Raw genomic sequence first — 56,306 nt, forward strand, 5'->3', positions numbered from 1 at the left:
CGTCGAGGTCAGCCCCTCCGGCGTTCGAGGAGCGGAGTCCGGGGCGCAGCCCCGGGCCGGGACGGGAAGGGGCGGCGGGGGCGGCGACGATCAGTCGAGGTACCCCCGCAGCTGGTCCGCGAACGCGTGGTCGCGGAGCTTGTTCAGTGTCTTGCTCTCGATCTGCCGGATCCGCTCCCGCGTCACCCCGAAGATCCGGCCGATCTCCTCCAGCGTCCGCGGACGCCCGTCCACCAGCCCGTAGCGGAGCTGCACCACCTTCCGCTCCCGCTCCCCCAGCGTGGACAGCACCGCCTCCAGGTGCTCCCGCAGCAGCAGGAACGCCGCCGACTCCACGGGACTCGCCGCGTCGCCGTCCTCGATGAGGTCGCCGAGCGCCACGTCGTCCTCCTCCCCCACCGGCGCGTGCAGCGACACCGGTTCCTGGGCGAGCCGCAGCACCTCGCCGACCCGCTCCGGCGGCAGGTCGAGCTGCGCGGCGACCTCGGCCGGCGTCGGCTCGTAGCCGCGCTCCTGGAGCATCCGCCGCTGCACCCGCACGACGCGGTTGATGAGCTCGACCACGTGCACCGGCACGCGGATGGTGCGGGCCTGGTCGGCGAGGGCCCGGGACATGGCCTGGCGGATCCACCAGGTGGCGTACGTGGAGAACTTGTAGCCGCGTGCGTAGTCGAACTTCTCCACCGCCCGGATCAGCCCGAGGTTGCCCTCCTGCACCAGGTCCAGCATGGTCAGGCCGCGGCCCACGTACCGCTTGGCCACCGACACGACGAGCCGCAGGTTCGCCTCGATCAGCCGCCGCTTGGCCACCCGGCCCAGGACGACGAGCCGGTCCAGGTCGGAGGCGAGTCTGCTGTCCAGGTCGGGGGTGCGGCGCAGCTTCTCCTCGGCGAAGAGTCCCGCCTCGACCCGGCGGGCGAGCTCGACCTCGTCGGCGGCGGTGAGCAGCGGGATGCGGCCGATCTCGCGCAGGTACTGGCGGAACAGGTCGGAGGAGGGACCTCCCGTCTCGGGCCGGACGGGGGCGGGCGGCTCACCGGGGTCGACGGCCCCGACGGGGGCGGCGGCGTCGGCCGCCCCGGCGGGCGGTGGGGATGCCTTCGCCGTGTCCGGCGGCCGCTCGGTGTGGAGCGCGACGCGGCTCCGCGCGGGCATGGCGACGAGCACGTCCGCGCCGGGCTGGGTGAGGATCTGGCTCTGGGTCTGCACGGGGGCGACCTCCAGGATGATCGCTGCCGGGGGGTGGGGCAGCGGCACTTCGGGGGCGGAGTCGACGGCCTCGCCGCTGTCCGTCCCGTACTCGATGAGCCGGGGACTCAGGCACCGCCCCCAGTGTGGGGTACGGCACATCGTCCCCACGAGGGGCGTGCGGTGACTTTTTGCGTCCGCTGCGTGACAGCGCGGTGACGCGGACCGGGTCCGTGCCTCCGCACCGTCCCCCGGTCGGCCCTACAGGGCGGCCGCGCCGTGCTCCCGCAGCGCCTGGTCGTACTGCTGGAGGACCCACAACTCGTTCTGCACGGCGGTCAGTTCCGCCGGGTCGCCGTGGCCGCCGAGGCGGGTGAGACGGCCGGCGATGTCGCGGATGCGGCGCTCGACGGCGCGGCGGCGGACGGTGACCAGCTGGGCGCCCGCATAGGTCTCGTCGACCTCCTTGACGCCCCGGTGCAGCATGATCGCCTCGACCGCGAGTTCGGTGACCATGGCACGCACGGTGTCGTCGGGGGCCGCGTCGCGCACCCGGATCAGGTACTCCTGCGGGTCCCCCACCCCGTGCTCGGCGCCGCCCGCGTCCAGGATCGCCTGGCGCACGGCCGCGTAGGGAGGGGCGGTGAACTCGTCGACGCCGTACGCGTCGAAGGCCGGGGAGACCAGTTCGGGACGCTGGAGGGCGAGCTTCAGCAGTTCGCGTTCGGTGGCGAAGACCGGGTTGCGCAGGTTCAGGGCGGGTCCGCGCGGGGCGGCGGGAGCGGACGCGTACGGCTGCGGGGCGCCGCCGCCACCGCCCTGCTCCCGGCGGCGGTCCGGGGCCGGGCCCTTGCCGCCGCGGTCGCGGGCCCAGCGGGCCAGCTGGGCGACCCGCTTGACGACGAACTGGGTGTCGAGGATGCCGAGCATCCCGGCGAGCTCGACGGCGACCTCGTGCTGGGCGCCGCTGTTCTTGATGCGGGCCACGATCGGGGCGGCCTCGTCGAGGGCGCCGGCGCGGCCGGCCGGGGTGTCCAGGTCGTAGCGGCGGACGATCTGGCGGAGCGCGAACTCGAAGAGCGGGGTGCGCGGTTCGACCAGGTCGGCGACGGCCTCGTCGCCCTTGGCGAGGCGCAGGTCGCAGGGGTCCATGCCGTCGGGGGCGATGGCGATGTAGGTCTCGGCGGCGAACTTCTGGTCGTCCTCGAAGGCGCGCAGGGCCGCCTTCTGGCCGGCCGCGTCGCCGTCGAAGGTGAAGATCACACGAGCCGATCCGTTGTCCATCAGCAGCCGGCGGAGGATCTTGATGTGGTCGCCGCCGAAGGCGGTGCCGCAGGTGGCGATGGCGGTGGTGACGCCCGCGAGGTGGCAGGCCATGACGTCGGTGTAGCCCTCGACGACGACGGCGCGGGAGGACTTCGCGATGTCCTTCTTCGCCAGGTCGATGCCGTAGAGGACCTGGGACTTCCTGTAGATCGCGGTGTCGGGGGTGTTCAGGTACTTGGGGCCGTTGTCCGCCTCGTAGAGCTTGCGGGCACCGAAGCCGACGACCTCTCCGCCGATGTCGCGGATGGGCCACATCAGCCGGCCGCGGAAGCGGTCGATGGGGCCGCGCCGGCCCTCCTGGGAGAGTCCGGAGAGGATGAGCTCCTTGTCGCTGAAGCCCTTGCCGCGCAGGAAGCGGGTGAGGTGGTCCCAGCCCTGGGGGCTGTAGCCGACACCGAAGTGGAGGGCGGCGCCCTGGTCGAAGCCGCGCTCGGCGAGGAAGACCCGCCCGGTGTCGGCCTCGGGGGACGTCGCGAGCTGTTCCGCGTACCACTCGGCGGCGATCTTGTGGGCCTCGACGAGGCGGATCCGCTCACCGCGCTGGTGGGCGGGGTTGTACCCGCCCTCCTCGTACCGCAGGGTGATGCCGGCCTGACCGGCCAGGCGCTCGACCGCCTCCGAGAAGGAGAGGTGGTCGATCTTCATCACGAACGAGAGGGTGTCGCCGCCCTCCTGGCAGCCGAAGCAGTGGAAGAGTCCCTTGCTCGGGCTGACCTGGAAGGAGGGCGACTTCTCGTCGTGGAAGGGGCAGAGACCCTTGAGGTTCCCGCCGCCCGCGTTGCGCAGCTGCAGATACTCGGACACCACGGCGTCGATCGGAACCGCGTCCCGAACCGCCTTCACGTCCTCGTCATTGATCCGCCCAGCCACACGTGAAGTCTACGGGTGCGCTGTGACATCCCCGGTGGCCGGCGGCGCCCCCGCGACGCCCGCACGTGCGACCGGAGGGACGGACCGTGGGGACGGGACGGATCCCGGCGGTGGCCTAGGCGACGAGGCTCGCCAGCGGCACGCGCGGATCCGCCAGCGCCTCCGTGTCCACCCGCGTCCGCGAGCGGACCAGCTCCTGGATGGGATCCGTGACATCCCACACGTTCACGTTCATCCCGGCGAGCACGCGCCCCTCCTTCACCCAGAACGCGATGAACTCGCGCTTGCCCGCGTCCCCCCGGACGACCACCTGGTCGTACGAGCCCGGCGGCGCCCACCCGGAGTACTCCATCCCCAGGTCGTACTGGTCGCTGAAGAAGTACGGCAGCCGGTCGTAGGCCGCGTCGCGCCCCAGCATGGAGCGGGCGGCCGCCGGACCGCCGTTCAGGGCGTTGGCCCAGTGTTCCACCCGCAGCCGCGTGTCGAAGAGGGCGTGCGGGAAGGCCGCGACGTCACCGGCCGCGTAGACGTCCGGGTCGGACGTGCGCAACCGCTCGTCGACCAGGATGCCCCCGCCCGCCTCACGGTCGGCGAGCTCCAGGCCCGCCGCCTCCGCGAGGGACACCCGCGGGGCCGCGCCGATCGCCGCGAGGACGGCGTGGGCGGGGTGCTCCTCGCCGTCGTCGGTGCGGGCGGCGAGGACCATGCCGTCCTGTCCGGTGATCTCGGTGAGGCTCGCCCCGAAGTGGAAGCGCACACCGTGCTCGCGGTGCAGCTCGGCGAAGAGCTGGCCGAGTTCGGGGCCGAGGACCGAGTGCAGCGGGGTCCGTCCCCGGTGGACGACGGTGACCTCCGCGCCGTAGTGGCGGGCCGCCGCCGCGATCTCCAGGCCGATCCAGCCGGCGCCGGCGATCACCAGGTGCCCGTTGTCCCGGCCGAGGGAGGCCAGGACGCCCTTGAGGCGCTCGGAGTGGGCGAGGCGCCGCAGGTGGTGCACGCCCGCGAGGTCCGTGCCGGGGATGTCCAGCCGGCGCGGTTCGGCGCCGGTGGCGAGCAGCAGCTTGTCGTAGCGGACGGTGGTGCCGTCGTCGCCGAAGCGGACCGTCTTCGCGGCCCGGTCGACGGCGTCGACCGTCTGGCCGAGGTGGAGTTCGATGTCGTGCCGCGCGTACCAGGCGGGCTCGTGCACGAAGACGCTGTCGCGTTCCTTCGTGCCGAGGAGGTAGCCCTTGGACAGGGGCGGTCGCTCGTACGGGTGGTCGCGTTCGTCGCAGATCAGTATCACGCGGCCGGTGAAGCCCTCCGTTCTCAGCGTCTCGGCCGCCTTGGCTCCGGCCAGTCCGCCTCCGACGATGACGAAAGTCTGATCCGCGTCGACCACGTGATGCCTCCTCGTAAGGGTGTCGCCACCTGTGAGCCTCCCGCACGCAGAATGATGCCGTAAGGGGGAGTGCGCCGATCAGGCCATGCGGGACATGGCCGGACCGCTCACGACTGCCCCGTGAGCCGGGCGTGAAGCGAACGGGCCGAGATGTCCGTGAGCGACGCGATCTGGTCGACGACCACCCGCTTGCGGGCGCGGTCGTCCGGCGCCCGGTGGAACAGGGCGCGGAACTGCGGGTCCAGGCCGTCGGGGGCGCGGGCGGTGAGCGCCTGGGCCAGCTCGAGGACGACGACGCGCTGGTCGGCGCGGAGCTGTTCCTGCTCGGCGCGCTGCATGACGTAGCGGTCGGCTACCGCCTTGAGGACCGCGCACTCCATGCGGGTGCCGCGCGGCACGACCAGCTCGGCCCCGTACCGGGTGAGGCGCCCGGCGCCGAAGGCCTGCCGGGTGGCGCCCTCGGCGGCGAGGCAGAAGCGGCCGATGAGCTGGCTGGTGGCGTCCTTCAGGCGGGCCTGGGCGACGGCGGTGCCGTCGTAGCCGTGCGGCCACCACTCCTGGGCGAGGAGGCGGTCGAGGGCCTCGGCCAGTTCGGCGGGGTCGGTGTCCGCGGGGACGTACCGGCCGACGGCGACGGCGAAGACGGCCCGGCGCTCCGGTTCGGCGTGCAGGCAGTTGGGGTCGATGTGGCCGGCGTGCAGGCCGTCCTCCACGTCGTGCACCGAGTAAGCCACGTCGTCGGACCAGTCCATGACCTGCGCCTCGAAGCAGACCCGGTCGGCGGGGGCGTCCTCGCGGACCCAGTCGAAGACGGGACGGTCGTCGTCGTAGACGCCGAACTTCGGGGAGGCCGGGTCGGTGGGGTGGGCGCCGCGGGGCCAGGGGTACTTGGTGGCGGCGTCGAGGGCGGCGCGGGTGAGGTTGAGGCCGACGGAGCCTTCGGGGGTAAACCGCTTCGGTTCGAGGCGGGTGAGCAGGCGCAGCGACTGGGCGTTGCCCTCGAAGCCGCCGCAGTCCTCGGCGAACTCGTTCAGCGCCTGTTCGCCGTTGTGGCCGAAGGGCGGGTGGCCCAGGTCGTGGGAGAGGCAGGCGGCCTCGACCAGGTCGGGGTCGCAGCCGAGGGCCGCGCCGAGCTCTCGGCCCACCTGCGCGCATTCGAGGGAGTGGGTGAGGCGGGTGCGGGGGCTGGCGTCCCACATCTGGTGGTGCGCGCCCGGGGTGACGACCTGGGTCTTTCCGGCGAGGCGGCGGAGGGCCCCGGAGTGCAGGACCCGGGCGCGGTCGCGCTGGAAGGCGGTGCGGCCGGGGCGTTTGTCGGGTTCGGGGGCCCAGCGGGCGACGGACGTCGGGTCGTAGGCCGGGGGGAGCGCGGTGCCTTCCATGTCATGACAGTACGGGGAGGGTGTGACAGCCGGGGCGGGGGTGTGACCGTGTGGTGCCGCGGGGCGGGGGTGTGACCGTGCGGGTGCGCCGGGGCCCGGGTTCCCGCGGCCCTTCAGGCCGGGACCAGCTGCCGCGCCGCGGGGGCCGGGAGGCTCAGGGCCTCGTCGTAGCGGTGGAGGAGCAGGTGGGCCATGGCCCGGTGCGTGCCCAGGGGGGCGGAGGCGATCCACGGGGCCGCTGCCGCGCATGCGGTGGCGAAGCGGCCGGGGGCGGTGAAGCAGGAGGCGACGGCGACGCGGGGGCGCCCGCGGGCGGCCAGGGCGCGCAGGGCGTCGGGGACGGTGGGGGCCGCGGCGGAGGCGTACGCGGGGACCACCGGGACGCCGAGCCGTTCGGCGAGCAGTCGCGCGGTGCGGTGGGTGTCGACCCTCGACTGCGGGTCGCGGGATCCGGCGGCGGCGAGGACGACGCCGCTCGCGCGGCGGTCCGTCGCGTCCGCCGGGGTGCGCCAGCCCGCTTCGGTGAGGCGGGCGTGCAGGGCGTCCGCGAGCAGGGGGTGCGGGCCGAGGGGTGCGGCCACGCGCGTGTGCAGCCGTGCCCCGGCGGCCAGGTCGGGGATGTCCCGCTTGACGTGGTACCCCCGGCTGAGCAGCAGCGGTACGAGCACGGCCGCGCCGGTGCCGCGGGCGTCGAGCTCGGCGAGGGTGTCGGGGAGCAGGGGCGCGTTGAGCTCGATGTGGCCCAGGTGCACCGGCAGTCCTGGGCGCAGGGCGCGGACCCCGTCCAGGAGTCGTCGTACGGTGCTCAGCGCACGCGGGTCGCGGCTGCCGTGGGCCACGACGACGAGAGCGGGAGGGTTCGTGGTGGACGCCGTCATGCACCGATCGTGGCGGGGTCACGTTGCCTTCCCGTTGCGCGCGCGTGTCCGGTGTTTTCCGGCGGTTCACCGTGCGGACCGGGGTGGGTGTGAGGGCGTGTGACCTCGGGGTTCGTCCGGCGCGTGAAGCTGATCACAGGGGGTCGGGTGAACCGCGGGGTGCGGCGTGGCGTCTCTCCGGGTCGGGGAGCGACCGGGGAGGGGCCCGTCCGATGCGCCGTTTCGAGGTTCGCCGTCCACGTCTGCCCCGCACCCGCAGGGGGCGCAGGCGGCTGGTGCGGGCGGTGGTGGCGGTGTGCGTGCTGGCGCTGCTGCCGGCCACCTGGCTGCGCCTGACGACGGACGGGCGGCTGCGCACGACGGCCGACGTGCCGCGCACCGAGGTCGCGGTGGTGTTCGGCGCGGGCCTGTGGGACGGGGAGCCGTCGCCGTACCTCGCGCACCGGCTGGACGCGGCGGCGGAGCTGTACCGGGCGGGGCGGATCGAGGTGGTGCTGGTCACCGGCGACAACAGCCGCGAGGACTACGACGAGCCCGACGCGATGCGCGCGTACCTGACCCGGCACGGCGTGCCCGACGCGCGGATCGTGAGCGACTACGCGGGCTTCGACACCTGGGACTCGTGCGTCCGCGCGAAGAGGATCTTCGGCGTCGACCGGGCGGTGCTGATCAGCCAGGGCTTCCACGTCCGGCGGGCGGTGGCCCTGTGCGAGACGGCCGGGGTCTCCTCGTACGGGGTCGGCGTCGACGAACCGCACGACGCCACCTGGTACTACGGAGGCGTCCGGGAGGTGCTGGCGGCGGGCAAGGCGGCGTCGGACGCGGTGTTCCGGCCGGATCCGCGGTTCCTGGGACCCCGGGAGCCGGGCGTGGCGCGGGCCCTGGCGGAGGCGCGCGCGGAGCAGGCACAGGGCTGACCGGCCACGCATATCGCGGTATGCCCGCCCCATGGCGGACACGACGCGCATCACGGTGACGCTCCCCGCGGAGCAGGTCGGCCGGACCGAACAAGCTCACCGGCAGCGTCTCCGGCTACGTCGCCGAAGCGGTGGCTCGTCAGCTGCGCCGTCAACTGCTCGGCGCCGACCTGCTGCGCCATCAGGAGGAGCACGGCCCGGCTGCGGTGGACGCTGTCCCGCGTCAAGGTCGAGCCGGTGACCGAGCAGGCGGCGAGGGCATCGGCGGAACTGCTCAAGGCAGCGGGCCTGCACGGGCACACGTATGCGATCGACGCGACGGTGGCCGAGATGGCACTGCGTCAGCCGGGCCCGGTGGCCCTGTTGGCGTCCGACGTCGACGACATGGCCCGCCTGTGCGGTGACCGGATCCGGCTGATCGGCGTCTGAGCGGGGCCCCGGCGCCTCACCGCGGGCGCCCGGCGGCGGGGAGGTCGCCGTTCCGGGTGTGTAACAGGGGCCGGTGCGGTGCGTAACACCGGCGGCGCAGGGTGGCCGTATGCAGAACACCGTGACGCCCACGCACTGCCCCTACTGCGCGCTGCAGTGCGGGATGAACCTGACGCCGGCCCCGGACGGGAGTGCCGTCGAGGTGAGTGAGCGCGCGGACTTCCCGGTGAACCGGGGGGCGCTGTGCGGGAAGGGACGTACGGCTCCGGCGGTGCTGTCGTCGAGCGTGCGGCTGACGTCGCCACTGGTGCGGGACGCGGGGGGCGCGCTGGTGCCGGCCTCGTGGGACGAGGCGCTGGGGCGGGTCGCCGAGGGGCTGGGGCGAACGCGGTCGGAGTCCGGGGCGGACGCGGTCGGGGTGTTCGGCGGGGGCGGGCTGACCAACGAGAAGGCGTACAGCCTGGGGAAGTTCGCCCGGGTGGTGCTGGGCACCTCCCAGATCGACTACAACGGGCGGTTCTGCATGTCGTCGGCGGCAGCGGCCGGCAACACGGCGTTCGGGCTGGACCGCGGGCTGCCGTTCCCGCTGGAGGACATCCCGAGGACCGGCTGCGTGATCCTCGTCGGCTCCAACCCGGCGGAGACCATGCCGCCGTCGCTGCGTTACTTCACCGAACTCAGGGAGAACGGCGGCACGCTGATCGTCGTCGACCCGCGCCGCACCAAGACCGCCGAGCACGCCGACCTGCATCTCGCCCCGCGCCCCGGCACCGACCTCGCGCTGGCGCTGGGCCTGCTGCACCTCGTCGTCGCCGAGGGGCGCACCGACGAGCGTTACGTCCGGGAGCGCACGGCCGGCTGGGAGGAGACCCGGGCGGCGGCGATGGCGCACTGGCCGGAGTACGTGGAGCGGATCACCGGTGTGTCCGTGCCGCAGCTGCGGGAGGCCGTACGGCTGTTCTGTGAGCCGGAGGCGGCGATGGTGCTCACCGCGCGGGGTCCCGAGCAGCAGTCCAAGGGCACCGACACGGTGGGCGCGTGGATCAACCTGTGCCTGGCGACGGGCGGGCGGGCCGCCCGCTGTCCGGGTACGGCTGCCTCACCGGGCAGGGCAACGGGCAGGGCGGGCGCGAACACGGCCAGAAGGCGGACCAGTTGCCCGGCTACCGCAAGCTGACCGACCCGGCGGCGCGGGCGCACGTCGCCGGGGTGTGGGGGGTGGCCCCCGAGTCCCTGCCCGGGCCGGGGCGCAGCGCGTACGAACTCCTCGACGCGCTCGGCACGGACATCCGGGCGCTGCTGCTGATGGGGTCCAACCCGGTCGTGTCGGCGCCCCGCGCCGCGCACGTCGAGGAAAGGATCCGCTCGCTGGACTTCCTCGCGGTGTGCGACGTGGTGCTGTCGGAGACGGCCGCGCTCGCCGACGTGGTCCTGCCGGTGACGCAGTGGGCGGAGGAGACGGGCACCACGACCAGCCTGGAGGGGCGGGTGCTGCTGCGGCGGCGCGCGATCACCCCGCCGGACGGCGTCCGCAGCGACCTGGAGGTGCTGCACGGGCTCGCCGCGCGGCTCGGCGGCGGACGGAACCTGGAGAAGGGCTTCCCGACCGACCCCGAGGAGGTCTTCGAGGAGCTGCGCCGGGCGAGCGCGGGCGGCCTCGCCGACTACTCCGGCATCACCTACCGGAGGCTGGCGGAGGAGAACGGCGTCTTCTGGCCCTGCCCGGCGTCCGACGGGCCGGAGGACGGCGTCCACCCCGGCACCCCCCGGCTCTTCCACGACCGGTTCGCCACCGAGGACGGGCGGGCGAGGTTCGTACCGGTCTCGCACCGGCCGATCGCCGAGGAGCCCGACGACGAGTACCCCGTGCTGCTGACCACCGGGCGGGTGGTGGCGCAGTACCAGTCCGGCGCCCAGACGCGGCGCGTCGACGAGCTGAACGCCGCCGCCCCGGGGCCGTTCGTGGAGCTGCACCCCCGGCTCGCGGAGCGGCTCGGCGCCGCCGAGGGCGATCCGGTGGCGGTGGTGTCCCGGCGCGGGCGGGCGGTGGCGCCGGCGCGGATCACCACCGCGATCCGCCCCGACACGGTGTTCATGCCGTTCCACTGGGCCGGCGAAGGCCGCGCCAACACCCTCACCAACCCCGCCCTCGACCCGACGTCCCGCATGCCGGAGTTCAAGGCGTGCGCGGTCCGGGTGGAGACCGTGCGGGCCGAACGAACGGGCCGCGCGGCGCTCTAGGCGAACGGGGGTCCCGTCCGCCGTCGTCCCGGCGCTACGCTGGGGCGCCGCCGACCGTCCACGCAGGTGAGACCAGTGATCCTCCCCTTTTTCGTCTACGGGACGCTCCGCCCCGGCGAGCGCAACCACGACGTCTTCCTGCGCGGCCGGACCCTCGGCGAGGAGCCCGGCCGGCTGCGGGGCGTGACGCTGTACGAGGGGCCCGGCTACCCGTACGCCGTCGAGGAGCCGGACGGCGCGGTGCGCGGGGAACTGGTGACCGCGCTGCCGGAGGCGTACCCGGCGCTGCTCGCCGGGCTGGACCGGCTGGAGGAGTTCGTACCGGGCGATCCGCGCAACCTGTACGAGCGGGTGGCGCGGGACGTCGTCCGGGACACGGACGGAGCGGCGGTCCGGGCGTGGGTGTACGTCGCCGCGCCCGCCGTCGCCGCCCGGCTCCGGGCACGGGGGACGCCGCTCGGGAGCGGGGAGTGGCGGGGCCGGGGCGGTCAGTGGCGGGGCCGGGGGTGAGGACCGGGCCCCGTACGGGCCGCCGCGCCCGCCCCGGTCACCCGTTCACCGCCGCGCCGCCCGCCCTTCGGGTACTTTCGCCCGCCCGTCCGGCACGGCTGCGGTGACCTGCTGAAACACGGTGCGGGCAGCGCGTGTCCGCAGGTGTCCGACACCCGTTCAGCCGCCGCTCCGGCCGCTTCTCGGGGAGCGCCACCGACGCGGTGGCACTTACCTCGAAGAGGCAGGGACGCGTTCGACGGCGGCACATGGGGGTGCCGCGGGCCGGGTCCCCTTCGTGAGCCCGAGGGAGCATCGATGCGACGTACCGCCCGGCTGCTGACCGGTGTCACCGGTCTGACCGGTCTGACCGGCGCCGCGCTCGCCGTGGCCACCGCGGGGCTGCTCGCCGTGCCGCCCGCGTACGCCGTGGGGTCCCGCGGGCCGTCGGCCGGGAGCCTGGAGGTGTACCCGTCGTCGGTCGCGCCGGGCTCGCAGGTCACGGTGAACACCGACGCGTGCGACGGTGACGACACGGCCGCGGGCGACGCCTCCGCGGTCGGCGCCGGCCGGTTCACGCTCGCGCCGAGCACCCACGAACGGGACGCGATCGGGCAGTTCCAGGTGCCGCCGGGCGCGCAGCCGGGCACGTACGAGATCGTCGCGACGTGTGCGGGGAGCGGCCGGCGGGTGGCCGGTGACCTGCTGGTGACGCTGACTCCGGAGGCACAGCTGGTGCATCCCCGGGGAAGTGTGAAGACGGGGGTCGGTGGCGCGCTGGGCACCGACCCCGCACAGACCGCGGCCGGTGTGACGGCTCTCGCCGTCGCCGCCGCGGGCGGTACCTGGCTCCTGCATCGCCGGGCGAGAGGCGACGGGATCTGACGGGCACCCTCCGCTGCCCGTCCCCGCCGGTACCGCATGTCCCCTCCCCCTCCGGGTCCGACGCCCCTCGCGGCCCGGAGGGGGGTACGGGGCCCGATTCGAGAAGAGGTCGGTCCGTGATGCGCCGCAGGTTCCACCGGGCGGGGGGCCCGGGCAACGCAGCGATAGCAGCCGTCACGGTGTTCGCCCTGTGCGCGGGGACGTGGCTGCTGCGCGACGGAACCGGGACGCACCCCCCGCCGCAGCCCTCCGCCGCCCAGGCGCACACCGGTGCCGACGACCGCAGCGCGGGCGGGTCCCCGGCACCGGCGCTGGCGCCCTCCCCTCCCCTGCGCGTCCGCATCCCCGCGATCGACGTGGACGCGCCCCTGACGGGTCTCGGCCTGACCGCCACCGGCAGCCTCGACGTGCCGCCCGCCGACGTCGAGAACCTCGCCGGCTGGTACGAGGCCGGCACCACCCCCGGCGAGCGGGGCACCGCGATCGTCGCGGGCCACGTCGACAACGCCGACGGTCCCGCGGTCTTCTACGCGCTGGGCGCCCTGCGCAAGGGCAGCACCGTCGAGGTGGACCGGCGGGACGGCCGGACGGCCGTGTTCACGGTGGACGCGGTGGAGGTCTACGACGCGCAGGACTTCCCCGACGCGAAGGTGTACGGCGCGGCGGCCCGCCCCGAACTGCGGGTCATCACCTGCGGCGGCGGCTGGTCCCGCACCACCGGCTACCGGGGCAACGTGGTCGTCTACGCCCACCTGACCGGCAGCCGCTGACCCGGGAACGGCGACGGCTCCCGTGCCGTGTCACCGCGCGGACGAGTACTCGGTGTGCGTGGACCGGCTCCCTCGGGACCGGTTCTCGGTTGCCGCCCACGGGGAGGACGGTGCCCGCCGGTCCGCGTCCGGACGGTTCAGGCCAGCCACTGCTCGTACGCCAGGTTCGCCACCAGGGCGAAGACGACCGTCAGCAGGACGACGCGGACGAAGCCGCTGCCCTTCTTCAGCGCCGTGTGGGCGCCGAGCGTGCCGCCCGCCAGGTTGAACACCGCCATCAGGGCCGCCAGCTGCCACAGCACCGCGCCCTGCCAGGCGAAGGTGGCGAGGGCGCCGGCGTTGGTGCAGCAGTTGACGATCTTGGCGGTGGCGGAGGCGGTGACCAGGTCGAGGTGGAGCAGGGCGGTGAGCGCCAGCACGAGGAACGTGCCGGTGCCGGGGCCGATGAGACCGTCGTAGAAACCGATGCCGAGGCCGGCCAGGCCGATCGCGGCGAAGATCTGGCGGCGGGTGGCCGGGCCGGTGGCGGGAGCCGTGCCGAAGGCGGGGCGCAGGATCACGAAGGCGGCCACGGCGAGCAGCACCACCATGATCACCGGCTTCAGCACCTCGGTGCTCATCCCTGCCGCGAAGAACGCCCCGGCCGACGACCCGGCGAGGGCGGCAAGACCGATGCGCACGGCGGTCTTCACGTCGACCGGCGCCTTGCGGGCGTAGGTCACCGCGGCGCCGGTCGTGCCTACGATCGCGACCGCCTTGTTGGTGCCCAGGGCGTGCGCGGCCGGGGTGCCGGCGGGCAGCCCGAGCAGCAGGGCCGGCAGGAGCAGCAGCCCGCCTCCGCCGACGACGGCGTCGATCCAGCCGGCGGCGAGCGCGGCCAGACAGAGCAGAACGACCGTGGTCAGGGAGATGTCGGGCATGGTCGTGACCCTAGGGACCGGATAGATGGCGCGTCCATCAAGATGAGCGTTTGTTGAGGTTGCCGCCGGGGTCGGCTTCCTCACACCCCTCGTGCTCCCCCGCTGAGGGCAGCGTTCCGCGCGGGAAACAGAGGGGATGCCGACGGGTAACACCCGCACCGCACGCTCGACGGCATGACCTCGAACGAGCGTGTGGTGGTGATCGGCTCCGGCCTCGCGGGCGTACGGCTCGCCCGGCGGCTCGGCGAGCTCGGCACGCCCGTGACGCTGATCGGCGAGGAGGAGCACCGGCCGTACAACAGGGTGCTGCTCGCCGAGGTGCTGGCCGGGCGCTACAGCCCCGAGGTGATCGCCCTCCCGGCGCCCGCGCGGCTCACCCGGGCCCGCGTCACCGGCATCGACCGCGCGGCCCGCACCGTCGCCTGCGCGGACGGTTCGGTGACCGGATACGGCCGGCTGGTCCTGGCCACCGGCTCCAACCCGGTGCTCCCCGCGCTGCGCGGACTGTTCACCGCCGACCACGAACTGCCTGAGGGCGTGCACGCCTTCCGCACCCTGGACGACTGCCTGGGCCTGGCCAAGGCGGTACGGCCCGGGGTGCGGGCGGTGGTGATCGGCGGCGGACTGCTCGGCGTCTCCGCCGCCCGGGCGCTCGCCGTGCGCGGCGCGCAGGTCGTCCTCGCCCAGCAGTCCGAGCGGCTGATGGAACGCCAGCTCGACCCGGCCGCCTCGGCGCTCGTCCGGCGCCACCTGACCGGTCTCGGCGTGGAGGTGCACACCGAGTGCCGGGTGCGCGACGTGCGCTCGGCCGGCGGCGCGGTCCGCTCGGTGGAGATGGCCGACGGGTACGCCCTCGACGCCGACCTCGTGGTCCTGGCCTGCGGGGTGCATCCGCGCACGGGGCTCGCGCAGGCGGCGGGACTCAAGATCGGCAAGGGGGTCGTCGTCGACGACGAGCTGCGCACCTCCGACCCGTACGTCCACGCGATCGGCGACTGCGCCGAACACGCCGGCACGGTGTACGGGCTCGCCGCCCCGGCCCTGGAACAGGCCGACGCGCTCGCCGCGCTGCTCGCCGGGGACACCACCGCCCGCTACACCGGCACCCGCTCCCTGACCCGGCTCACCCTCGCCGGCCTCCCCGGGCCCCTCGACCTCGCCGCGTTCGGTGAGACCGAGGCGCTGCCGGGCGACGACGTCGTGCAGCTCACCGACGCCACCCGCGGCACCTACCGCAAGGTCGTCGTCCGGGACGACCGCCTGGTCGGCGGGGTCCTGGTCGGCGAACTCGGCACCGTCGGCGCCCTCGCGCGCGCCTGGGAGGGAGCAGAGCCGCTCCCGTCCGCCGGCGGGCCCCTGCTCCACCTGCTCACCAACGACGGAGGCTCCTGATGTCCACGGACACACCGACCATCGTGCTCATCGGCCACGGCATGGTCGGCCAGCGTTTCCTTCAGGCGCTCGCCGAGCGCGGCCTGACCGCCACGCACCGGGTGGTCGTGCTGTGCGAGGAGCCGCGTCCGGCCTACGACCGGGTGCAGCTCACCTCGTACTTCTCGGGGAGGACGCCCGAGGACCTGTCCCTGACGGACCCGGCGTTCATCGAGGCGCACGGCATCGAGCTGCGCGTCGGCGACCCTGCACTGGCCGTCGACCGCGAGGCGCGCGAGGTGACCGCCCGCTCGGGACTGGTCCTCGGCTACGACGTCCTGGTGCTGGCCACCGGCTCCTACCCGTTCGTGCCGCCGGTGCCGAACCAGGACGCCGAGGGCTGCTTCGTCTACCGCACGATCGAGGACCTGCTCGCGATCGAGGAGTACGCGAAGACGTCGACGACCGGCGCGGTCGTCGGCGGCGGCCTGCTCGGCCTGGAGGCGGCGGGTGCGCTCAAGGGTCTCGGGCTGACCTCCCACATCGTGGAGTTCGCGCCCCGGCTGATGCCGGTGCAGGTCGACGAGGGCGGTGGCGCGGCGCTGCTGCGCACCATCGAGGACATGGGCCTGTCCGTCCACACGGGGGTGGGCACGCAGGAGATCGTGGTCGGTGAGGACGGCGCGGTCACCGGCATGAAGCTCTCCGACGGATCCGAACTCGCCACCGACCTGGTGGTGTTCTCCGCCGGTGTCCGCCCCCGCGACCAGCTCGCCCGGGACTGCGGCCTCGACGTCGGCGAACGCGGCGGCATCGCGGTCGACGGGCAGTGCCGCACGGTCACCGATCCGCGCGTGTTCGCGATCGGCGAGTGCGCGCTGGCCGCCGACGGGCGGGTGTACGGGCTGGTCGCGCCCGGCTACGAGCAGGCGGAGACGGTGGCGGCGACCCTCGCCGGGGAGGAGTCGGCGTTCACCGGAGCGGACCTGTCCACCAAGCTGAAGCTGCTCGGTGTGGACGTGGCGTCCTTCGGCGACGCGCACGGCGCCACCGGGGACTGCCTCGACGTCGTCTACTCCGACTCCCGGGCGGGCCTGTACAAGAAGCTGGTCGTCGGCCGGGACGGCACGCTGCTCGGCGGTGTCCTGGTCGGCGACGCGGAGGCGTACGGCACGCTGAAGGCCTTCACCGGATCGGTGCCACCGGTCCCGCCCGAGTCGCTGGTGCTGCCGGCCGGTGCCGGGGCGCCCGTCCAGCTGGGTCCGTCCGCGCTGCCGGACGACGCGATCATCTGCTCCTGCAACAACGTCCGCAAGGGCACGATCCGCGAGGCCGTCACCGAGCACAGGTGCACCACCGTGCCCGAGGTGAAGAAGTGCACCAAGGCCGGTACGACGTGCGGCAGTTGCGTCAAGGTGCTGGGCCAGCTGATCAACGCCGAACTGGAGGCGAGCGGCGTCGAGGTCGACAAGGGTCTGTGCGGCTGCTTCTCCCGGACCCGCGAGGAGCTGTACGAGATCGTCCTCGCGCTGCGCGTCACCTCCTTCCGGGAGCTGCTCGACCGGCACGGCCGGGAGGGTGCCCGGGGCGGTGACGGCTGCGAGGTCTGCAAGCCGACGGTCGGCTCGATCATCGCCTCCCTCGCCCCGACGATCGGCGCGAGCACGCACGTCCTCGACGGCGAACAGGCCGCCCTCCAGGACACCAACGACCACTTCCTGGCCAACCTGCAGAAGAACGGCTCGTACTCGGTCGTGCCCCGCATCCCCGGCGGGGAGATCGCCCCCGAGAAGCTGATCGTGATCGGCGAGATCGCCCGCGACTTCGGCCTCTACACGAAGATCACCGGCGGTCAGCGGATCGACATGTTCGGCGCCCGCGTCGAGCAGCTGCCGCTCATCTGGACCCGGCTGGTGGACGCCGGCTTCGAGTCGGGGCACGCCTACGGCAAGTCGCTGCGCACGGTGAAGTCCTGTGTGGGGCAGACCTGGTGCCGGTACGGCGTCCAGGACTCGGTGCGCATGGCGATCGACCTGGAGCTGCGCTACCGGGGACTGCGCTCCCCGCACAAGCTGAAGTCGGCGGTCTCCGGCTGCCAGCGCGAGTGCGCGGAGGCCCAGTCGAAGGACTTCGGTGTCATCGCCACCGCGGGCGGCTGGAACCTGTACGTCGGCGGCAACGGCGGCGCCACTCCGCGCCATGCGGACCTGCTCGCCCAGGACCTCTCGGACGCCGAACTGATCCGGCTGATCGACCGGTTCCTGATGTTCTACATCCGCACCGCCGACCGCCTGGAGCGCACCAGCGTCTGGCTGGACCGGATCCCCGGCGGCCTGGACCACGTGCGGGACGTCGTGGTGCGCGACTCCCTCGGCATCTGCGACGAGCTGGAGGCCCTGATGGCCGCCCATGTCGCCCACTACCGCGACGAGTGGGCCGAGACCATCGACGACCCCGAGAAGCTGGCCCGGTTCGTGTCCTTCGTGAACGCGCCCGACACACCCGACCCGGTGGTCGCCTTCGTTCCCGAGCGCGACCAGATGAAGCCCGACCTGCCGCTGCTGAGCATCGGCCTGCGACCCGCCGACGACGTCCTGGAAGGAAGCGCCACGCGATGACCCTGACGCTGGAGACCACCGATCTGAAGGTCCGCATCCGCCTGGCGGACGACTGGTTCACGGTCTGCGACCTGGGCACGCTGCTGCCGGGCCGCGGGGTGGCGGCCCTGCTCCCCGACGGCCGCCAGGCCGCCGTGTTCGCCGACCGCACCGGCCGGCTCTACGCGATCGACAACCGTGACCCGTTCACCGGCGCGGCGGTCCTCTCCCGGGGCCTGACCGGCACCCACCGGGGCCGCCCGTTCGTCGCCTCCCCGCTGCTCAAGCAGCGCTTCGACCTGGAGTCGGGGCGGTGCCTGGACGACGAGACGGTACGGGTGACGGCGTACGAGGTGAAGGCGGCCTGACCGCCTGGTTCTTGACTGCCCGTTTCAGAAAGGCCTAGGCTGCACGGCGTGGCCAGGACCAAGGAGTTCGATCCCGACGCCGCGCTGCGGGCAGCCCTGGAGCTGTTCTGGCGGCGCGGCTACGAGGCGACGTCGATGTCCGACCTCGTCACACACCTCGGCATCGGGCGCGCCAGCCTCTACGCGACCTTCGGCAGCAAGCGTGAGCTGTACCTGAAGGCACTGGAGCAGTACGAGCGGGAACGGTTCCCGCATCTGCTGGAGGACCTGTCCCGGCCGGGGCCGGTACTGCCGGGGGTGCGGGCGCTCGTGCGGCGTTCCGCCGCGGAGGCGACCGAGGAGGCCCTGCGCCTGCGCGGCTGCTTCGTCACCAATACGGCTGCCGAGCTGGCCCCGCACGACGCGACCGTCGCGCGGCGGGTGGAGCGCAGCTGGGACCAGCTGGAGACCGTGCTGCACACGGCACTCGTCCGCGCCCGGGCCCAGGGCGAGCTGCCCGCCGACCGTGATCCGCTCGCCCTCGCCCGCACGCTGCTCGTGCTGCTCCAGGGGCTGCGGGTGGTCGGCAAGGCGTCCGCGGACCCGGCCAGGGTGAGGGACGCGGCGGAGCAGGTGCTGGCACTGCTCGGGGACTGAGCCACGCGGCAGGCCGCCGGACGGCGGCTTTCAGACCCCGCATCCTGCCCACATACTGAACCGATCGGTCAAGAAATTAGGGGAGATCATGACCAGCCGTTTCACCGACCGCACCACCTTGGTCACGGGCGCCGGCTCCGGCATCGGACGGGCCGTCGCCCTCGCCTTCGCCGCGGAGGGCGCGCACGTCGTCGTCGCCGGACGGCGAACGGAGCCGCTGGAGGAGACGGTGTCCCTGATCGAGCGGGCCGGCGGCAAGGCGCTGGCCGTCACCGCCGACGTCTCCCGCGCCGCGGACGTCCAGGCCGTCACGGACGCCGCCGTGGACCACTTCGGTTCACTGGACGTGGCGGTCAACAACGCAGGTGTCTTCCGGGGCGGACAGCCCCTTGCCGATCTCACCGACGACGACTGGCGGAGCCAGCTCGACATCAACGTCACCGGCGTGTTCAACGCCCTGCGCGCGGAGATCCGCCAGATGCGCACCCAGCCGGGCGGCGGCGCGATCGTGAACATCTCCTCCACGTTCGGCCCGCACAAGCGCAGCCCGGGCTCCACCGCCTACGCCGCCACCAAGGCGGCCGTCTCCGTGCTCACCCGGGGCGCCGCCCTGGACCACATCGCGGAGGGGATCCGCATCAACGCCGTCAGTCCCGGCGCCACGGCGACGACCATGTCACTGCTGCCGGGCGAGACGGAAGCCGGACGCGCGGAGCGCATGCGGCACGGCGTGCCGCTCGGCCGCGTGTCGGCGGTCGGGGAGATCGCGGCGGCGGTGCTGTACCTGGCGTCCGACGACGCGGCGTCGGTGGTGGGCACCGACCTCGTGGTGGACGGCGGCCAGACGGCCTGACCACGAGGTGCGGCTGAGGGTCACCCCCCGGTCACGTCACGTTCTCGTCACGGCATCTCCATATCTCCCACACGCCACGGGCCCCCCAGTAGCTTCGGCACCCTCGTACCGAGCACACGCATTCGCCCGATCTGGGGGGCTCCTCACCATGACTCCGTTCCGTACCTCCGCCGCCGCGCTCCTCGCCGCCCTCGCGCTGGCCGCCGTACCGGCCACCGCCGTGGCGCACGACGGCAACCACCCGTTCAAGAACTGCACCGAGGCGTACGAGAACGGGTACAAGAACATCGCCAAGGGCGACGACCACTACAGCAAGCACCTCGACCGGGACGACGACGGCGTGGGCTGCGACCGGCCGCCCGCGGACTTCGTGCCGCACGAGGAGACCGGCACGGACTCCGGGGACGACGCCACCGACAGCACGGGCAGCACCGGTGGCAAGGAGCAGAGCGTCGGCGGCACCGACCTCGCCGAGACCGGCGGCAGCGACACCACCCCCTACATCGCGGCGGGCGGCGCGGCCGTGGTGCTGCTGGGCGGCGGACTGATGATCGCCGCCCGCCGGCGGCGCGACAACCGCTGAGCAGGCGCGGGGAGCCGGCCGGCCGGCTCCCCGCGGCTCACAGGGACAGCAGCAGGGAGTCGGTCTTGCCCTTCCGGCGGCGCACGTGCCCGCGCCGGCCGGCCAGCACGGCCATGAGCGTCCACGCCACGAGCCCGGCACCCAGTCCCCCGAGCCGCCCCGCGGCGTCCACCTCGTCCGCCCGCTCCATGGGCACCACGCCCTCCGGGTCACGGATGACGTCGAGGCGTTCGCCCACCTTCGGGGCCCAGGCGGAACCGTTGTAGGTCAGCCGCTCCGTCAGCTCCCCGCCGTCCGCCGTGCGCAGCGTGTACCGGTGGTTCTTGCCGCCCTTCCCGGTCGCCTCGTCCGCGACGATCACCACGCTCTCGCGCACCCCGCGCACCTCCAGCGCCGCCTCGGGGGCGTACTGGACGGCCCCGACCAGGATGAACAGCCCGGGTACCAGGGCCAGCAGGGCGATCCACGCGGCGCGGTGCAGCAGCATGAGCATGACGATGAAGGCCATGCACAGAGCGACGCCCACGACGATGGGCACCCACACCCAGCGGAGCGCGAGGTAGGACACGAACGCGGTGACCAGCGCGGCGAGCCACCCGTATGCCGCCGTCCCGGCCGTGCGCCGCACCGACTGCCACGGGTCGACGGCGTACCCGCCCATGCTGCTCAGCGGTCTGATGGTGCTCCTGCGCATGCGTATCGGCACTGCGTCCCCCCGTGTTCCGGCCGGCGTCCTGGTGGCTCTTCCGGGACCGGACCCTACACAGGCGAGAGAGCGGCACCCCCGCACGGGTGCCGCTCTCTCCTTTCGTGATCCGGAGCCGTTGCCGATCGGTGAGGGTGGTCGGGTGACAGACAACGGCTCCGGGGTTCAGCGGTGGTCGCTGCCCGTCGAGGTGACCGCGGCGCGGCCGGCCTCCAGCCGGGCGACCGGGATGCGGAACGGGGAGCAGGAGACGTAGTCCAGGCCGACCTCGTGGAAGAAGTGGACGGACTCCGGGTCGCCGCCGTGCTCGCCGCAGACGCCGAGCTTGAGGTCGGGGCGGGTCTCGCGGCCGGCCTTGGCGGCCAGCTTCACCAGGGAGCCGACGCCGTCCTTGTCGATCGTCTCGAACGGCGACACCCCGAAGATGCCCTTCTCCAGGTACGCGGTGAAGAAGCTGGCCTCCACGTCGTCCCGGGAGAAGCCCCACACCGTCTGGGTGAGGTCGTTCGTGCCGAAGGAGAAGAACTCGGCCGCCTCCGCGATCTGACCGGCGGTCAGCGCGGCGCGCGGAAGCTCGATCATCGTGCCGATGGAGAGCTTGAGCGAGGTGCCGGTGGCCTCCTCGACCTCCGCGATGACCTGGTCGGCCTCCTCGCGGACGATCTCCAGCTCCTGGACCGTGCCGACCAGCGGGATCATGATCTCCGCACGCGGGTCGCCCTTGGCGGTCCTGCGTTCGGCGGCGGCCTCCGCGATGGCCCGCACCTGCATGGTGAACAGCCCGGGGATGACCAGGCCGAGGCGGACACCGCGCAGACCGAGCATCGGGTTCTGCTCGTGCAGCCGGTGCACGGCCTGGAGCAGGCGCAGTTCGTTCTCGTGCGGCTCCTGCCGGGACTCGGCGAGGGCGACACGGACCGACAGTTCGGTGATGTCGGGCAGGAACTCGTGCAGCGGCGGGTCGAGCAGGCGGATGGTGACGGGAAGACCGTCCATGGCCTCGAACAGTTCGACGAAGTCCTGCTTCTGCAGCGGAAGCAGTGCCTTCAGCGACTCCTCGCGCTCGGCCTCGGTGTCCGCCAGGATCAGCCGCTCGACGAGTTCGCGCCGGTCGCCGAGGAACATGTGCTCGGTGCGGCACAGGCCGATGCCCTGGGCGCCGAAGCGGCGGGCGCGCAGCGCGTCCTCGGCGTTGTCGGCGTTGGCACGCACGCGCAGCCGGCGCTTGCGGTCGGCGAAGGCCATCATCCGGTGCACGGCCTCGACGAGCTCGTCGGCGTCGTCGGCACCCGGGTGCATACGGCCCTCGAAGTACTCGACGACCGGGGAGGGGACGACCGGGACCTCACCGAGGTACACCTTGCCGGTGGAGCCGTCGATGGAGACGACGTCGCCCTCCTCCACCACGTGCCCGCCGGGGACGGTCATCCGGCGGCGCTTGGTGTCGACCTCGAGCTCCTCCGCGCCGCAGACGCAGGTCTTGCCCATGCCGCGGGCGACGACGGCCGCGTGGGAGGTCTTGCCGCCGCGCGAGGTGAGGATGCCCTCGGCCGCGATCATGCCGTCCAGGTCGTCGGGGTTGGTCTCGCGGCGGATCAGGATGACCTTCTCGCCGGAGCGGGACCACTTGACGGCGGTGTAGGAGTCGAAGACCGCCTTGCCGACCGCCGCGCCCGGGGAGGCGGCGATGCCGCGGCCGACCTGCTCGACCTTCGCCTCGTCGTCGAAGCGGGGGAACATCAGCTGGGCGAGCTGGGCGCCGTTGACCCGGCAGAGCGCCTCGGCCTCGTCGATCAGGCCCTGGTCGACGAGCTGGGTCGCGATGCGGAAGGCCGCGCCCGCGGTGCGCTTGCCGACGCGGGTCTGCAGCATCCACAGCTGGCCGCGCTCGATGGTGAACTCGATGTCGCAGAGATCCTTGTAGTGGTTCTCCAGGGTCTCCATGATCTGCATGAGCTGGTCGTACGACTTCTTGTCGATCGACTCCAGATCGGCGAGCGGCACGGTGTTGCGGATGCCCGCGACCACGTCCTCGCCCTGGGCGTTCTGCAGGTAGTCGCCGTAGACGCCCTGGTGGCCGGAGGCGGGGTCGCGGGTGAAGGCGACACCGGTGCCGGAATCGGGGCCGAGGTTGCCGAAGACCATGGAGCAGACGTTGACGGCGGTGCCGAGGTCGTGCGGGATGCGCTCCTGGCGGCGGTAGAGCTTGGCGCGGTCGCCGTTCCAGGAGTCGAAGACGGCCTTGATGGCGAGGTCCATCTGCTCGCGCGGGTCCTGGGGGAAGTCCCGGCCGGCCTCGGTCTTGACGATCTTCTTGAACTTGGTGACGAGCTTCTTGAGGTCGGCGGCCTCCAGCTCGGTGTCGACGGTGACCTTCTTGGCCGCCTTCGCCGCGTCCAGCGCGTCCTCGAAGAGTTCGCCGTCGACGCCGAGGACGGTCTTGCCGAACATCTGGATGAGGCGCCGGTAGGAGTCCCACGCGAACCGGTCGTCGCCGGCCTGCTTGGCCAGGCCCTGCACGGACTTGTCCGACAGGCCGATGTTGAGGACGGTGTCCATCATGCCCGGCATGGAGAACTTGGCGCCGGAGCGGACCGAGACCAGAAGCGGGTTGTCGGCCTGGCCGAGCTTCTTGCCCATCGTCGCTTCGAGGGCGTCGAGGTGCGCACTCACCTCGTCACGCAGTGCCGCGGGCTCCTCGCCACTGTCGAGGTAGGTCTTGCAGGCCTCGGTGGTGATGGTGAAGCCGGGCGGGACGGGAAGGCCCAGGTTGGTCATCTCGGCGAGGTTGGCACCCTTGCCGCCGAGCAGGTCCTTGAGGTCCTTGTTGCCCTCGGTGAAGTCGTAGACGAACTTCACGCCCTCAACGCTCGTGCCCGGCTGAGCTACGTGGGGATCTTTGTTTTCCGACACGGGTCTCGACTCCCTCGAGGACGCGGTGGCTGCCCTGACGGCGAGGAATCTACCCAGATCAAAGGCGTCTGGGTACGTCCACTTGTGCGTCATGCGCCCGTAACCACTCGTGCGCCAGCGGATTGAAAGTCAAAGCTTGGCAAGCCATCGTCGCCGAGTGTTTTCACTTCTTGAACGCATCACCTCGCCAACAGGGCTTCAGTGCGCTCACATGAGCGACTGTGGCCACGTCTGATTTCGCTCGATGAACGATCAAGGGATGGCACTGAGTGCCAACCTTTGAGAAGTGCAACCGCGCATGATCCGCTCATCTGAGCGCAACCCCTATCAGGGGTGGCGAGAATCACGCTGCCACACGGCTCCGCATTTCACCATGCGGACGAGGCCGGGCACCCCGCCGCCCCACCCCGGGTACACGCTCTTCCCAGAGGAAATCCCCGGTCAGGTGAACGCACCGGTCGTCCCGCCCGTACGGAACTGCGGCGGACCCGGACCCCCACGCCGGGTCCGCCTCCTCACCGGCCTCGGTACGGAAGGAACCTCCGGGTTGCCCGCCTTCACACGTGTCCTCGCACGCCTGCGCGCTCTTCCGCGTCCGCGCGTCCGCACACGCCTGCGTGCCGCACGCGTCGCGCACCCCACCGCCGCCCGCCACGTCCGGTGGGCCGTCCACCTCCTCGCCGCGGTGCTGGTCGTCGGCGCCCTCCTGATGCCCAACACGGCCCCCGCGGTCCGCGCCGACCGCTTCACCCGCATCCCCGCCGAGGCGATCGTCGGGGCCGTCCTGCTGCTCGCCCTGCCCCGCCGGCCGCGCGTCGTCGTGGCGGCGCTGTACGGGGCGGGGATCGGCGTGCTGACCGTGCTCAACCTGCTGGACATCGGGTTCAGCGAGTACCTGGGGCGCGGCTTCAACGTCGTCCTCGACTGGGGGCTGCTCGACGACGCCCAGTCCTATCTGGAGGACTCGATGGGCGACACGGCGGCCGACGCCGCGGCGGTCGGCGCCGTCCTGCTCGCCCTGCTCCTGGTGACCGTCATGGCGCTGGCCACCGTCCGGCTGGGCGACCTGCTGGCCCGGCACCGCGCCCGCGCCACCCGGGGCGCGCTCGTCGCGGGCACCGTGTGGATCACCTGCACCGCTCTCGGGGTGCAGATCGCCGGTGTGCCGGTCGCCTCCGACCTGGCCGCGGAGGCGGTGAAGGGGCAGACCCGGCGGGTGGTGGCCACCCTGCGCGACGAGGCCGCGTTCGCGAAGGAGGCCCGCGAGGACGCCTTCGGCGCCACTCCCCCCGACCAGCTCGTCCCGGACCTGCGCGGCAAGGACGTCGTCTTCGCCTTCATCGAGAGCTACGGCCGCAGCGCGCTGGAGGACCCGCTCATCGCACCCGGCGTCACCGGGACCGTCGACGCCCGCACCGCCGCGCTCGCGAAGGCCGGCTACCGGGCGCGCAGCGGCTGGCTCACCTCGTCGACGTTCGGCGGCAGCAGCTGGCTCGGTCACTCCACCACCCTGTCCGGCCTGTGGATCGACAACCAGCAGCGCTACCGCACCGTCACCAACGGCGACCGCCTCACCCTCACCAAGGCCTTCCGGAAGACCGGCGCCTGGGACACCGCCGGCGTCATGCCCGGCGTGCAGAAGGCCTGGCCGGAGGCCGAGTGGTACGGCCTCGACAAGGTCTACGACGCCTTCGACCTGGGCTACCGGGGACCGAAGTTCAGCTGGTCACCGATGCCGGACCAGTACGCCCTGGAGGCGTACGAACGCCTGGAGCACGGCAGGGCGCGCGCCAGGCCGCTGATGTCGGAGATCATCCTCACCTCCAGCCACCAGCCGTGGGCGCCGCTCCCCGAGATGGTCGACTGGGACGACCTCGGCGACGGTTCGCTCTTCCACGCCGTGGCGAAGGCGGGGCGGAAGTCCGCCGACGTCATCGCCGACTCCACCGAGTCCCGGCGGGAGTACGGCAGGTCGATCCAGTACTCGGTCACCAGTCTCACCGAGTGGCTGGAGCGGTACGGCACCGACGACACGGTGCTCGTCTTCCTCGGCGACCACCAGCCCATCGCCCAGGTGAGCGGTCACGGCGCGAACCGGGACGTGCCGGTGACGGTGGTCGCCAAGGACCCGGAGGTGCTGGAGAAGATCGACGACTGGAACTGGACGGAAGGGCTGCGGCCGGCGAAGGACGCGCCCGTGTGGCGGATGGACGCCTTCCGCGACCGCTTCCTGACCGCCTTCGGCTCCGTCCCGCACCCGACCGGGGACTGACCGGGCGCCGGAGCGGGCAGGCCGGCCGCCGGAGCGGCCGGGTCGACCGCCGCGGACGGCTGGGCGGCTACCGCGGACGAGTCATCACCCGCCGGAGGTGTCGAGTTCCGCTTCCTCGCCGACCCCCGCGCAGTCGTACGGGTCCTTCAGCCAGCCGTCCGGCAGCACCACCCGGTTGTTCCCGGACGTGCGGCCGCGGGGGCCGTCGGCGCCGGCCGGCCAGGGCTGGTCCAGGTCCAGCTCGTCGAGCCCGGCCCGCAGTTCCTCCAGCGAGGAGGTGATCGCGAGCCGCTTGCGCATCTCGGAGCCGACCGCGAAGCCCTTCAGGTACCAGGCGACGTGCTTGCGGAAGTCGATCACGCCGCGGGACTCGTCACCGAGCCACTCGCCCAGCAGCGTGGCGTGCCGGACCATGGCGTCGGCGACCTCCCTCAGGGCCGGCCGCGCGCGGTCGTCGGCCCGTCCCTCGAAGGCGGCCACCAGGTCCGCGAACAGCCACGGCCGGCCCAGGCAGCCCCGGCCCACGACCACGCCGTCACAGCCCGTCTCACGCACCATCCTGAGCGCGTCCTCGGCCGACCAGATGTCGCCGTTGCCGAGCACCGGGATCTCCGGCACATGCTCCTTGAGCCGCGCGATGGCGTCCCAGTCGGCGGTGCCGCCGTAGTGCTGGGCGGTGGTGCGGCCGTGCAGCGCGATGGCGGTGACCCCCTCCTCGACGGCGATCCGGCCGGCGTCCAGGTAGGTCAGGTGGTCGTCGTCGATGCCCTTGCGCATCTTCATCGTCACCGGCAGTCCGCCCGCCCCGCTGACCGCCTCACGCAGGATGGACCGCAGCAGGTTCCGCTTGTACGGGAGGGCCGAGCCGCCGCCCTTGCGGGTCACCTTGGGGACCGGGCAGCCGAAGTTGAGGTCGATGTGGTCGGCCAGGTCCTCCTCCACGATCATGCGGACGGCCTTGCCGACGGTCGCCGGGTCCACGCCGTACAGCTGGATGGAGCGCGGCGTCTCGCTCGCGTCGAACCGGATCAGCTGCATGGTCTTCTCGTTGCGCTCGACCAGCGCCCGGGTGGTGATCATCTCGCTGACGAACAGCCCCTTGCCCCCGCTGAACTCCCTGCACAGGGTGCGGAAGGGGGCGTTGGTGATCCCGGCCATGGGTGCGAGCACGACGGGCGGTCGCACGGCGTGCGGGCCGATGGGCAGGACGGTGTTCACGGTAGGCGAGGGCATGGGCATTCCCCCATTGTCCCGCATGCGGCGGGGTACCCGGGACGGTCATCGCGGAGCGGTCATGAGTTGACCGCACTAGGGGAATCCGCGTGCACCGGGCCGTCTCCGGGGCGGGCGCGACGGCACCCCGCCGGCACCGGGTCGCGCGGACACCCCGCCCCGGGCCCCGCCGACCCGCACCCGCCGAACTCACTTCTGCGGCACACTCCTTGTCATCCCCGGACGGGAACGGGGGCACAAGGAACGGCGACACCGACGCCCTGCCGAACCTCCGGAGGAACCATGCCGCAGATCGACACGAGCAAAGTCAGCCGCTGGGACCTGCACGGCCGGGAGCACACCGTCCACGTCCAGCGCACGGGAGTACAGCGCACGATCAGATGCGAGACCTGCGGCTGGCGCCAGGGCGCCCAGTTCCTGCCGTGGCTCAAGGCGCAGGAGCACCTGACGCAGGCGCACCAGGCGACCGTGGACCCGACGGTGGCATGAGCCCGCCCACCACCCGGACCCGGGTGGTGGGCGGGCCCACGAGACGGTCAGGGGCAGAGGCCCCTGGTACGGCGACGGCGGCCGAAGGCTAGGCGCCGATCAGTCGGGCCGCCAGGTACCCCTCGATCTGGTCCAGCGACACGCGCTCCTGCTTCATGGTGTCGCGCTCGCGCACGGTCACCGCGTTGTCGTCCAGCGTGTCGAAGTCGACCGTGACGCAGAACGGCGTGCCGATCTCGTCCTGGCGGCGGTAACGGCGCCCGATCGCACCGGCGTCGTCGAACTCGATGTTCCAGTTCTGCCGCAGCGTCTGCGCGAGCCCCTTCGCCTTCGGCGACAGCTCGGCGTTGCGGGACAGCGGGAGCACGGCCGCCTTCACCGGAGCGAGGCGGTGGTCGAGCCGCAGCACGGTCCGCTTCTCCATCTTGCCCTTGGCGTTGGGCGCCTCGTCCTCGACGTAGGCGTCGAGCAGGAAGGCGAGCATGGCCCGGCCGACACCGGCCGCCGGCTCGATGACGTACGGCGTCCAGCGCTCGCCGGCCTCCTGGTCGAAGTAGGCGAGATCCTGGCCGGAGGCCTTGGAGTGGGCACCGAGGTCGTAGTCGGTGCGGTTGGCGACGCCCTCCAGCTCGCCCCACTCGCTGCCGCCGAACTGGAAGCGGTACTCGATGTCAGCGGTGCGCTTGGAGTAGTGGGAGAGCTTCTCCTTCGGGTGCTCGTACCACCGCATGTTCTCCTCGCGCAGGCCGAGACCGGTGTACCAGTTCCAGCGCTGCTCCATCCAGTACTCCTGCCACTGCTCGTCCTCGCCCGGCTTGACGAAGAACTCCATCTCCATCTGCTCGAACTCACGGGTGCGGAAGATGAAGTTGCCGGGCGTGATCTCGTTGCGGAAGGACTTGCCCATCTGGGCGATGCCGAACGGCGGCTTCTTGCGCGAAGCGGTCTGCACCTGGGCGAAGTTGGTGAAGATGCCCTGGGCGGTCTCGGGGCGCAGGTAGGCGATGGAGCCGGAGTCCTGCGTCGGGCCGAGGTGGGTGGAGAGCAGACCGGAGAACTGCTTGGGCTCGGTGAAGGTGCCCTTGTTGCCGCAGTTGGGGCAGCTGAGGTCGGCGAGGCCGTTCTCCGGGGCGCGGCCCTTCTTCTCCTCGTACGCCTCCTCCAGGTGGTCCGCGCGGAACCGCTTGTGGCAGGAGGTGCACTCGGTCAGCGGGTCCGTGAAGGTCGCGACATGACCGGAGGCGACCCACACGTCCGGGGCGAGGATCACGGACGAGTCGATACCGACCACGTCCTCGCGCGAGGTGACCATGTAGCGCCACCACTGGCGCTTCAGGTTTTCCTTGAGCTCGACACCCAGCGGTCCGTAGTCCCAGGCGGCCTTCGTACCGCCGTAGATCTCACTACTGGGGAATACGAAGCCACGGCGCTTGCTCAGGCTGACGATGGTGTCGATCTTGTCGGCGGCCACGGTGCTCTCTTCATTACGACGACGGGCGACGAAGCGAGATTGCTTCCAGCGAAGCACTCAGGCTACCGGCGTGGCCTGCCCCGCGACCAATTCGGTGTCCGCTACAGCCCTCTCACGTGCTTTGTTGACAACGGTTTCCATATTTGTTGAAAATGAGTGTCATGAACGTACGACGACGCCACATATCCGCGGCCGCCCTGGCCGCGGTCACCGCCCTCGGCCTCGGCGGCCTCACCGCCTGCTCCTCCGACAGCACCGCCGCGGGCAACACCGACAAGTTCGACGTCGTGGCGTCGTTCTACCCGATGGCCTTCCTCGCCGAGCAGATCGGCGGCGAGCACGTCAACGTCACCAGTCTCACCCAGCCCGGCCAGGAGCCGCACGACCTGGAGATCAGCGCCAAGCAGACCGCGCAGCTCCAGGAGTCCGACGCCGCCCTCTACCTCAAGGGCCTCCAGCCGACCGTCGACGAGGCCATCGGCCAGTCCGAGGTGAAGACGAAGATCGACGCGGCCACGCTGACCTCCCTGGAGTCCCACGCCGCCGAGTCCGGCGGTCACGAGGACGAGCACGGCCACGAGGACGAACACGGTCACGAGGACGAGGGCCACGCGGACGAGGGCCAGAAGGACGAGGGCCACGACCACGCGCACGAGGAGGGCCAGGACCCCCACGTCTGGCTCGACCCGGTCAAGTACGCCGAGGTCGCCGAGGGCGTCGGCAAGGCCTTCGAGAAGGCCGACCCGGACCACGCCGCCGACTACAAGAAGAACACCGCGGCCCTGGTCGGCAAACTGAACGCCCTGGACGAGAAGTTCGAGACCGGCCTCGCGGACCGCAGGACCGGCGTCTTCATCACCACGCACGCCGCCTTCGGCCACCTCGCCGGGCGCTACGGCCTGACCGAGGAGTCCATCAGCGGCCTGGACCCCGAGTCGGAGCCCAGCGGCGCCCGCGTGAAGGAACTCCAGCAGACCGCGAAGGCCGACGGCGTCACCACCGTCTTCTACGAGACCCTCGTCAGCGACCGGACCGCCAAGACCCTAGCCGCCGACGCCGGACTCAAGACCGACGTCCTCGACCCCCTCGAAGGCATCACGGACGACTCCCGCGGCGAGGACTACTTCCAGGTCATGGAAGCCAACCTCACGGCGCTGCAGAAGGCCCTGGGCGCCAAGTGACCGGCACACCACCGGAGGACGGCATGACGACGACCGACCCCGTCATCTCCCTGCGCGGCGTCCGCGCCGAACTGGGCGCCCGCCCGGTGCTGCGCGGCATCGACCTCACCGTGCGGCGCGGCGAGGTCGTCGCCCTGCTCGGCGCCAACGGCTCCGGCAAGTCGACGGCCGTGCGCGCCGTCATCGGCCAGGTGCCCGTCACCGACGGCGCGATCGAGCTGTTCGGCACCCCCCGGCACCGGTTCCGCGACTGGGCGCGCGTGGGCTACGTCCCGCAGCGCACCACCGCCGCCGGAGGCGTGCCCGCCACGGTCGCCGAGGTCGTCTCCTCCGGCCGGCTGGCCCGTACCCGCTTCGGTCTCTTCCGCAAGGCCGACCGCGAGGCCGTACGGCACGCCCTGGACCTCGTCGGCATGGCGGACCGCGCCAAGGACTCCGTCGACGCCCTCTCCGGCGGCCAGCACCAGCGGGTCCTGATCGCCCGCGCGCTCGCCGCCGCCCCCGAACTGCTGATCATGGACGAGCCGATGGCGGGCGTCGACCTGGCCAGCCAGGAGGTCCTGGCCGAGACCCTGAGGGGCCAGGTGGCCGAGGGTGCGACCGTCCTCCTCGTCCTGCACGAACTGGGCCCGCTGGAGCCCCTGATCGACCGGGCGGTCGTCCTGCGCGACGGCTGCGTCGTGCACGACGGACCGCCCCCGAAGGCCGTCGGCCAGCACGCCCTGCCCGGCCACGACCACGTCCACCCGCACGCCCCCGTGGGCGCCGAACCGATCCGTACGGGACTGCTGAGCTGATGGAGATCCTCGACTACGCCTTCATGCAGCGGGCGCTGCTCGCCGCCGTCCTGGTCGGCATCACCGCCCCCGCCGTCGGCATCTACCTGGTCCAGCGCCGCCAGGCCCTCATGGGCGACGGCATCGGTCACGTCGCCATGACCGGCGTCGGTCTCGGCTTCCTGTTCAGCTGGTCCCCGGTGTGGATGGCGACGCTGGTCTCGGTGCTCGGCGCCGTCTTCATGGAACTGGTCCGCTGGTACGCCAAGACCCGCGGCGACATCGCCCTCGCGATGCTCTTCTACGGCGGTATGGCCGGCGGCGTGATGTTCATCAACCTCGCCCCCGGCGGCTCCACCGGCAACCTCTCCTCGTTCCTCTTCGGCTCCCTGTCCACGGTCTCGGAGTCCGACGTCACCGCGATCTGCCTGCTGGCCGCCTTCGTGGTGCTCGTCACCGTCGGCCTGCGCAAGCAGCTCTTCGCGGTCAGCCAGGACGAGGAGTTCGCGCGGGTGACGGGCCTGCCGGTGCGGTTCCTGAACCTGCTGACGGCGATCACGGCGGCCGTGACGGTCTCCGTCGCGATGCGCGTGGTCGGCCTGCTGCTGGTGAGCGCGCTCATGGTGGTGCCGGTCGCGGCGGCCCAGCAGCTCACCCGGAGCTTCGCCGCCACGTTCGCCATCGCCGTCGCGATCGGCGTGAGCGTGACCATCGGCGGCACGGTCACCTCGTACCACCAGGACGTGCCGCCCGGCGCGACGATCGTGCTGCTGACCATCGCCGCGTTCATCGCCCTGACCGCGCTGGCCACCCCGCTGGCCCGCCGCCGCGCCCGGGCTCTCGCCGCCGCACAGCCGGGCGGCGATCCCGCGGAATGCGCGATTCCGGCCAGCCGCCCGGCCGGCTAGGAGACGGCGCCCGACTCTCCTCCGCCCGGGCTGGCACAATGGCCCGGGCAGACGCCAGATGCGAGGAGGCAATCCCGTGACGACCGCAGGACCGCCCGTGAAGGGCCGCGCCACCCGGCAGCGTGCCGCAGTGGCGGCTTGCCTCCAGGAGGTCGACGAGTTCCGCAGCGCGCAGGAACTGCACGACATGCTCAAGCACAAGGGCGACTCGGTCGGACTCACCACGGTGTACCGCACCTTGCAGTCCCTCGCCGACGCGGGCGAGGTCGACGTCCTGCGCACCGCCGACGGCGAGTCCGTGTACCGCCGCTGCTCGACCGGCGACCATCACCACCACCTGGTCTGCCGCAGCTGCGGCAAGGCGGTCGAGGTCGAGGGCCCGGCCGTGGAGAAGTGGGCCGAGGCCATCGCGGCCGAACACGGCTACGTCAACGTGGCCCACACGGTGGAGATCTTCGGCACCTGCGCGGAGTGCGCGGCGGCGTAGCGCCCCGGCTCACCCGAGCCGGCGCACGCCACCGCGCACCCCCGCTCAGGACTCCTGGCGTCCCTCCATGGCCAGCAGTTCCTCGTTGGGGATCGCCCCGCCGAACCGCCGGTCACGGGAAGCGAATTCCAGACAGGCCCGCCACAGGTCACGCCGGTCGAAGTCCGGCCACAGCACGTCCTGGAAGACCATCTCGGCGTAGGCGCTCTGCCACAACAGGTAGTTGGACGTGCGCTGCTCACCGCTCGGCCGCAGGAACAGGTCCACGTCCGGCATGTCCGGGTAGTACAGGTACTTCTCGAAGGTCTTCTCCGTCACCTTCGACGGGTCCAGCCGCCCGGCCTTGACGTCCTCCGCCAGTGCCTTCGCGGCATCGGCGATCTCGGCGCGCCCGCCGTAGTTCATGCAGAAGTACAGGGTCAGCCGGTCGTTGTCCTTCGTCTGCTCCTGGGCGATCTGGAGCTCCTTGGCCACCGACTTCCACAGCTTGGGCATCCGCCCGACCCACCGCACCCGGATCCCCAGCTCGTCCAGCTGGTCGCGGGTCCTGCGGATGAAGTCACGGTTGAAGTTCATCAGGAAGCGCACCTCGTCGGGTGAGCGCTTCCAGTTCTCGGTGGAGAAGGCGTACAGCGAGATCGCCCCCACGCCCATCTCGACCGCGCCCTGGAGCACGTCCAGCACCCGCTCGGCGCCGACCTTGTGGCCCTCGGTGCGGGGCAGCCCGCGCTCCTTCGCCCAGCGTCCGTTGCCGTCCATGACGATCGCCACGTGGTTCGGGACCAGCTCCCCGGGGAGCTTCGGCGGCCGCGCGCCCGACGGGTGCGGTTCCGGCGTCCTGTACTCCCGGCGCTGACGCCCCAGGAACCCGCGTACGACCATGTGCCTCTCGTCTCCTCTGGCTGTGCGCTGCGCGCGTCACTTCTCGACGAACCGGAGCGAGCGCAGCCCGCGCTCCAGGTGCCAGTGCAGGTAGGCGGACACCAGCCCGCTCCCCTCCCGGACGTAGCGCGCCTCGCACGCGTCCGCGGTCTCCCAGTCTCCCGTAAGCAGCGCTCCGAGGAGTTCCAGGGCCTGCGGTGAGGGTACGACGCTGCCGGGCACCCGGCAGTCGGGGCAGAGGGAACCGCCCGACGCGACCGAGAAGAACCGGTTCGGCCCCGGCATCCCGCACTTCGCGCAGTCGGTGAAGCTCGGCGCGTACCCGTTGACGGCGAGGGAGCGCAGCAGGAACGCGTCGAGCACGAGAGGGGGCGCGTGCTCGCCCCGGGCGAGCGTCCGCAGGGCCCCGACCAGCAGCAGGTACTGCTGCACCGCCGGCTCCCCCTCGTGGTCGGTGAACCGCTCGGCCGTCTCCAGCATGGCCGTCCCGGCGGTGTAGCGCCCGTAGTCCGTCACGATCCCGCCGCCGTACGGCGCGATCGTCTCGCTCTGCGTGCACAGCGGCAGGCCGCGCCCGACCAGTTCGCTGCCCCTGGAGAAGAACTGCACGTCCACGTGCGAGAACGGTTCGAGGCGGGCGCCGAACTTGGACTTCGTCCGGCGCACCCCCCTCGCCACGGCGCGTACCCGGCCGTGACCACGCGTGAGCAAGGTGATGATCCGGTCCGCCTCCCCCAGCTTCTGGGTGCGCAGCACGATGCCGTCGTCGCGGAACAGACTCATGGGTCCATTCTCCCGTACGCGGGCACCGCCCCGTGCGCCGCCCGCTCTCGCGGGCGGTGCCTCGGATCCGGTTCGGGCCGCCGCCGATGTTCAGGCTCGGCCCGGTGTCGAAGCCGCCCCGGGGCCACAACGGTGACCTCCTGCGGGCGGTCCGGCGGGCACCGGCCGCACCACCACCCGCTCGTCGCACCCGGCCGGGGTCCTGGGCGTCACGGGGCGCCCTGGCCACCGGTGCCCCCGGGCAGGCGGTCAGTGACCTCCTCGCCGTCTGGCGCGACGACGGCAGCGTCCGCCCGCGGGACCGGTTCCGGCGAGCCGTCGACGACGGCGCACTGCCGCCGGAGACGGATCCCGGACTCCTCCCCCCGCCACGTCACCGCCGTCGCCTTCGGCATCGCCGTGCGGGCCGCCGGCGGCACCGGTCGCGGCGGCCTGCAGGAGACGGCCGACGCCGCTCCGCGCGGCTGGCCGTCGTGACCCGCGTTCAGGGCAGTTCCCCCCGGCTGCGCGCGTTGACGTAGGCGGTCGCCGCGCGCAGCCGCTCGGCCGGGGTCGCGTGCCGCACGACGCGGGGGTCGGCGTCCCACTCCCGGCCACCACCGTACGGTCTCAGCTGGACGTAGGGGCCCTCGTGCCCCATGACGATGCCGATCCGCTCGGTTCCGGTGTCCACGACGTACGCGCCCAGGGGAGGCTTCACCGCGACACCGCCGCCGCGATGCGCCGCGCGGTCTCGACGGAACACCGCCCCAATTCGACGAGCGGACAAGGCGCCTCCCGCGCAAGACTCACCGGGTCAAGACCCAGTGACGGCAGGGAAATTCCGGCCTTCGCGAGTGCCGCCCGCAATTCCTTCACCACTTCCTCCGCTTCCCCGACGCAGTGCGCCGCATGTCGTGCCGTCACGCTGATTCCCTTTCCCATCGACCTTCACCCCTCGTATCCCAAGAGTGACGCTGCGTGCTTACACTCGGAAGGGGTTCACGCCCTACAAGTGCGGGGCTGCACAAAGGGGTTAACAATGGCCAACGGTTCACGCCAGGCGACGTGGGAGTTCTTCGGCGCGGAGCTGAAGCGACGCCGGGAGGACGCCGGCTTCACGCAGGTGGACCTGGGGACACGGGTGTTCGTCTCCGGCGGTTACATCGGCCAGTTCGAACAGGCGATCCGCAAACCGCAATTGGACGTGGCCCAGCGCATCGACGAGACGCTGCAAACCGACGGTATTTCGAGCGGCTGTGCAAGAAGCTGATCGACGACCGCCGGTACGCGGAATACTTCGCCAAGGCTGCGGAGTTGGAGGCGCTGGCGACCAAGATCTGCGACTTCGCGCCCGCGCTGGTGCCGGGACTGTTGCAGACTCCGGAGTACGCGAGGTCAGTCACTCTGGCGATGAACCCCTTCGCGTCGGACGAGTACATCGAAAACAAGGTGCCGGGCCGAATGGAGCGCCACCTTCTCCTCAAGGACGCGAAACGGCCCATCTACTGGGTTGTTCTCCACGAGCACGTACTGCGTATCCCGGTCGGTGGACTCATCGGCATGGCACGGCAGCTGGAGCACGTGGCGGCGCTCACTCGGGAGCGGACGGTGGTGGTGCAGGTGCTGCCGTACAAGGTCGGCGCGTACGCGGTCATGAACGGAACCCTGCGGCTGATGGAGTTCGACGACGCGCCACCCACGGCCTATACGGAGGCCGTGTATTCGGGGAATCTGCTGGACGATCCAGCTGTGGTGAAGCGTGCGACCTCGACATACGATCTGATCAGGGCCGCCGCACTTCCGCCGGAGGCATCGCTGGCCCTGATCGAGTCGGCAGCGGAGGACTCCAGACGATGCGAGAGTACGAGCTGAGCAACGCACGCTGGCGCCGGAGCAGTTACAGCGACGGCAATGGAGGCGAGTGTGTCGAGGTCGCCTACGACTTCCCCGGCGCCGCCCGCTGGCGCAAGAGCACCTACAGCGACGGCAACGGAGGCAACTGCCTCGAAGTCGCCGACGGAGCCCCCGGTGCCGTCCCCGTCCGGGACAGCAAGCTGGGCACCGGCGGTCCGGTGATCGTCGTCGGGTCGGCCGCCTGGACGGCGTTCCTCTCCGCCGGCGCCATGGCTCCGCGCCCGGGACGAGGGGCGCACCCCCGGTCCGTCCAGGGGTAAGCCACCGTAGGAACAGGGCCGTTGCCCGGATGGGGACATCGGCGTGATGCCGCGACGCTCGTAGGCATGTCATCGACCCTGCGCAACCTCGCCCTGACGGCCGTCCCCGCCGCACTCCTCGTCGCGCTGCTCCCGCCCCTGACCGCCGGAGCCTTACCCGCTCCCGCCACCGGTGGCGAGCCCCGGGCGGCGCTCGCCTGGGTCCCTGCGAGGGCACCGGTGCCGCCGACCCCCGTCAGCGGTGCGCCACCCTCCGGGTCCCCCTGGACCACGCCGCCCCCGACGGCAAGCAGATCTCCCTCGCGCTGTCCCGGATCCCCGCCGAGGACGGCCGGGTGCGGCGCGGCGCGCTGTTCCTCATCCCGGGCGGGCCGGGTGGATCCAGCCTCGGTGACCCCTCCGGCAAGGGACAGAAGCTGCCGCAGGAGGTGCGCGACCGGTACGACCTGATCGGGTTCGCGCCGCGCGGTCTCGCCCCGTCCACGTCCGTCGACTGCGGTCTGGGACACGACGACCTGGCGCTGACGAAGCTACGCCCCTGGCCCGCCCCGGACGGCTCGGTCGACGAGAACATGGCCACCGCCGAGCGCATGACACAGGCATGCCTGCGCAACGGCGGCGATCTGATCCGGCACATCAGCACCCGCGACAACGCCCGCGACCTCGACCGCGTCCGCGCCGCACTGGGGGAGCGCAGGATCTCCGCGTGGGGCGTCTCGTACGGCACGTACGTCGGAGCGGTGTACAGCCAGATGTTCCCGCACCGGACGGACCGGATCGTGCTGGACAGCAACGACGATCCCGACCCGGCCCGGGTGGCGCGTGCCTGGCTCGCCGGGCACGAGCAAGGCGTCGAGGACGTGTTCTGGCACTTCGCCGCGTGGGCGTCGGCGCCCGGCAACCCGGACCGGGTGGCGGAGACGGCCGCCGAGGTGCGTCCGCTGTTCCTGCGGCTCGCCGCCCGCCTGGACCACGAGCCGATCCCCTGGCCCGGCGCCAACCCCGGCGAGCTGAACGGCAACGTGCTGCGCCAGACCATGCTGGACAGCCTCTACCAGCCGCGCCGTTACCCGGCCCTCGCGAAGGTGATGCTGGCGGCCGGGCAGGGCACCGTACCGCCCGTGCCGGCCACGCCGCCGGAGACGGTCCTGCAGAACGTGACCGCCGTCGGAATCGGGACGCTGTGCAACGACGTGTCCTGGCCCAAGTCGGCCGCCGAGTACGCACGGGGCGTCGCCGAGAGCCGGGCGTCGCACCCGCTCACCGCCGGCATGCCCCGCAACGCGATGCCGTGCGCCGCCTGGCCCCACCCGCCCCGCGAGGCTCCGACGCGGATCACCGGCCGGGGGCCGTCCAACGTCCTCCTCGTCCAGAACGAACGGGACGTGGCCACGCCCCTCGGCGGCGCGCTGAAGCTCCGTGAGGCGTTCGGCGGCCGGGCGGTCATGGTCACGGTGAACTCCACCGGCCACAACGCCTACCTCGCCGAGGGGAACCCCTGCGGCGACCGGGCGGTCTCCCGCTTCCTGACCACCGGCGAGCGCCCGGGCCGGGACCTGTACTGCCGCTGACTGGACGGCCTGGTCCTCCAGCTCGTCGACACCGCAAACGATCATCGACGTGACGTGCTGCCGAACGACCTCGACGCACCCTGGCTCTTCCCGACTCAGCGGCCGGCAAGCCGCTGAGCGGCAAGCAACTCGCCGCCGCCTCCGCAGGACCGGACTCCCGACGGAGGCCGGGCGATGCGCGGCACTGCTCGATCTCTGCACACGGACGCCACCGGCCGTCCTCCAACGCCTTCTCGGTATCAGTCCGTCAGTCGCCGAACGGCGGGCCGCCGGGGCCGTCAGGACCGCCCATGCAGCCGAGGTGGCCCGCCGCCAGACGGCTGAGACCGACTACGCAGCACCCCGTCTGCCGCGGGCTGCCATCATGCTCGAATGGCCCACGACGTAGTGTTCTTCCTCGCCCCTGACGACGAGACGGCCGCCTCGACGCGCCTGCGGGGGCCTGGTGAGGCATTTGAGTCCGTGACCTGCCGTTCTATTGAGCCGGACAGTGCCATCGCCGAGTGGGACATGTACTTCGAGGTGCCTTCGGCCGAGGCTCCGCCGCTTGAGCGGCTCTATGCGTGGCGGCCGTGGCCCGAGTGGGTCACCGCCCCCCTGAACGACGGCGTTGAGGTGTTCGCTCTGCCGAAGCGGCTGACCCGAGCGCTCGGCAAAGCGAGTTCCGCCGAACTCGAAGAGCTCGCAGGCCGCTGGACCACGCGGCTCCGGTCCGAGGACGGCGACGACATGACCGACGATGACCTCCTTGCGGTCTTGCAGGGCGTTGCCCGCCTCGCAGCGTCTGCGGCGGATACGGGTGGCGGCCTCTACAGCTGGAGCTTCTGACCGTCCCCCCGCGGAGGTCGCTCGTTCTTGACGCCGCTGCACGCCAGGAGCTCGGTCCCGGTGGCGTCGAAGTACAGGGTGAAGAACCAGGACCGGTCTGCTGCGACGATGTTGCCGGTACGCAGGTGCTCGTCGCGGTGCCGAGCGCGAAGGATCTCAACGGTCTCGTCAAGGCCGAGGGTCGTCAGGCCGGTCTTCGACGACCGTTTCAGCCTTGTCGCAGCGATGCCGAGGGCCATCCACTGTGGCGGCTGCCCGTTGTAGAGCATTACCTCGCCGCCGGCGGCGATGGCGTCGCGTGCTGCCTTGCAGGCACTGGTCTGGTCTTTGAGCATCGCGGTGATGTCGGGCCGGCTTGGGTGCTCGTCCTCGGTGGTCATGCGGCGACTGTAGGGAGCGAACGCGGGCGTTGCTACGGGGTTTGGCGTGGCCCGCACGGGGCCGTTGGGCCGTGGGGAGCCGTCAGGACCGCTTGCCCGGCGGGTGATGTCCGTCAGTGACGATGCCATTCCGCGCTGACGGCCGCAGCCTGACTGCGGCACCGTTCCAGCCCCGCAGCCACCTCTTCCTGGTCCGGACCGTCCTGGCTGGCCAGGAGTTCGCCGGCCGCGGTCATGGCGGCCCAGAAGTCGGGTGGTGAGCCGCGCCCATCCAGGAACCGGGTCCTGGTGAAGTAGAGGAAGATCTTCGTGAGTTTCCCGGTGCGGAACCATGCGAGCAGGCCGGCGGGAAAGCCTCCGCGGGCACCAGCGGCGGTTCCCAAGAGGTCGCGGATGCGCTCCTCGTGTTCCTCAAGCACTCGGTCCACGATGAAGACGTGCCCAAACCTGAGGAAGTAGGCGAGGTCCTCCTCCTCACCCACCGTGAACTCCGAGAAGAGCGGTTCGACCTCGCGGAGCCGGGTCTCGGCGTCAGTCCGGGGCACACCCAGGGCCAAGCACACGGCCAACACGCAGACGCCCCAGTCGCCGGTCCTCGCGGCCAGTTCGGCGAAGACCTCCTCGTCGCTTCGCCCCGCGGCGAGCATCTCCTGCGCCTCCAGAACCAGCGCGCCCTCGCCTTCCCCGTGACTCATGGCGAGAGGCTACCGCGAGGTGCGATGGCCGAGCCGGCCGCGATCCCCTCGCTCACCGGGGCAGCACGAAGCCGTCGCCGCGCTCATCGCCACGACCAAGGCCACCACCCGGTGACCGGCCAGTCCCGGACGCGACTGGAACGCGTCCGCGCTGCGGTCGGGATCGCTTCGCTTGCCCTCCAGCAGATCGAGGACCAGCTAGCGGGCGAGGGCCGTCGGCCCGGGGGTGGCGACGGCCAGGCGCAGGCCGAGGTCGACCAGCCTCCAGCCGAGGCGGGCGCGGAGGCACGGGGGGCGCCCCGCCGAGGCGGCGAGGCGGTACGCGTCCGCTTCCGCGTGGAGGTCGGCGGCTCGGGCGCGGTGCAGGGCGAGATGGATCTCCGGGTGCGTCTGCGGGTGCATCGGGCAACCTCTCAGTCCGTGTGGACGGGGAAGACGTGGGTGTGGACGCGCACTCGCTCGGCGCCCGGGGCACCGGCACCGGGTTCCTTCGCGCGGTAACCCTCCACGAGTTCGTGCATCTTGTGGACGAGTTCCTCGGCGAGTTCCGGTGTGAGCCGCAGCGTCCAGTCGCTCGTGTCCGACGCGCGGCGCCAGGCCTCGGACCAGTCGCCGCGGGTGCCGAGCCAGGTCGCGATCTCGCTGGTGTGGTGGTTCGCGACCTCGTGCAGGAACAGGTCGGCGGCTCCGCGGACCTCCGGATCGCGGTCCTTGAGCAGGGCGTCGTCGAAGCGCACCCCGTCGTGCACCGCCTTCCACCACCGCTCCCGCCCCTTGCCGTGCTCCGGTGCGTCCTCCACGAACCCGTGGGCGGCGAGTTGGCGCAGGTGGTAGCTGGTGGCTCCGCTGGACTCACCGAGCTTGGCGGCCAGTTGGGAAGCGGTGGCCGGACCGTCGCGCCGCAACGCCCTCAGCAGCTCCATGCGCAGGGGATGCGCCAGGCCGCGCAGCGAACGGGCGTCGAGGCTGTGGACCTTGAGATCCTGCGGATCGGTGGGCTCGTCCATGGATCCAAAGATAGCGCTGCAAAGGAACCTCTGCAACGAACTTTATGCAATCACTTCTTTGCAAGTCGATGAGCTGCTGATGACGCCGTTGGCGTGACGTTTCCGCTCCGGCGCAACCGGTTCTCCCCCAGCCACGCTCCTGTCCAGCAGAACCGACACCCCCTTGGTGAGGAGACCGGCCATGACCGCGACCGCTTTCGAGTACGGCCCGCACCACGCCTTCAGCGCCCCCGGCGCCCTCACGGACGACTCGGCCGCCCCCTGGTGGCCCGCGCCCGCCGGAGCACAGGAGGACGACTACCTGCTGGCCCCGCCGCACCCGGCCCACCGCCTGGACACCGCGATCGACCCGCGCGACCGCCGCCGGCTGGACCTGCACGCCGCGCTGACCGCCGCCGGCATCCCGCCCCGCCCCGAGGACCGCGAGGCCATCGAGAGCCTGAGCGCCCTGTCCGGCAGCATCAACACCACCATCCAGCGCTGGCTGCACCACACCCTGTGAACCGCCCGGCGGCTCACGCCCCGCCCGGCGCCACTAGCCCCGACTCATAGGCGACGATGACGAGTTGAGCCCGGTCCCGGACGCCCAGCTTGCCCATGGTCCGGCTCACGTGGGTCTTCGCGGTGAGCGGACTCAGCCCCAAGGACTCGGCGATCTCCGTGTTGTTGAGGCCGCGCGCGACCAGCGCCAGCACCTCCCGCTCGCGGTCGGACAGGCACTCGGGCCCGGCGGCGACCGGCGCCGGCGGACTGCGCAGAAAGCGTTCGATCAGGCGCGCCGTGGGCCCCGGCGACAGCAGTGCGTCACCGGCCGCCACCGTGCGTATGGCGTCGAGGAGTTCGGCGGGCCGGGTGTCCTTCACCAGGAAGCCGGAGGCGCCGGCGCGCAGCGCCTCCACGATGTTCTCGTCCGTGTCGTAGGTGGTCAGGACGAGAACCCTGACCCCCGCGAGGTCGTCATCGGCGGCGATCAGGCGGGTCGCCTCGATACCGTCCAGGTCCGGCATCCGGATGTCCATGACGACGAGGTCGGGCCGCTCGGTGCGGGCGAACTCCGCCGCCTGCCGGCCGGTGGCGGCCTGCCCGACGACCTCCATGTCCGGCGCCGACTCGACGAGCATCGCGAACGCCTCCCGTACGAGGGTCTGGTCGTCGGCGAGCAGCACGCGGATGGTCATCCGGTGGTTCCTTCCCGGGTCGCGGTGGTCAGCGGCAGGGTCGCGGTCACCTGGAAGCCCCCGCCCGCCCGTGGTCCGGCGTCGAGTGTGCCACCCACGCTGCGGGCCCGCTCCCTCATGCCGAGGAGACCGAATCCGGGGGTGCCGCCGGGGACGGGGCCGGTGCCGTCGTCGGTGACGGACAGGCGCAGGGCCCCGCCCTCCCCGCGCAGGTCGACGCGTACGGCGGGGCCGGGCCCGGCGTGGCGCACCGCGTTGGTCAGCGCCTCCTGCACGACACGGTAGGCGGCGGCGCCGACCGCGGGCGGGACGGGATCCGCCACCCGCACGGTGTGTTCCACCCGGGCACCGGCCGCGCGCGCCGCCTCCACCAGATCGGGCAGCCCGTCGAGGCCCGCCAGCGGGCCCCGGGCGTCCGCGGGACCGCCGTTGTCGCGCAACACCTCCAGGACCGTGCGGAGTTCACCGCGCGCCGTGCGGCAGGTGTCGGCGATGTCGTCGAGTGCCTTCGTCACGGTCGCCCGGTCCAGGCGGTCGGGGTCGGCGGCCAGGACGTGCGCGGCGACGGACGTCTGCACCCCGATGAGGGTGATGCTGTGGGCGAGCAGGTCGTGCAGGTCCCGCGCGATGCGCAGCCGTTCCTCCGCGACCCGGCGGCGCGCCTCCTCCTCGCGCGTGCGCTCCGCCCTCACCGCGCGTTCGACGATCGCGGCGACGTACTGCCGGTAGAAGCGGACGTCGACACCGAGGAAGAGCACGGCGACGACCCAGCCGGTGATGCGGAGCAGCTCCACGAAGCCGTCGGGATTGGTGAGGGCGTTGAGGGTGAGGGTCGTGCCGATGACGACGGTGCCGATGAGCAGGGTACGGCGCGGTGTACTGGTCGCGGCGACCGTGTAGAGGACCACCATGGAAGCGGCCACGGGCGCGCCGTGGTTGTGGTCGAGGGCGTGGTACGGCACGACCAGGGCCATCACCACCAGGAACACCGGAAGCGGCCGCCTGCGCCGCCACGCCAGCGGTACGTGGGCGGCGAGCAGCAGCGTCCAGCCGAGCGCGTCGAGCCGGCGGCCGTGGTCGGCCAGCAGCGCCACCGCGACGGCCAGGACCGCGGTGCACGCGGCGAGGACCGCGTCGTTGCGGACGGCGTGCGGGGCGGTCAGCGGGTCGCGGTTGATCGCGGCCATGATCCGCTCGCCGGTGCGGGGGCGTGGGGCCGTCTGTGCTGTCGTCGGGTGCACTGGTCCATCCTCGGGGAGGAGGGCGCCCCTCCGGGAGGGAGGGGCGCCCGGCGTCGTCACGCGGGCGGACTACACCGGCTCCGGCTGCCGTGCGCGGGGCGCCGGCTCGGCGGGCCGGGACAACCGCCCCGGCCACCACATCCAGCGGCGCAGCAGCACACTCGCCGTGGTGACCAGGTAGGTGCGCACGAGGAAGGTGTCGAGGAGGACACCGACCGCGATGACGAAGCCGAGTTCCACCAGCGCGACCAGGGGCAGCGTGGTGAGCACGGCGAACGTCGCGGCGAGCACGACGCCGGCGGAGGCGATCACCCCGCCCGTGGTGCGCAGCGCGGTGAGGGCGGCGGCCCCGGGTTCGGCGCCGTTCAGGGACTCCTCCCGCATGCGGTGCATGAGGAAGATGCCGTAGTCGACGCCGAGGGCCACCAGGAACACGAAGGACAGCAGCCCGAGTCCGGGGTCGGTGCCGGCGAAGCCGAACAGCGGCTCGAAGACCAGCCCGCCGATGCCGAGCGCCGCGCCCCACACGGCGACCACCGCGCCGAGCAGCAGCAGCGGGGCGACGAGGCTGCGCAGCAGGACGACGAGGATCAGGAACACGGCGACGAGCACCAGCGGCACGATCACCGATCGGTCCCGCGCCTCGCTGTCGGCGAGATCGAGGCGCTGCGCGCTGGGCCCGCCGACGTAGGCGTCGCCGTGATCGTCGTCGAGTGCGTCCCGCAGGGCCCCGATGGTGCGGGCCTCACCCGGTGATTCGGGGGCGGCGGTGGCGAACACGGTGATCTCGCTCCACCCTCCTCCCTCTCGCCCCACGGCGGCCTCGGCGACCCCGTCCGTGCCACGGACCTTCCCCAGAACGGCGTCCGCCTCGCCGGCGGGCGCGATCACGGTGAGCGGCTGGGCGCTGCGCTCCGGGTACTCCTCCGCCAGGACGCGCATCGCGGCGATGGACTCCGGCCGGTCGGTGAAGGAGTCCTCCTGCTTGAGGTCGCCGCCGAGGTTGAGCGCGCCCAGGGCCAGCGCGCCGAGGAGCACGGCCCCGCCCGCCAGGACGGCAGCGGGCCGGCGGGCGGCGGACGTCCCCATGACGGCGAACAGCGACCGCCGCGCCTTGGGTGCGCTGCCGAAAGCGGGGATCAGCGGCCAGAACACCCGCCGTCCGAGCAGCACCAGCACCGCGGGCAGCAGGGTCGTCATCGCGACCAGTGCGGAGAGCACCCCGACCATGCCCACAGGACCCATACCGCTGCTGCTGTTGAGGTCGGCGGCGAGCAGGCACAACAGTACGGCGGCGACCGTGCCGGAGGAGGCGAGGATCGCCGGACCGCAGCCGCGCAGGGCGGCGCCCATGGCGTCGTACGGCCGCTCGTGGCGGCGCAGTTCCTCCCGGTAGCGGGAGACGAGCAGCAGCGCGTAGTCGGTGCCGGCGCCGAGGACGAGGACGGTCATGATGCCGCCGCTCTGCCCGGTGATCGTGACGTCGAACAGTTCGTGCATCCCGTACCCGGCCGCCATCGCCACGGCGGCGCCGACTCCCGCCACGGCCAGCGGGACCAGCCACAGGAACGGGCTGCGGTAGATCAGCACCAGCAGCACGGTGACGACACCGAGCGTGGCCATCAGCAGGGTGCCGTCGACGGTCTCGAACACCTTGTTCATGTCGGCGTTGAGGGCCCCGGGCCCGCCGACCTCGGCGCTCAGCCCGCCCGACCCCTCGGTGATCTCCCGCACCCCGTCGACGAACGCCTCCCGGGCCTCCTCGTCCTGCCCCGGCCGCGTACTGGAGACGGGATACATGAGCGTGCTGCCGTCCTCGGAGAGCACGCCCCGCGGCACGTCCGACAGCTCGTGGCCCTGCTCCACCTCGGCGACCTGCCGGGCGGCGACCTCCCGGTCGGCGGCCGTCAGCCCGCCCTCCCGGTGGTAGACCACCACCAGGTCGGTGGACTCACCGCCCGGCAACTCGTCCTGGACGCGGGCCACCTGGGTGGAATCGGCACTGTCGGGCAGATAGTCGACGGCCCGGTTCTGCTGCACCTCCCCGAACTTCCCGGCGAGCGGCCCGACCAGCACGAGCACCGCCACCCACAGCCCCACCACCACCCAGGGCACGGCACGCCACCCCCGAGCACGCGTCCTTGCAGCCCCCATGAGCCTCGGCTCCCCTCCGGTCCGGTATCTGGATCGGTATCCAGCCTCCCGGCGGCAGGGGGCCGGCGCGTCGGGCCTGAGACCGAGCCGAGAGCTACTGCGGCGGGCGGCCAGGAGCGGCGGCTACTCCCCGGGGAGTAGCCGGGCGTCCCCCGGCCGGGCCCGCGCCGTCACGCCCGGTCGACCATCCAGGTGCCGTCCTCCTCGTCGTCGACCCGCACCTCCAGTTCGCGCAGGCTCATGCCGGCGTCCCACAGCTCCCGGAAACGCTTCATGCGGTCCTGGACGTGGTCGTGGCGGGCGATGAGCCGGGTCCGGATGTTGACGTCGCGCAGGTCCTGGTCGGTCTCGAAGGAGACCGTCTCGTCGTAGACGATGAAGTCGTTGGTCGTGCCCCGCAGCAGGTGCGGCGGCAGCTCCGGCAGGACGGCCACGCGGACCTCGATGTGCAGGACCTGCTGCTCCTCGCAGAGCCGCAGCAGCCGGTCGTCCAGCTCCCGCGCGCTCTCCAGCAGGAACAGCCGCCGCACCGGGACCCCGTGCTCGATCGCCTCCCGCTGGGCCTGCAGGTAGCGGCTGGCGGGTTCGCTGTTCCAGAACTCACGGTCGACGGAGGTGCTGGTGGCGCAGATGGAGTGCTCCGCGGCCCGGGTGAGGCTGAGCAGCCAGTCGTGGTTCTCACCGGGGCACTCCGCGATGAGGGTGGTGAGATCCGTCATCTGCCCGATCACCCGCTGCATCTCCAGGCGGACGAAGGTGGAGAGGATCGGCAGACCCGGGGACAGGACCTCGGCGAAGTTGGTGGCCAGGTCCGGCACGGACTCGATGCGGACCCACGCCGGTGCCGGTTCGGGCCCCGGCTCGGCGGGGCGCGCCGGGGCCACCAGGCGGGTCTCGACGAGCTCCTTCATGTCCTCGGTGTGCCGGTTCAGCCCGCTCTGCAATTCGTCGTCGTAGCGCCGCAGTCCGTCCCGCACGGTGGCGGCGGTCTCGGCGAGCAGACGCTCGGCCCGCCGGGCCCGTTCCTCCGCCGTGCGGTCCGTGCCGAGGAGGAGGTGCTGGGCGGCGACCGCGGCGACGGCACAGAGTGCGGCGGCGCCGAGCTGCCGCGCCGTACCGTCCTCCGGGCTCAATAACGCGGCGACGCCCCAGGCGAGCAGACCGGCGACGAGGCCGACCAGCAGTCTGCGGGGCCACGGACCGGCTTCGGTGTCCCGCTCCGGGACGTCCGTTGCGGTGCCGGCCGGCGGCCGGTCCGGGGTGGGTGCGGGGTGGGGCGGTACCGGCTTGCCGGGTGGCCTGCGGCCGGCCGGCCGGTCGGATGTGCTGACGGTGACCGGCGGGCCGGCCTTCTCTTCGGGCTGCGGTGACTGTGCCGTGCTCATCTCGCTTCTCCCCCCGTCGGGAAACGCGTCGGTTCGGGGTGCGGACATGTGCGTGGGGCCGGGTCGGGACCGCTCCGGGTCGCATCAGGGTGTCGGCTCCACCTCCCGGCGAGCCGGAGGGATCGCGTGCAGGGTCAGCTGGTCGCGGACGCGCTGCACCAGGGCCAGCCACTGCCGGGTGAACCCGGGCTCGTCCTCGAGCACGTCCCACAGCGTGGCCAGTTCCGCGGACACGCGGGCCCGGGGCATCCACAGGTGCAGCAGGTGGTCGACGGCGGGTCTCAGCGCCCCGACCACGACGGGCAGGCCGTCCGCGGCGGCCGGCGGACGGCGGGGACCCGGTTCCCCGGGTCCCAGGCGGATGCCGTCGAGGATGCGGACCAGGGTCGTCAGCAGCCAGTCGTGCAGCGCGAGGTCGTCGCAGAGCCCGGCCACGTCGGCGCTGCGGGTGCCCTCGGGGACCCGCAGCCGTACGGTGCGCAGCTCGTCCTCCGCGAGGGTGAACCGTTCGAGGGACGGGCCGTCGCCGTCCCGTGCGGGCACCGCCACCCAGCGCAGCCGGGTGGGCCTGGACCTGAGGGGCGGCCGCTGGTCGAGCAGCGGGTGCCGCAGCAGCCGCGTCTGCAGTCCGGCGGCGATCAGCCCGACGTCGAGGTCTCCGTGCCGGCCGCCGCCGAGGAAGCCCTCGGCGACCGCGTCGCGGGGCAGCTTGCCGAACGGTTCGAGCACCGCGGGCCGGACCAGGTAGTGGCCCCAGGGCCTGCGGTGGTCGGGGCCGGTGGCCGTGACCCGGAAGTGCGCGGAGGTCTGCAGGACCCGTCCCTCGGTGAGCGCGGCCCGGGCGGCGACTGTGCCGACCGCGCGGACCCGGGCGCCGTTGGAGCTCGGCAGCGGGCAGTCGACTCCGGTGAGGACGTCCGGGGAACGCCCGTACAGGTTGGGGCGTTCGGAGACCAGGACCCGCTCGTCGGCGCGCAGGCGCAGCAGCTGGGCGGCGGCACGGCTGTCGAGGGCCTGCCCGGCGGGCAGCAGGCAGGTCCGGACCTCGCCGCAGGCGAGCACGGCACGCGGTGCGGTGTCCTCCGGCCGCACCTCAGGACCCCTCGTAGAAGAGGTAGGAGATGCGGTCGGCCACCGAGGCGGGTACGGCCACGCCTTCGCGGGCGGACCGTTCGGCGACCTGGCGCAGCGCCTCCGGGTCCACGTCGGTCTGGTCGAGGATCACCCGGACCGCGTGCTCGACGGGCAGGAAGCGGTTGGGCAGCACGGAGCAGGTCCGGTAGGCGGCGAAGGGCGCCGCCCGCGGGTTGAGCCGGATCAGCGCGGGCATCTCGTCCCAGTCGTCCGGGAACGCGGAGTCGGTGTGGGGGTGCGGGTCGAGGACGGCGTCGCCCTGGTGGCGCAGCAGCCCGAGGCGGGCGAGCTGCCACACGGCGGCCAGGAAGGGGCAGGACCACACGCGCTGCCCGTCAGGGGTGTCGTTCCAGAGTTCGACGTCCAGGAAGACGGAGTGCCGGCGGGCCGCGGTCTCGGTGGGCGGCTGCCAGGCCGCGGCCTTTCTCATGGCCTGCGGGGCACGCGCGGTGGGGCTGCGCACTCCGTTGGCGAGCCAGCCGGTCTGTGCGGCCGGGGGCCGGTTGCCGTAGCTGCCGGGTGGTGGTTCCTCGACGATACGGCCGGCCACCGCCTCCGCGACCGGGACCTTGCCGGTGACCGCGCAGCCCGATTCGCGGGCCAGGTAGTCGACGGGCAGTCCGGCGCGGTCGGCCTCGGCCAGCAGGAGCGGGACGAGTTCGGCGGGGCTGGAGAAGCGGGTGAAGTAGTCGTCGATGAGGAAGCAGGTGCTGATCCGGGGGCGGGTGGTGCCCGCACGGTCGGCCTCGGCGGCGCGTGCCGCCTCCGCCCACGGGCGCACCCGGGCGAGGTGCCGGCGCAGAGGGCCCGGCCCGCCTTCGAAGTCCTCCATGTACAAGTGGCCCAGCTCCAGGGAGAGATGGGCCAGCGGCACCGACTGGGTCCGTGGTTCGGCGGTGGTTTCGCGGAACACCGCTTCCGTCATGGCCGCCCCCAGTGGGAGTCGTCGGTCAGCCGCCGGGCGATCTCCTCGAGCGCTTCCAGCGTCTCCTTGTTGGCGATCTGGGTAGAGAGCACGTCGTCCTCGGTGATCAGCTGTTCGCGCCACTGCAGGATGGGCTCCAGCGGGACGGTGCCGAGGACCACGCTGTCACCGATGTGCTGGTCGGCGGCGAGCCGGCGCAGCGCCTTGTTGCAGGACTGCATCCAGGCTTCCTGGGCGTGTGACACCTGCGACCACAGCGGCGACTCGGGATCGGGTACGGCGGCGCGTACGAAGCGGATGTTGCCCAGCAGGGTCTCCTCGTCGTGGCCGCGGTCGACGCCGCTGCGGACGATGCCGTTCTCCTTGTGGACGAGGCCGGCCGCGGCGATGACGTGCTGGTGCGTCCAGCGGTGGAAGACCAGCCAGCGGTAGGGGATGTTGCGCATCCGGGGGTGGGCCGTCGCCGCCAGGACCAGGTCGACGGCGTAGCTGCGGCCGGCGCTCAGGTCCACCACGACGAGGTCGAACTCCCCGTGGAGCCGCAGGAGAAGATCGATGCACCGTTCCAGGGCGTCCTCGCCGGTGGCGAACTCGCCGCCGCCGATGTCGCCGGGGTAGAGGACCAGGCGGCCGGACTGGTTCTGCCGGGCGCGCAGCACGGGGTGTTCCGTCTGCCGCCAGATGTCGATGCCGGCCGGCTCGGTGACCTCGCCCTCGAGGTAGGAGTGCAGGCCCTGTTCCTCGGTGCCGCGCATCGCGCTGGGGACGTCGAAGACGGCGGCGGCGGTCGGCGACCCGAAGTCGAAGTCCACGTAGGCCACGTGGTCGCCGGTGAGGGCGCGCTGGTAGGCCAGGTTGGCGCTGGTGACCGACCGGCCGGTGCCTCCCTTGTCGGAGGCGGCGAAGACGAGCACGGCTCAGCCCTCCTGCCCGGCGGCGTCCCGGGCCTGTGCCAGGGTGTCGAGTTCCTGAAGCACCGGCAGGGCGAGGGCGAAGGCGGTGGCGGGCCGGTCGTCGACGAGACTGCGGGCGTGGTCCAGGCGGCTCTCTATGCTCCGCATGGCCCGGCCGCGGCTCCCGTCGGCGGTGGTGGGCGCCTCCAGCTGCTCCTTGCCGAACAGGTGGGTGGCCTCGCTGAGCAGGTCCCGGGCGAGTTCGGCGAGTTCCGGGCTGCGGATGGGCTGCTGCTCGTACAGGTTGCGGGCGGCGACCAGGCATTCGGTGACGCGCTCGGTGACGCTCCAGGAAAGGCGTCGGGTGATGCCGTGCGCGTCCGGGTAGACGGCCCGCACGTTGTCCCAGAGGCCCGCGCCCGGGCCCTCCTCGATCCGCCGGTTCCAGAGGTGTTCGAAGGTCCGCTCGGCGAGGCGCAGCAGCCGGTCCTGGGCGTCGATGTTCCGGGAGAGTTCGGCGAGCTGGACGGTCCGCTTGAGCAGCTGGGCCGAGAAGTCCGTCATCCGCCACTGGAGGAGCGACCCGGAGCGTTCGGACCCGGCGAGCGGCATCAGCACGCCGGGGTCGTGCAGCCGGACGACGGGGTCGTTCCTCGTCATCCTGCTGGTGACGCGGCCCCGGTCGGCGAGGCGCTCCATGATGGCGACGGTGCGGGTGAGGTCGTCGTCGGTGGCCTTCCGGCGGACCAGGTCGTGGACGAGGATGGCCGCGACGGTGAGGGAGAAGTACTCCGACTCCAGGCGCAGTCCGGTGGTCTGCCAGGGGAGGTCCTCCAGGGGCCAGCGGTCGCTGCCGAAGCGGGCGACCGCGGACCAGTACTGCTGGCTGAGCTCCCAGCGCAGCCGGAGCGCCTCGGCGAGTTTCTGCTGGTCGGCGTTGAGCAGGCCCAGGGTGAGGGTGCGCTCGGAGAAGAGGTCCTGGATACCGTCCAGGGCGACCACGGTGAAGTACACGTAGGGGAGCCGGTCGGCGATGCCGTCGGGCTGGCCCGGGACCTGGACGTCCAGGTCGGTGATCCGCGGCGCGTCCTGCACCACGCCCCAGGCCCAGCCGCACTCGAAGAGCTGGCTCTCGTCGCGGATGCTCTCGTCGACCTGGATGCCGCGGCTGAGGCTCTCGATGATGGTGGCGCGCAGCGGGCGGAAGCGGCGGGAGAACTGCTGGAGCACCGCCCGGTCGGAGTGCCTGTTCTGGCCGATGACCTGGATCAGCCGCCGGCCCTGTTCGGACTCGGCGTCGAAGACGTTGACGGTGAAGGAGCGCAGCAGGCTGATCATCGCCGAGGTGAGCCGGGTGTTGGTGGCCTCCCTGAGTTCACTGAGCGCCCGGCGCACTTCGGGGCGGGTGGTGCTGCTCTCGTAGACCTTCAGGAAGCCGAGGGTGGCGAGACAGAGCGTGACGGACATGGAGTAGGAGTCGACGACTCCTAACTTGCCCTGTTCGTAGGTGAGTTCCTCGTTGGCGTCGGCGGGTTTGAAGTACGGCCCGCCGGCGAAGGTGGGACTGTCGTCGGGTCCGGTGTAGGTGCGCATGAACTGGGTCAGCGCGGTGATCAGGTTCGGCGGGATCTCCAGCCGGCTGCCGACCTGCTCCAGGGCGCGCAGCACGTCCCGCTCGGTGGTGTCCGGCTGGTCCAGGCGGAACGCCGGGATCTCGGTGGCGGGGTACAGCAGACACAGCAGCCGCTCCGCGTCCGCGACACTGCTCAGCCCGTCGGTGTCCCCCCAGACGAGCTTGCCGTCCTCGAACGAGTGGCGGGCCGCGGCCCGCCAGAGCTCCAGCAGGTGCTGCCGTGGTTTGATCTGCATCCCCTACCCCTCACAGGTCCGGTTGCCCGTGTGCAGTCATGGTCCCCGTTCCTACGTCCCGGCAATCTCCGCGTTACGCCGCCCCAGGGCGAGGAGGATTCCCTCGTGTCCCGGCCGCACCACATGGTTCAGATCGTGGATCTCCAGGCCGTCGGCGAAGCCCGCGAGGCTCTCCCGGACCCGGTCCTCGCCGACCCGGCAGGCCGGGTACCGGTGTTCCCCGATCCGGTAGCCGACCGACTCCTTCATGAAGGCGGCGGCGAACGGGGCGCCTTCGTTCAGCGCGCCCATGAAGCACTCCACACCCCGGCGGAACTCCTCGGGGCACTCCGACATGGAGTCGGCGACGAAGAACATCGTCCCGATGTCCCAGCGGCGCTGTCCGTCGAGATCGAGGAGGTTCGCCCGCTCCACGCGGACGATCTCACCGAAACGGCTCCTGGGCTCGACACGGTGGTAGGCGGGATCGTCGCGGAGCACGTCCCAGAAGGGGTCCCACACCACGTCGTACCCGGTGGGGGACGCCTGCTTCTCCAGGTACTCGACGTTGGGCCGGGCGTACTCGAGCAGCAGGATCTTCTCGCACCACGGCAGCATGGACAGCGCCGGATAGAGATTCGCTCCGGCGCCCACGTCGACACCCCGCACCGCGTCCGGGACACCGTCCGCGAAGCAGCCGCTGAAATGGTCGCGCATCAGCCGCACGATCATCAGGTCGACCTCGAGCGGCGTGCGGTAATTCAGGTCCACATAAGCCTCTGGATCGAACTTCGACCACGGGGCGTCGGCGTTTCGGTCCATCATCACCCTGCCGCGTTCCATTCAGTGTTGGACAAGACCGAGTGCCCTGTCTGCGCGCCCGGATGGACGTCGGCAGGCGAAACAGCATCTCCGGTTCTCGCACGGTAGGCCGCTGTGGCACGCGGAGACAGCCAGGAACACGCCAGTCCTCAGTGAACGGGCGCACACCAGGCGCACACCAGCATATCTCCGCACACCTGAAATCGCCCTTGCACGCGGTGAGTTGGACGCTCACTCTAGCCAGTGGACGTCACCGGCCGCCACCGGGAACCTGAAATCCCCCCGGTGTGAACGGTCGGTGCGTCGCGTTGACGTCCGCACGTCCCGACTGGGGGTTGCATGACCGCCGAACCGCTGGAGCGCACCCTGGACCACGACGGGCACCTCGGGGAACCCGCCGGGTTCCCCGGGTCCCGCAGTCCGTCCCTACGGGCGGCCCGGGAGTCCGACCTGCCCGAACTGCGCCGGCTCGACGAGGAGGTCTTCCAGGAGGTCGCCTATCCGGCCTTCCTGCTGCGCCAGCTCTACGACATGTACGCGGAGCACCTGCTGGTCCTCGACGAGGGCGAGGGCCGTCTGCGCGGTTACGTGCTGGCCGCCACCACGGCGCTCAACCGGGACAGCTGGATCCTCGGTCTGTGCGTGACCATGAGCCGCCGCCGGCACGGACTGGGCCGGGAGCTGATGACGGAGGTCCTGGCCCGGCTGCGCGAGGACGGGATCGAGCAGGTCCGGCTGACCGTGGAGCCCGCCAACCGCCCGGCGATCCTGCTCTACCGCTCCCTGGGTTTCCGCCCCGAACCCCCCGACGACGGAATCAGGGCCGACTACTTCGGTCCCGGTCTGGACCGTCAGATCATGCACCTGCGGCTGTCCGGGGACCACTGACCGACCGCGGGCCGGCCGGCCCGAACGCCCGTCAGGACGGTGTCCGTGCCGCCGCCAGCAGGCGGGTCACGTCCGTCGAGCAGATGGTGAGGGCCGCGCCGACCGTGGCGAGGGCGTCCCGTTCGGCGGGGGTGTAGGGGCCGTCGGCGAGGGCGATGCGGGCGCCCTGGAGGAGGATGGACTCGCGGCCGGGGGCGGCGAGGTGGGGGGCGAGGGGGTCGAGGGCCTCGTGGAGTTCGATGGCGAGGCCCGCCGTACAGGGTTCGCCGGTGAAGCGGCCGGTGTCCGCCTCCAGGGCCTCGACGAGCGCGGCCAGCTGCTCCTGCGTGCAGTCGTCGAAGCCGGCCGCGCGCACACCGGTGACGGCCGTCTCCAGGGAGGCGCGGGAGCAGACGCCGCCGGCGGCGAGGACCGCGAGGGCGACGGTGTGGACGGCGTCGCGGAGCATCGCGGAGAAGCGGGTGGTGGTGGGGTGGTCCAGGACGTCGGTGCCGAAGTGGCGGCGGCAGGCGGCGCATTCGACGGTCGGGCCGGACTCGCCGCGCGGCAGCACGGGCACGCCGAGCAGGGTGAGGCGGCGGCGTCCGGTGAGCCGCTGGTAGTTGCGGTCACCTCCGCAGCCGGGGCAGAAGAACTCCCCGTCGCCGACGGCCGTCCACGCCGTGCGGGTGCCCAGCAGGCGCGACAGTCCGGCAGCAGCGGTATGGCCGCGGGGTCCCCGTTCTGGCAGCACGTCGCACCTCCGTCGACACCACGGCATCATCGCCGCGCTTGCGTGATGTTAGCCACATCCATGAGCCCGAGTCAGTACCCCGGGCGAGACCTTCCCGTGACCTCCACAGCCTTTGGCCGGTAAACGACGGGGCTCCGCCCGCCGGGAACGGCGGGCGGAGCCCCTCAAACCCCACGAAACGGCTGTTCAGCGCGCCGCTCGGTTGACGGCCGAGACGACGGCCTTCAGCGAGGCCCGTGTGGTGTTCGCGTCGATTCCGATCCCCCACAGGACCTTGTCGCCGATCGCGCACTCGATGTACGAGGCGGCCTGCGCGGAGGCGCCCTCGCTCATGGTGTGCTCCTGGTAGTCCAGCAGGCGCACGTCGATGCCCACGGCGCCCAGGGCGTCGAAGAAGGCCGAGATGGGTCCGTTGCCGGAGCCGGTCAGGGTGGTCCGCTCGCCGTCGACGGTGGCCTCGACGGTGAGGGTGTCCACGCCGTCGCGGTCGGTGGTGGACTGGCCGTTGGCGACCTGGATGCGGCCCCAGGGGTTGTCCGGGTTGGGCAGGTACTCGTCCTGGAAGACGTCCCAGATCGCGGTCGGGGTGATCTCGCCGCCCTCGGCGTCCGTCTTCGCCTGGATGATCTTCGAGAACTCGATCTGCATCCGGCGCGGCAGGTCCAGCTTGTGGTCGTTCTTCAGGACGTAGGCGATGCCGCCCTTGCCGGACTGCGAGTTGACGCGGATGACGGCCTCGTAGGAGCGGCCGACGTCCTTGGGGTCGATCGGCAGGTACGGGACCGCCCACTCGATGTCGTCGACGGTGACGCCCCTGGCCTTCGCGTCGGCCTCCATCGCGTCGAAGCCCTTCTTGATGGCGTCCTGGTGGGAGCCGGAGAAGGACGTGTAGACCAGGTCGCCCACGTACGGGTGGCGCGGGTGGACCTCCATCTGGTTGCAGTACTCCCACGTGCGTCGGATCTCGTCGATGTCGGAGAAGTCGATCTGCGGGTCGACGCCCTGGGAGAACAGGTTCATGCCCAGGGTGACCAGGTCGACGTTGCCGGTGCGCTCGCCCTGGCCGAACAGGCAGCCCTCGACGCGGTCGGCGCCGGCCATCAGGGCCAGCTCGGCGGCGGCGACGGCCGTGCCGCGGTCGTTGTGCGGGTGGACCGACAGGCAGACGTGCTCACGGCGGGACAGGTGGCGGCCCATCCACTCGAAGCGGTCGGCGTGGGTGGAGGGGGTGGAGCGCTCGACGGTGGCGGGCAGGTTGAGGATGATCTCGCGGCCCGGGCCGGGCTGGTAGACGTGCATCACCGCCTCGCAGACCTCCAGCGCGAAATCCAGCTCGGTGTCGGTGAAGATCTCGGGGCTGTACTGGTAGCCGAACTCGGTCTCGTCGCCCAGCAGCTTCTCGGCGTACTCCATCACCAGGCGGGTGCCGTCGACGGCGATCTGCTTGATGTCGTCCCTGGAGCCGCGGAAGACCACCCGCCGGAAGACGGGCGCGGTGGCGTTGTACAGGTGGACGGTGGCGCGCCTGGCGCCCTTCAGGGACTCCACCGTGCGCTCGATCAGGTCCTCGCGGGCCTGGGTCAGTACGGAGATGGTGACGTCGTCCGGGATGGCGTCCGGGTCCTCGATGATGGAGCGCACGAAGTCGAAGTCGGTCTGGCCGGAGGCGGGGAAGCCGACCTCGATCTCCTTGTAGCCCATCGTGACCAGCAGGTCGAACATGGCGCGCTTGCGGGCGGGCGACATGGGGTCGATCAGGGCCTGGTTGCCGTCGCGCAGGTCGGTGGAGAGCCAGCGGGGGGCGGTGGTGATCCGCTGCTGCGGCCAGGTGCGGTCGGGGATGTCGACCTGCTCGTAGCGGCCGTACTTCTGGATCGGCATGGAACTGGGCTGCTGGCGGTTTGCCATGATGCGTGGGCTCCTCGGAGGTCCGCGGGGTGTCCTGGTGGACGGCCGACGGCGCAGCGCCGAACTCCGCGGGGAGGGGGTCGGCCTCTAGTACAGGCCCTCGCCGCGGCAGCTAAGGAGGAGCAGCCCGAAACGCATGATGCTCCGCAGCCTATCCGAGTCGCCCGCCGTGCGAGGGTCCGTATCAGTATGCGGGACCGCCGGGATGAAGGGGACAGAAAGTGCCGTATACCACTCCTGAGGTCCACCGGAGGCGGCGGGTCCCCGGATTTCATCCATCATGGTTGCGCCTGGTGACAGACCGGTGACTCAGTGCAATGGTTCCTGGCATGACCATCCACGGGGGCTTCGAGCCCGTCTTCTGCACGATCATCC

General features: G+C 72.1%; 50 protein-coding genes and 4 pseudogenes (1 of these 54 cut by a window edge). 25 read left to right on the forward strand and 29 right to left on the reverse strand.

From position 1 onward, the window contains the following. Positions 1 to 90: 90 nt before the first annotated feature. From ACZ6A9_RS07780 to ACZ6A9_RS07800, 5 genes are all read right to left on the reverse strand, one after another. The gene (locus tag ACZ6A9_RS07780) at positions 91 to 1,350 is read right to left on the reverse strand and encodes an RNA polymerase sigma factor (RefSeq protein ID WP_468980339.1); all 1,260 of its coding nucleotides are present in this window, start codon (positions 1,348 to 1,350) and stop codon (positions 91 to 93) included. 99 nt (positions 1,351 to 1,449) lie between these two features. Continuing rightward, positions 1,450 to 3,384: a DNA primase gene (gene dnaG / locus ACZ6A9_RS07785; RefSeq protein ID WP_468980342.1), complete on the reverse strand. Its 1,935-nt coding sequence runs from the start codon at positions 3,382 to 3,384 to the stop codon at positions 1,450 to 1,452. Positions 3,385 to 3,499: 115 nt separating this feature from the next. After that, a complete protein-coding gene (locus tag ACZ6A9_RS07790) occupies positions 3,500 to 4,765 on the reverse strand; it encodes an NAD(P)/FAD-dependent oxidoreductase (protein WP_468980345.1) in 1,266 nt (421 codons plus the stop codon). A 107-nt stretch (positions 4,766 to 4,872) separates the two neighbouring features. Then, positions 4,873 to 6,147, reverse strand: coding sequence for a deoxyguanosinetriphosphate triphosphohydrolase (locus ACZ6A9_RS07795; protein ID WP_468980347.1), 1,275 nt, complete (start codon positions 6,145 to 6,147; stop codon positions 4,873 to 4,875). Positions 6,148 to 6,260: 113 nt separating this feature from the next. Next, complete coding sequence (locus ACZ6A9_RS07800) at positions 6,261 to 7,025, reverse strand: sirohydrochlorin chelatase (protein ID WP_468980353.1); 765 nt, start codon at positions 7,023 to 7,025, stop codon at positions 6,261 to 6,263. Between the two features lie 212 nt (positions 7,026 to 7,237). On the opposite strand from ACZ6A9_RS07800, the gene ACZ6A9_RS07805 reads away from it, so the two are divergent. The 6 genes and pseudogenes from ACZ6A9_RS07805 (at position 7,238) to ACZ6A9_RS07830 (ending at position 12,756) form a co-directional block, all read left to right on the forward strand. Beyond that, positions 7,238 to 7,942: a SanA/YdcF family protein gene (locus ACZ6A9_RS07805; protein ID WP_468980356.1), complete on the forward strand. Its 705-nt coding sequence runs from the start codon at positions 7,238 to 7,240 to the stop codon at positions 7,940 to 7,942. A gap of 198 nt (positions 7,943 to 8,140) precedes the next feature. Then, positions 8,141 to 8,371 (forward strand): annotated as a pseudogene (locus ACZ6A9_RS07810) (DNA-binding protein); the annotation flags it as partial. 109 nt (positions 8,372 to 8,480) lie between these two features. Beyond that, positions 8,481 to 10,612 (forward strand): annotated as a pseudogene (locus tag ACZ6A9_RS07815) (molybdopterin oxidoreductase family protein). Positions 10,613 to 10,687: 75 nt separating this feature from the next. Continuing rightward, the gene (locus tag ACZ6A9_RS07820; RefSeq protein ID WP_468980359.1) at positions 10,688 to 11,122 is read left to right on the forward strand and encodes a gamma-glutamylcyclotransferase family protein; all 435 of its coding nucleotides are present in this window, start codon (positions 10,688 to 10,690) and stop codon (positions 11,120 to 11,122) included. Between the two features lie 297 nt (positions 11,123 to 11,419). Then, complete coding sequence (locus ACZ6A9_RS07825; RefSeq protein ID WP_468980361.1) at positions 11,420 to 11,986, forward strand: hypothetical protein; 567 nt, start codon at positions 11,420 to 11,422, stop codon at positions 11,984 to 11,986. Positions 11,987 to 12,105: 119 nt separating this feature from the next. Next, positions 12,106 to 12,756, forward strand: a complete 651-nt coding sequence (locus tag ACZ6A9_RS07830) for a class F sortase (RefSeq protein WP_468980728.1) — start codon at positions 12,106 to 12,108, stop codon at positions 12,754 to 12,756. 137 nt (positions 12,757 to 12,893) lie between these two features. Here ACZ6A9_RS07830 and ACZ6A9_RS07835 read toward each other — a convergent pair whose 3' ends face one another. Next, positions 12,894 to 13,676 (reverse strand): sulfite exporter TauE/SafE family protein, encoded by a 783-nt coding sequence (locus ACZ6A9_RS07835; RefSeq protein ID WP_468980364.1) that lies wholly within the window; start codon positions 13,674 to 13,676, stop codon positions 12,894 to 12,896. Positions 13,677 to 13,850: 174 nt separating this feature from the next. On the opposite strand from ACZ6A9_RS07835, the gene ACZ6A9_RS07840 reads away from it, so the two are divergent. The 6 genes from ACZ6A9_RS07840 (at position 13,851) to ACZ6A9_RS07865 (ending at position 20,084) form a co-directional block, all read left to right on the forward strand. Continuing rightward, positions 13,851 to 15,068, forward strand: a complete 1,218-nt coding sequence (locus ACZ6A9_RS07840) for an NAD(P)/FAD-dependent oxidoreductase (RefSeq protein WP_468980367.1) — start codon at positions 13,851 to 13,853, stop codon at positions 15,066 to 15,068. Further along, positions 15,068 to 17,665, forward strand: a complete 2,598-nt coding sequence (gene nirB / locus ACZ6A9_RS07845) for a nitrite reductase large subunit NirB (RefSeq protein WP_468980373.1) — start codon at positions 15,068 to 15,070, stop codon at positions 17,663 to 17,665. Before ACZ6A9_RS07840 ends, nirB begins: the two co-directional genes overlap by 1 nt. Next, a complete protein-coding gene (gene nirD, locus ACZ6A9_RS07850; protein ID WP_468980376.1) occupies positions 17,662 to 18,012 on the forward strand; it encodes a nitrite reductase small subunit NirD in 351 nt (116 codons plus the stop codon). The genes nirB and nirD overlap by 4 nt, the downstream gene beginning before the upstream one ends. A 48-nt stretch (positions 18,013 to 18,060) precedes the next feature. Then, positions 18,061 to 18,648 (forward strand): TetR/AcrR family transcriptional regulator, encoded by a 588-nt coding sequence (locus ACZ6A9_RS07855; protein WP_468980379.1) that lies wholly within the window; start codon positions 18,061 to 18,063, stop codon positions 18,646 to 18,648. An 88-nt stretch (positions 18,649 to 18,736) separates the two neighbouring features. Continuing rightward, positions 18,737 to 19,501 (forward strand): SDR family NAD(P)-dependent oxidoreductase, encoded by a 765-nt coding sequence (locus ACZ6A9_RS07860; protein ID WP_468980381.1) that lies wholly within the window; start codon positions 18,737 to 18,739, stop codon positions 19,499 to 19,501. Between the two features lie 148 nt (positions 19,502 to 19,649). Then, entirely contained in the window at positions 19,650 to 20,084 is a 435-nt protein-coding gene (locus ACZ6A9_RS07865; protein ID WP_468980385.1) for an excalibur calcium-binding domain-containing protein, read from the forward strand. A 37-nt stretch (positions 20,085 to 20,121) separates the two neighbouring features. Here ACZ6A9_RS07865 and ACZ6A9_RS07870 read toward each other — a convergent pair whose 3' ends face one another. Together ACZ6A9_RS07870 and ppdK are read right to left on the reverse strand one after the other, a co-directional pair. Further along, positions 20,122 to 20,778, reverse strand: a complete 657-nt coding sequence (locus tag ACZ6A9_RS07870) for a hypothetical protein (protein WP_468980388.1) — start codon at positions 20,776 to 20,778, stop codon at positions 20,122 to 20,124. A gap of 177 nt (positions 20,779 to 20,955) precedes the next feature. Next, complete coding sequence (ppdK, locus tag ACZ6A9_RS07875) at positions 20,956 to 23,703, reverse strand: pyruvate, phosphate dikinase (protein ID WP_468980390.1); 2,748 nt, start codon at positions 23,701 to 23,703, stop codon at positions 20,956 to 20,958. Between the two features lie 547 nt (positions 23,704 to 24,250). Between ppdK and ACZ6A9_RS07880 the strand changes: the two genes are divergently transcribed. After that, on the forward strand, positions 24,251 to 25,975 hold the full coding sequence (locus tag ACZ6A9_RS07880) for an alkaline phosphatase family protein (RefSeq protein ID WP_468980394.1): 1,725 nt from the start codon (positions 24,251 to 24,253) through the stop codon (positions 25,973 to 25,975). A gap of 84 nt (positions 25,976 to 26,059) precedes the next feature. Here ACZ6A9_RS07880 and dusB read toward each other — a convergent pair whose 3' ends face one another. Continuing rightward, positions 26,060 to 27,214, reverse strand: a complete 1,155-nt coding sequence (gene dusB, locus ACZ6A9_RS07885) for a tRNA dihydrouridine synthase DusB (RefSeq protein WP_468980397.1) — start codon at positions 27,212 to 27,214, stop codon at positions 26,060 to 26,062. A 276-nt stretch (positions 27,215 to 27,490) separates the two neighbouring features. Between dusB and ACZ6A9_RS07890 the strand changes: the two genes are divergently transcribed. Then, entirely contained in the window at positions 27,491 to 27,697 is a 207-nt protein-coding gene (locus tag ACZ6A9_RS07890) for a hypothetical protein (RefSeq protein ID WP_468980400.1), read from the forward strand. An 88-nt stretch (positions 27,698 to 27,785) separates the two neighbouring features. Here ACZ6A9_RS07890 and ACZ6A9_RS07895 read toward each other — a convergent pair whose 3' ends face one another. After that, positions 27,786 to 29,168, reverse strand: a complete 1,383-nt coding sequence (locus tag ACZ6A9_RS07895; protein WP_468980404.1) for a glycine--tRNA ligase — start codon at positions 29,166 to 29,168, stop codon at positions 27,786 to 27,788. A 161-nt stretch (positions 29,169 to 29,329) separates the two neighbouring features. Between ACZ6A9_RS07895 and ACZ6A9_RS07900 the strand changes: the two genes are divergently transcribed. The 4 genes from ACZ6A9_RS07900 (at position 29,330) to ACZ6A9_RS07915 (ending at position 32,520) form a co-directional block, all read left to right on the forward strand. Next, complete coding sequence (locus tag ACZ6A9_RS07900; protein ID WP_468980407.1) at positions 29,330 to 30,349, forward strand: metal ABC transporter substrate-binding protein; 1,020 nt, start codon at positions 29,330 to 29,332, stop codon at positions 30,347 to 30,349. A gap of 23 nt (positions 30,350 to 30,372) precedes the next feature. Beyond that, positions 30,373 to 31,146, forward strand: a complete 774-nt coding sequence (locus tag ACZ6A9_RS07905; protein WP_468980410.1) for a metal ABC transporter ATP-binding protein — start codon at positions 30,373 to 30,375, stop codon at positions 31,144 to 31,146. Further along, a complete protein-coding gene (locus ACZ6A9_RS07910; protein ID WP_468980413.1) occupies positions 31,146 to 32,033 on the forward strand; it encodes a metal ABC transporter permease in 888 nt (295 codons plus the stop codon). The genes ACZ6A9_RS07905 and ACZ6A9_RS07910 overlap by 1 nt, the downstream gene beginning before the upstream one ends. A 76-nt stretch (positions 32,034 to 32,109) precedes the next feature. Continuing rightward, positions 32,110 to 32,520 carry a Fur family transcriptional regulator gene (locus ACZ6A9_RS07915; RefSeq protein ID WP_468980416.1) on the forward strand — a complete coding sequence of 137 codons (411 nt, stop codon included), beginning with the start codon at positions 32,110 to 32,112 and terminating at the stop codon, positions 32,518 to 32,520. 45 nt (positions 32,521 to 32,565) lie between these two features. On the opposite strand, the gene ACZ6A9_RS07920 is transcribed toward ACZ6A9_RS07915, so the two are convergent. The 4 genes from ACZ6A9_RS07920 to ACZ6A9_RS07935 form a co-directional block, all read right to left on the reverse strand. Then, positions 32,566 to 33,402: an isoprenyl transferase gene (locus tag ACZ6A9_RS07920; protein ID WP_468980419.1), complete on the reverse strand. Its 837-nt coding sequence runs from the start codon at positions 33,400 to 33,402 to the stop codon at positions 32,566 to 32,568. A 36-nt stretch (positions 33,403 to 33,438) separates the two neighbouring features. After that, on the reverse strand, positions 33,439 to 34,185 hold the full coding sequence (recO, locus tag ACZ6A9_RS07925) for a DNA repair protein RecO (RefSeq protein ID WP_468980422.1): 747 nt from the start codon (positions 34,183 to 34,185) through the stop codon (positions 33,439 to 33,441). 484 nt (positions 34,186 to 34,669) lie between these two features. Next, entirely contained in the window at positions 34,670 to 34,885 is a 216-nt protein-coding gene (locus tag ACZ6A9_RS07930) for a hypothetical protein (RefSeq protein ID WP_468980424.1), read from the reverse strand. After that, positions 34,882 to 35,091: a hypothetical protein gene (locus tag ACZ6A9_RS07935; protein WP_228969000.1), complete on the reverse strand. Its 210-nt coding sequence runs from the start codon at positions 35,089 to 35,091 to the stop codon at positions 34,882 to 34,884. The genes ACZ6A9_RS07930 and ACZ6A9_RS07935 overlap by 4 nt, the downstream gene beginning before the upstream one ends. Before the next feature lie 115 nt (positions 35,092 to 35,206). Between ACZ6A9_RS07935 and ACZ6A9_RS07940 the strand changes: the two are divergent. The 4 genes and pseudogenes from ACZ6A9_RS07940 (at position 35,207) to ACZ6A9_RS07955 (ending at position 38,740) form a co-directional block, all read left to right on the forward strand. Further along, positions 35,207 to 36,039: pseudogene (locus ACZ6A9_RS07940) on the forward strand (helix-turn-helix domain-containing protein). Next, positions 36,021 to 36,341, forward strand: coding sequence for a DUF397 domain-containing protein (locus ACZ6A9_RS07945; protein WP_468980427.1), 321 nt, complete (start codon positions 36,021 to 36,023; stop codon positions 36,339 to 36,341). Before ACZ6A9_RS07940 ends, ACZ6A9_RS07945 begins: the two are co-directional and overlap by 19 nt. A 66-nt stretch (positions 36,342 to 36,407) precedes the next feature. Then, positions 36,408 to 37,912: pseudogene (locus tag ACZ6A9_RS07950) on the forward strand (alpha/beta hydrolase). 372 nt (positions 37,913 to 38,284) lie between these two features. Continuing rightward, positions 38,285 to 38,740 carry a hypothetical protein gene (locus ACZ6A9_RS07955; RefSeq protein ID WP_468980430.1) on the forward strand — a complete coding sequence of 152 codons (456 nt, stop codon included), beginning with the start codon at positions 38,285 to 38,287 and terminating at the stop codon, positions 38,738 to 38,740. Here ACZ6A9_RS07955 and ACZ6A9_RS07960 read toward each other — a convergent pair. From ACZ6A9_RS07960 to ACZ6A9_RS07975, 4 genes are all read right to left on the reverse strand, one after another. Continuing rightward, complete coding sequence (locus ACZ6A9_RS07960; protein ID WP_468980432.1) at positions 38,722 to 39,120, reverse strand: hypothetical protein; 399 nt, start codon at positions 39,118 to 39,120, stop codon at positions 38,722 to 38,724. The genes ACZ6A9_RS07955 and ACZ6A9_RS07960 overlap by 19 nt on opposite strands. Before the next feature lie 113 nt (positions 39,121 to 39,233). Continuing rightward, the gene (locus ACZ6A9_RS07965) at positions 39,234 to 39,815 is read right to left on the reverse strand and encodes a cytochrome c-type biogenesis protein (protein ID WP_468980434.1); all 582 of its coding nucleotides are present in this window, start codon (positions 39,813 to 39,815) and stop codon (positions 39,234 to 39,236) included. Between the two features lie 198 nt (positions 39,816 to 40,013). Then, positions 40,014 to 40,217 (reverse strand): hypothetical protein, encoded by a 204-nt coding sequence (locus ACZ6A9_RS07970; protein ID WP_468980438.1) that lies wholly within the window; start codon positions 40,215 to 40,217, stop codon positions 40,014 to 40,016. A gap of 11 nt (positions 40,218 to 40,228) precedes the next feature. Continuing rightward, on the reverse strand, positions 40,229 to 40,822 hold the full coding sequence (locus ACZ6A9_RS07975) for an ArsR/SmtB family transcription factor (RefSeq protein WP_468980441.1): 594 nt from the start codon (positions 40,820 to 40,822) through the stop codon (positions 40,229 to 40,231). Between the two features lie 181 nt (positions 40,823 to 41,003). On the opposite strand from ACZ6A9_RS07975, the gene ACZ6A9_RS07980 reads away from it, so the two are divergent. Next, positions 41,004 to 41,324, forward strand: a complete 321-nt coding sequence (locus ACZ6A9_RS07980; protein WP_468980444.1) for a hypothetical protein — start codon at positions 41,004 to 41,006, stop codon at positions 41,322 to 41,324. Positions 41,325 to 41,337: 13 nt separating this feature from the next. Here the strand turns inward: ACZ6A9_RS07980 and ACZ6A9_RS07985 are convergent, their stop codons facing one another. The 9 genes from ACZ6A9_RS07985 to ACZ6A9_RS08025 form a co-directional block, all read right to left on the reverse strand. Beyond that, complete coding sequence (locus tag ACZ6A9_RS07985; RefSeq protein WP_468980446.1) at positions 41,338 to 42,000, reverse strand: response regulator; 663 nt, start codon at positions 41,998 to 42,000, stop codon at positions 41,338 to 41,340. Continuing rightward, positions 41,997 to 43,187 (reverse strand): sensor histidine kinase, encoded by a 1,191-nt coding sequence (locus tag ACZ6A9_RS07990; RefSeq protein WP_468980732.1) that lies wholly within the window; start codon positions 43,185 to 43,187, stop codon positions 41,997 to 41,999. Before ACZ6A9_RS07990 ends, ACZ6A9_RS07985 begins: the two co-directional genes overlap by 4 nt. A 123-nt stretch (positions 43,188 to 43,310) precedes the next feature. Continuing rightward, positions 43,311 to 45,395: an MMPL family transporter gene (locus ACZ6A9_RS07995; RefSeq protein ID WP_468980450.1), complete on the reverse strand. Its 2,085-nt coding sequence runs from the start codon at positions 45,393 to 45,395 to the stop codon at positions 43,311 to 43,313. Between the two features lie 170 nt (positions 45,396 to 45,565). Continuing rightward, positions 45,566 to 46,780 carry a hypothetical protein gene (locus ACZ6A9_RS08000; protein ID WP_468980453.1) on the reverse strand — a complete coding sequence of 405 codons (1,215 nt, stop codon included), beginning with the start codon at positions 46,778 to 46,780 and terminating at the stop codon, positions 45,566 to 45,568. 84 nt (positions 46,781 to 46,864) lie between these two features. Beyond that, positions 46,865 to 47,872: an SCO2521 family protein gene (locus tag ACZ6A9_RS08005; RefSeq protein WP_468980456.1), complete on the reverse strand. Its 1,008-nt coding sequence runs from the start codon at positions 47,870 to 47,872 to the stop codon at positions 46,865 to 46,867. A gap of 1 nt (position 47,873) precedes the next feature. Next, on the reverse strand, positions 47,874 to 48,839 hold the full coding sequence (locus ACZ6A9_RS08010; protein ID WP_468980459.1) for an SCO2522 family protein: 966 nt from the start codon (positions 48,837 to 48,839) through the stop codon (positions 47,874 to 47,876). Beyond that, the gene (locus ACZ6A9_RS08015) at positions 48,836 to 49,753 is read right to left on the reverse strand and encodes an SCO2523 family variant P-loop protein (protein WP_468980462.1); all 918 of its coding nucleotides are present in this window, start codon (positions 49,751 to 49,753) and stop codon (positions 48,836 to 48,838) included. Before ACZ6A9_RS08015 ends, ACZ6A9_RS08010 begins: the two co-directional genes overlap by 4 nt. 3 nt (positions 49,754 to 49,756) lie before the next feature. Then, entirely contained in the window at positions 49,757 to 51,601 is a 1,845-nt protein-coding gene (locus tag ACZ6A9_RS08020; protein WP_468980464.1) for an SCO2524 family protein, read from the reverse strand. Between the two features lie 51 nt (positions 51,602 to 51,652). After that, positions 51,653 to 52,405, reverse strand: a complete 753-nt coding sequence (locus tag ACZ6A9_RS08025) for an SCO2525 family SAM-dependent methyltransferase (protein WP_468980467.1) — start codon at positions 52,403 to 52,405, stop codon at positions 51,653 to 51,655. A 336-nt stretch (positions 52,406 to 52,741) separates the two neighbouring features. Here ACZ6A9_RS08025 and ACZ6A9_RS08030 point away from each other — a divergent pair, with 336 nt between their 5' ends. Beyond that, entirely contained in the window at positions 52,742 to 53,290 is a 549-nt protein-coding gene (locus ACZ6A9_RS08030) for a GNAT family N-acetyltransferase (protein WP_468980470.1), read from the forward strand. 31 nt (positions 53,291 to 53,321) lie between these two features. Here the strand turns inward: ACZ6A9_RS08030 and ACZ6A9_RS08035 are convergent, their stop codons facing one another. Together ACZ6A9_RS08035 and leuA are read right to left on the reverse strand one after the other, a co-directional pair. After that, positions 53,322 to 54,023, reverse strand: a complete 702-nt coding sequence (locus ACZ6A9_RS08035) for a TerB family tellurite resistance protein (RefSeq protein WP_468980474.1) — start codon at positions 54,021 to 54,023, stop codon at positions 53,322 to 53,324. A 186-nt stretch (positions 54,024 to 54,209) separates the two neighbouring features. Next, positions 54,210 to 55,931 (reverse strand): 2-isopropylmalate synthase, encoded by a 1,722-nt coding sequence (gene leuA, locus ACZ6A9_RS08040; RefSeq protein WP_468980477.1) that lies wholly within the window; start codon positions 55,929 to 55,931, stop codon positions 54,210 to 54,212. A gap of 329 nt (positions 55,932 to 56,260) precedes the next feature. On the opposite strand from leuA, the gene ACZ6A9_RS08045 reads away from it, so the two are divergent. Next, a protein-coding gene (locus ACZ6A9_RS08045; protein ID WP_468980480.1) for a M4 family metallopeptidase crosses the window boundary here: on the forward strand, positions 56,261 to 56,306 show its 5' portion. The gene runs 1,025 nt beyond the window's last position; 46 of the gene's 1,071 nt are visible here — the first part of the coding sequence; its start codon is at positions 56,261 to 56,263; its stop codon lies beyond the right edge, outside the window.

This window comes from Streptomyces sp. NPDC041124 (genome assembly GCF_055592385.1).

Coding starts and splice junctions, on each gene's coding strand:
- ACZ6A9_RS07780 (WP_468980339.1), bottom strand. CDS start 1,350: ATGTGCCGTACCCCACACTGGGGGCGGTGCCTGAGTCCCCGGCTCATC.
- ACZ6A9_RS07795 (WP_468980347.1), bottom strand. CDS start 6,147: ATGGAAGGCACCGCGCTCCCCCCGGCCTACGACCCGACGTCCGTCGCC.
- ACZ6A9_RS07800 (WP_468980353.1), bottom strand. CDS start 7,025: ATGACGGCGTCCACCACGAACCCTCCCGCTCTCGTCGTCGTGGCCCAC.
- ACZ6A9_RS07805 (WP_468980356.1), top strand. CDS start 7,238: ATGCGCCGTTTCGAGGTTCGCCGTCCACGTCTGCCCCGCACCCGCAGG.
- ACZ6A9_RS07825 (WP_468980361.1), top strand. CDS start 11,420: ATGCGACGTACCGCCCGGCTGCTGACCGGTGTCACCGGTCTGACCGGT.
- ACZ6A9_RS07830 (WP_468980728.1), top strand. CDS start 12,106: ATGCGCCGCAGGTTCCACCGGGCGGGGGGCCCGGGCAACGCAGCGATA.
- ACZ6A9_RS07835 (WP_468980364.1), bottom strand. CDS start 13,676: ATGCCCGACATCTCCCTGACCACGGTCGTTCTGCTCTGTCTGGCCGCG.
- ACZ6A9_RS07840 (WP_468980367.1), top strand. CDS start 13,851: ATGACCTCGAACGAGCGTGTGGTGGTGATCGGCTCCGGCCTCGCGGGC.
- nirB (WP_468980373.1), top strand. CDS start 15,068: ATGTCCACGGACACACCGACCATCGTGCTCATCGGCCACGGCATGGTC.
- nirD (WP_468980376.1), top strand. CDS start 17,662: ATGACCCTGACGCTGGAGACCACCGATCTGAAGGTCCGCATCCGCCTG.
- ACZ6A9_RS07860 (WP_468980381.1), top strand. CDS start 18,737: ATGACCAGCCGTTTCACCGACCGCACCACCTTGGTCACGGGCGCCGGC.
- ACZ6A9_RS07865 (WP_468980385.1), top strand. CDS start 19,650: ATGACTCCGTTCCGTACCTCCGCCGCCGCGCTCCTCGCCGCCCTCGCG.
- ACZ6A9_RS07870 (WP_468980388.1), bottom strand. CDS start 20,778: ATGCGCAGGAGCACCATCAGACCGCTGAGCAGCATGGGCGGGTACGCC.
- dusB (WP_468980397.1), bottom strand. CDS start 27,214: ATGCCCATGCCCTCGCCTACCGTGAACACCGTCCTGCCCATCGGCCCG.
- ACZ6A9_RS07890 (WP_468980400.1), top strand. CDS start 27,491: ATGCCGCAGATCGACACGAGCAAAGTCAGCCGCTGGGACCTGCACGGC.
- ACZ6A9_RS07900 (WP_468980407.1), top strand. CDS start 29,330: ATGAACGTACGACGACGCCACATATCCGCGGCCGCCCTGGCCGCGGTC.
- ACZ6A9_RS07905 (WP_468980410.1), top strand. CDS start 30,373: ATGACGACGACCGACCCCGTCATCTCCCTGCGCGGCGTCCGCGCCGAA.
- ACZ6A9_RS07910 (WP_468980413.1), top strand. CDS start 31,146: ATGGAGATCCTCGACTACGCCTTCATGCAGCGGGCGCTGCTCGCCGCC.
- ACZ6A9_RS07920 (WP_468980419.1), bottom strand. CDS start 33,402: ATGGTCGTACGCGGGTTCCTGGGGCGTCAGCGCCGGGAGTACAGGACG.
- recO (WP_468980422.1), bottom strand. CDS start 34,185: ATGAGTCTGTTCCGCGACGACGGCATCGTGCTGCGCACCCAGAAGCTG.
- ACZ6A9_RS07945 (WP_468980427.1), top strand. CDS start 36,021: ATGCGAGAGTACGAGCTGAGCAACGCACGCTGGCGCCGGAGCAGTTAC.
- ACZ6A9_RS07955 (WP_468980430.1), top strand. CDS start 38,285: ATGGCCCACGACGTAGTGTTCTTCCTCGCCCCTGACGACGAGACGGCC.
- ACZ6A9_RS07960 (WP_468980432.1), bottom strand. CDS start 39,120: ATGACCACCGAGGACGAGCACCCAAGCCGGCCCGACATCACCGCGATG.
- ACZ6A9_RS07965 (WP_468980434.1), bottom strand. CDS start 39,815: ATGAGTCACGGGGAAGGCGAGGGCGCGCTGGTTCTGGAGGCGCAGGAG.
- ACZ6A9_RS07970 (WP_468980438.1), bottom strand. CDS start 40,217: ATGCACCCGCAGACGCACCCGGAGATCCATCTCGCCCTGCACCGCGCC.
- ACZ6A9_RS07975 (WP_468980441.1), bottom strand. CDS start 40,822: ATGGACGAGCCCACCGATCCGCAGGATCTCAAGGTCCACAGCCTCGAC.
- ACZ6A9_RS07980 (WP_468980444.1), top strand. CDS start 41,004: ATGACCGCGACCGCTTTCGAGTACGGCCCGCACCACGCCTTCAGCGCC.
- ACZ6A9_RS07985 (WP_468980446.1), bottom strand. CDS start 42,000: ATGACCATCCGCGTGCTGCTCGCCGACGACCAGACCCTCGTACGGGAG.
- ACZ6A9_RS07990 (WP_468980732.1), bottom strand. CDS start 43,187: ATGGCCGCGATCAACCGCGACCCGCTGACCGCCCCGCACGCCGTCCGC.
- ACZ6A9_RS07995 (WP_468980450.1), bottom strand. CDS start 45,395: ATGGGGGCTGCAAGGACGCGTGCTCGGGGGTGGCGTGCCGTGCCCTGG.
- ACZ6A9_RS08000 (WP_468980453.1), bottom strand. CDS start 46,780: ATGAGCACGGCACAGTCACCGCAGCCCGAAGAGAAGGCCGGCCCGCCG.
- ACZ6A9_RS08010 (WP_468980459.1), bottom strand. CDS start 48,839: ATGACGGAAGCGGTGTTCCGCGAAACCACCGCCGAACCACGGACCCAG.
- ACZ6A9_RS08020 (WP_468980464.1), bottom strand. CDS start 51,601: ATGCAGATCAAACCACGGCAGCACCTGCTGGAGCTCTGGCGGGCCGCG.
- ACZ6A9_RS08025 (WP_468980467.1), bottom strand. CDS start 52,405: ATGATGGACCGAAACGCCGACGCCCCGTGGTCGAAGTTCGATCCAGAG.
- ACZ6A9_RS08030 (WP_468980470.1), top strand. CDS start 52,742: ATGACCGCCGAACCGCTGGAGCGCACCCTGGACCACGACGGGCACCTC.
- leuA (WP_468980477.1), bottom strand. CDS start 55,931: ATGGCAAACCGCCAGCAGCCCAGTTCCATGCCGATCCAGAAGTACGGC.